Annotated in this window: 50 protein-coding genes and 6 tRNA genes (2 of these 56 only partly in view); 30 read left to right on the top strand and 26 right to left on the bottom strand. The window is 69.1% G+C overall.

Annotated features, from left to right (window positions below; all coding sequences use genetic code 11):
- Positions 1-205, top strand: partial view of an Fpg/Nei family DNA glycosylase gene (locus FNH21_RS00555; protein WP_055771531.1) — the 3' end only. The gene continues 674 nt to the left of window position 1, outside the view; the window shows 205 of its 879 coding nt (coding positions 675-879); its start codon lies beyond the left edge, outside the window; its stop codon occupies positions 203-205.
- 89 nt (positions 206-294) lie between these two features.
- On the opposite strand, the gene FNH21_RS00550 is transcribed toward FNH21_RS00555, so the two are convergent.
- Positions 295-365, bottom strand: a tRNA-Gly gene (locus FNH21_RS00550).
- 114 nt (positions 366-479) lie between these two features.
- Here FNH21_RS00550 and FNH21_RS00545 point away from each other — a divergent pair.
- The 5 genes from FNH21_RS00545 (at position 480) to clpX (ending at position 5,197) form a co-directional block, all read left to right on the top strand.
- Positions 480-553 (top strand) — tRNA-Pro (locus FNH21_RS00545).
- A gap of 69 nt (positions 554-622) precedes the next feature.
- On the top strand, positions 623-2,134 hold the full coding sequence (gene tig, locus FNH21_RS00540; protein WP_191931464.1) for a trigger factor: 1,512 nt from the start codon (positions 623-625) through the stop codon (positions 2,132-2,134).
- Between the two features lie 251 nt (positions 2,135-2,385).
- Positions 2,386-3,012, top strand: coding sequence for an ATP-dependent Clp protease proteolytic subunit (locus tag FNH21_RS00535; protein ID WP_277819703.1), 627 nt, complete (start codon positions 2,386-2,388; stop codon positions 3,010-3,012).
- A gap of 41 nt (positions 3,013-3,053) precedes the next feature.
- Positions 3,054-3,728 carry an ATP-dependent Clp protease proteolytic subunit gene (locus FNH21_RS00530; RefSeq protein ID WP_055771523.1) on the top strand — a complete coding sequence of 225 codons (675 nt, stop codon included), beginning with the start codon at positions 3,054-3,056 and terminating at the stop codon, positions 3,726-3,728.
- Between the two features lie 176 nt (positions 3,729-3,904).
- On the top strand, positions 3,905-5,197 hold the full coding sequence (gene clpX, locus FNH21_RS00525) for an ATP-dependent Clp protease ATP-binding subunit ClpX (RefSeq protein ID WP_055771521.1): 1,293 nt from the start codon (positions 3,905-3,907) through the stop codon (positions 5,195-5,197).
- Between the two features lie 66 nt (positions 5,198-5,263).
- Here the strand turns inward: clpX and FNH21_RS00520 are convergent, their stop codons facing one another.
- The gene (locus FNH21_RS00520; protein ID WP_191931463.1) at positions 5,264-6,793 is read right to left on the bottom strand and encodes a glyceraldehyde-3-phosphate dehydrogenase; all 1,530 of its coding nucleotides are present in this window, start codon (positions 6,791-6,793) and stop codon (positions 5,264-5,266) included.
- Positions 6,794-7,003: 210 nt separating this feature from the next.
- Between FNH21_RS00520 and FNH21_RS00515 the strand changes: the two genes are divergently transcribed.
- Complete coding sequence (locus FNH21_RS00515; RefSeq protein WP_152811550.1) at positions 7,004-7,621, top strand: mycothiol-dependent nitroreductase Rv2466c family protein; 618 nt, start codon at positions 7,004-7,006, stop codon at positions 7,619-7,621.
- Between the two features lie 62 nt (positions 7,622-7,683).
- Here FNH21_RS00515 and valS read toward each other — a convergent pair whose 3' ends face one another.
- On the bottom strand, positions 7,684-10,308 hold the full coding sequence (gene valS / locus FNH21_RS00510; RefSeq protein ID WP_152811548.1) for a valine--tRNA ligase: 2,625 nt from the start codon (positions 10,306-10,308) through the stop codon (positions 7,684-7,686).
- Positions 10,309-10,352: 44 nt separating this feature from the next.
- Complete coding sequence (locus tag FNH21_RS00505; RefSeq protein ID WP_152811546.1) at positions 10,353-11,876, bottom strand: SulP family inorganic anion transporter; 1,524 nt, start codon at positions 11,874-11,876, stop codon at positions 10,353-10,355.
- A 209-nt stretch (positions 11,877-12,085) separates the two neighbouring features.
- Between FNH21_RS00505 and FNH21_RS00500 the strand changes: the two genes are divergently transcribed.
- The 5 genes from FNH21_RS00500 (at position 12,086) to FNH21_RS00480 (ending at position 15,266) form a co-directional block, all read left to right on the top strand.
- Positions 12,086-12,448, top strand: coding sequence for a MerR family transcriptional regulator (locus FNH21_RS00500; RefSeq protein WP_152811544.1), 363 nt, complete (start codon positions 12,086-12,088; stop codon positions 12,446-12,448).
- 104 nt (positions 12,449-12,552) lie between these two features.
- A complete protein-coding gene (locus tag FNH21_RS00495; protein ID WP_152811542.1) occupies positions 12,553-13,350 on the top strand; it encodes an SDR family oxidoreductase in 798 nt (265 codons plus the stop codon).
- 157 nt (positions 13,351-13,507) lie between these two features.
- Positions 13,508-14,407, top strand: coding sequence for a diacylglycerol kinase family protein (locus FNH21_RS00490; RefSeq protein WP_191931462.1), 900 nt, complete (start codon positions 13,508-13,510; stop codon positions 14,405-14,407).
- A gap of 98 nt (positions 14,408-14,505) precedes the next feature.
- On the top strand, positions 14,506-14,955 hold the full coding sequence (locus tag FNH21_RS00485; RefSeq protein ID WP_152811538.1) for a hypothetical protein: 450 nt from the start codon (positions 14,506-14,508) through the stop codon (positions 14,953-14,955).
- Positions 14,952-15,266, top strand: coding sequence for a winged helix-turn-helix domain-containing protein (locus tag FNH21_RS00480; protein WP_152811536.1), 315 nt, complete (start codon positions 14,952-14,954; stop codon positions 15,264-15,266). Before FNH21_RS00485 ends, FNH21_RS00480 begins: the two co-directional genes overlap by 4 nt.
- A 10-nt stretch (positions 15,267-15,276) precedes the next feature.
- On the opposite strand, the gene FNH21_RS00475 is transcribed toward FNH21_RS00480, so the two are convergent.
- Positions 15,277-16,605: a cytochrome P450 gene (locus FNH21_RS00475; protein ID WP_152811535.1), complete on the bottom strand. Its 1,329-nt coding sequence runs from the start codon at positions 16,603-16,605 to the stop codon at positions 15,277-15,279.
- 430 nt (positions 16,606-17,035) lie between these two features.
- Here FNH21_RS00475 and ileS point away from each other — a divergent pair, with 430 nt between their 5' ends.
- The 5 genes from ileS to FNH21_RS00450 all read left to right on the top strand — a co-directional run bounded on the left by ileS (position 17,036) and on the right by FNH21_RS00450 (position 23,697).
- Entirely contained in the window at positions 17,036-20,332 is a 3,297-nt protein-coding gene (ileS, locus tag FNH21_RS00470; RefSeq protein WP_152811534.1) for an isoleucine--tRNA ligase, read from the top strand.
- On the top strand, positions 20,325-21,725 hold the full coding sequence (locus FNH21_RS00465; protein WP_152811533.1) for a bifunctional folylpolyglutamate synthase/dihydrofolate synthase: 1,401 nt from the start codon (positions 20,325-20,327) through the stop codon (positions 21,723-21,725). Before ileS ends, FNH21_RS00465 begins: the two co-directional genes overlap by 8 nt.
- 6 nt (positions 21,726-21,731) lie before the next feature.
- Positions 21,732-22,181 (top strand): DUF4233 domain-containing protein, encoded by a 450-nt coding sequence (locus FNH21_RS00460; RefSeq protein ID WP_241742680.1) that lies wholly within the window; start codon positions 21,732-21,734, stop codon positions 22,179-22,181.
- A 64-nt stretch (positions 22,182-22,245) separates the two neighbouring features.
- Positions 22,246-22,662 (top strand): nucleoside-diphosphate kinase, encoded by a 417-nt coding sequence (ndk, locus tag FNH21_RS00455; protein ID WP_152811532.1) that lies wholly within the window; start codon positions 22,246-22,248, stop codon positions 22,660-22,662.
- A gap of 69 nt (positions 22,663-22,731) precedes the next feature.
- Positions 22,732-23,697 (top strand): aldo/keto reductase, encoded by a 966-nt coding sequence (locus FNH21_RS00450; RefSeq protein ID WP_152811531.1) that lies wholly within the window; start codon positions 22,732-22,734, stop codon positions 23,695-23,697.
- A gap of 125 nt (positions 23,698-23,822) precedes the next feature.
- On the opposite strand, the gene FNH21_RS00445 is transcribed toward FNH21_RS00450, so the two are convergent.
- Positions 23,823-24,677, bottom strand: coding sequence for a glycosyltransferase family 8 protein (locus FNH21_RS00445; protein WP_152811530.1), 855 nt, complete (start codon positions 24,675-24,677; stop codon positions 23,823-23,825).
- Positions 24,678-24,723: 46 nt separating this feature from the next.
- Complete coding sequence (locus FNH21_RS00440) at positions 24,724-26,106, bottom strand: D-arabinono-1,4-lactone oxidase (RefSeq protein WP_152811529.1); 1,383 nt, start codon at positions 26,104-26,106, stop codon at positions 24,724-24,726.
- 169 nt (positions 26,107-26,275) lie between these two features.
- Between FNH21_RS00440 and FNH21_RS00435 the strand changes: the two genes are divergently transcribed.
- The gene (locus FNH21_RS00435; RefSeq protein WP_152811528.1) at positions 26,276-27,190 is read left to right on the top strand and encodes a 2-hydroxyacid dehydrogenase; all 915 of its coding nucleotides are present in this window, start codon (positions 26,276-26,278) and stop codon (positions 27,188-27,190) included.
- A 4-nt stretch (positions 27,191-27,194) separates the two neighbouring features.
- Here the strand turns inward: FNH21_RS00435 and FNH21_RS00430 are convergent, their stop codons facing one another.
- Positions 27,195-28,220 carry a glycosyltransferase gene (locus FNH21_RS00430; RefSeq protein ID WP_152811527.1) on the bottom strand — a complete coding sequence of 342 codons (1,026 nt, stop codon included), beginning with the start codon at positions 28,218-28,220 and terminating at the stop codon, positions 27,195-27,197.
- A complete protein-coding gene (locus FNH21_RS00425; protein WP_191931460.1) occupies positions 28,217-29,026 on the bottom strand; it encodes a glycosyltransferase family protein in 810 nt (269 codons plus the stop codon). The genes FNH21_RS00430 and FNH21_RS00425 overlap by 4 nt, the downstream gene beginning before the upstream one ends.
- 176 nt (positions 29,027-29,202) lie before the next feature.
- On the opposite strand from FNH21_RS00425, the gene FNH21_RS00420 reads away from it, so the two are divergent.
- The 3 genes from FNH21_RS00420 to FNH21_RS00410 all read left to right on the top strand — a co-directional run bounded on the left by FNH21_RS00420 (position 29,203) and on the right by FNH21_RS00410 (position 33,424).
- A complete protein-coding gene (locus FNH21_RS00420) occupies positions 29,203-29,991 on the top strand; it encodes an SDR family NAD(P)-dependent oxidoreductase (RefSeq protein ID WP_241742678.1) in 789 nt (262 codons plus the stop codon).
- Positions 29,992-30,036: 45 nt separating this feature from the next.
- A complete protein-coding gene (locus FNH21_RS00415) occupies positions 30,037-30,417 on the top strand; it encodes a DUF7793 family protein (RefSeq protein WP_152811524.1) in 381 nt (126 codons plus the stop codon).
- Between the two features lie 763 nt (positions 30,418-31,180).
- Positions 31,181-33,424 (top strand): rhamnogalacturonan lyase, encoded by a 2,244-nt coding sequence (locus FNH21_RS00410; RefSeq protein WP_206687014.1) that lies wholly within the window; start codon positions 31,181-31,183, stop codon positions 33,422-33,424.
- 136 nt (positions 33,425-33,560) lie between these two features.
- Here the strand turns inward: FNH21_RS00410 and FNH21_RS00405 are convergent, their stop codons facing one another.
- The 9 genes from FNH21_RS00405 to FNH21_RS00365 all read right to left on the bottom strand — a co-directional run bounded on the left by FNH21_RS00405 (position 33,561) and on the right by FNH21_RS00365 (position 43,449).
- On the bottom strand, positions 33,561-35,687 hold the full coding sequence (locus FNH21_RS00405) for a 3-hydroxyacyl-CoA dehydrogenase NAD-binding domain-containing protein (protein WP_152811523.1): 2,127 nt from the start codon (positions 35,685-35,687) through the stop codon (positions 33,561-33,563).
- Positions 35,684-36,934, bottom strand: a complete 1,251-nt coding sequence (locus FNH21_RS00400) for an acetyl-CoA C-acyltransferase (protein WP_191931458.1) — start codon at positions 36,932-36,934, stop codon at positions 35,684-35,686. Before FNH21_RS00400 ends, FNH21_RS00405 begins: the two co-directional genes overlap by 4 nt.
- 84 nt (positions 36,935-37,018) lie before the next feature.
- Positions 37,019-38,335: an HRDC domain-containing protein gene (locus FNH21_RS00395; RefSeq protein WP_152811522.1), complete on the bottom strand. Its 1,317-nt coding sequence runs from the start codon at positions 38,333-38,335 to the stop codon at positions 37,019-37,021.
- 63 nt (positions 38,336-38,398) lie between these two features.
- Entirely contained in the window at positions 38,399-39,025 is a 627-nt protein-coding gene (locus tag FNH21_RS00390; RefSeq protein WP_191931719.1) for a DUF3000 family protein, read from the bottom strand.
- Positions 39,026-39,118: 93 nt separating this feature from the next.
- The gene (locus FNH21_RS00385; RefSeq protein WP_152811521.1) at positions 39,119-40,213 is read right to left on the bottom strand and encodes a threonine aldolase family protein; all 1,095 of its coding nucleotides are present in this window, start codon (positions 40,211-40,213) and stop codon (positions 39,119-39,121) included.
- A gap of 4 nt (positions 40,214-40,217) precedes the next feature.
- Positions 40,218-40,922 carry an SDR family oxidoreductase gene (locus FNH21_RS00380; protein ID WP_152811520.1) on the bottom strand — a complete coding sequence of 235 codons (705 nt, stop codon included), beginning with the start codon at positions 40,920-40,922 and terminating at the stop codon, positions 40,218-40,220.
- The gene (locus FNH21_RS00375; protein WP_152811519.1) at positions 40,919-42,289 is read right to left on the bottom strand and encodes a DUF6421 family protein; all 1,371 of its coding nucleotides are present in this window, start codon (positions 42,287-42,289) and stop codon (positions 40,919-40,921) included. The genes FNH21_RS00380 and FNH21_RS00375 overlap by 4 nt, the downstream gene beginning before the upstream one ends.
- 234 nt (positions 42,290-42,523) lie before the next feature.
- Positions 42,524-42,949, bottom strand: coding sequence for a peptide-methionine (R)-S-oxide reductase MsrB (gene msrB / locus FNH21_RS00370; RefSeq protein WP_152811518.1), 426 nt, complete (start codon positions 42,947-42,949; stop codon positions 42,524-42,526).
- Positions 42,950-42,963: 14 nt separating this feature from the next.
- Positions 42,964-43,449 carry a hypothetical protein gene (locus FNH21_RS00365; protein WP_152811517.1) on the bottom strand — a complete coding sequence of 162 codons (486 nt, stop codon included), beginning with the start codon at positions 43,447-43,449 and terminating at the stop codon, positions 42,964-42,966.
- A 120-nt stretch (positions 43,450-43,569) separates the two neighbouring features.
- On the opposite strand from FNH21_RS00365, the gene FNH21_RS00360 reads away from it, so the two are divergent.
- The gene (locus FNH21_RS00360; protein WP_152811516.1) at positions 43,570-44,856 is read left to right on the top strand and encodes an alpha/beta hydrolase family protein; all 1,287 of its coding nucleotides are present in this window, start codon (positions 43,570-43,572) and stop codon (positions 44,854-44,856) included.
- On the opposite strand, the gene FNH21_RS00355 is transcribed toward FNH21_RS00360, so the two are convergent.
- Both FNH21_RS00355 and FNH21_RS00350 read right to left on the bottom strand, forming a co-directional pair.
- Positions 44,840-45,292 carry a SufE family protein gene (locus tag FNH21_RS00355; protein ID WP_055771435.1) on the bottom strand — a complete coding sequence of 151 codons (453 nt, stop codon included), beginning with the start codon at positions 45,290-45,292 and terminating at the stop codon, positions 44,840-44,842. The two genes, FNH21_RS00360 and FNH21_RS00355, sit on opposite strands and share 17 nt — an antisense overlap.
- Positions 45,289-46,215, bottom strand: coding sequence for a sulfurtransferase (locus tag FNH21_RS00350; protein WP_152811515.1), 927 nt, complete (start codon positions 46,213-46,215; stop codon positions 45,289-45,291). The genes FNH21_RS00355 and FNH21_RS00350 overlap by 4 nt, the downstream gene beginning before the upstream one ends.
- A 264-nt stretch (positions 46,216-46,479) precedes the next feature.
- Between FNH21_RS00350 and zapE the strand changes: the two genes are divergently transcribed.
- Positions 46,480-47,511, top strand: coding sequence for a cell division protein ZapE (gene zapE / locus FNH21_RS00345; protein WP_191931457.1), 1,032 nt, complete (start codon positions 46,480-46,482; stop codon positions 47,509-47,511).
- A gap of 91 nt (positions 47,512-47,602) precedes the next feature.
- Here zapE and FNH21_RS00340 read toward each other — a convergent pair whose 3' ends face one another.
- From FNH21_RS00340 to FNH21_RS00320, 5 genes are all read right to left on the bottom strand, one after another.
- Positions 47,603-47,854: an Rv0909 family putative TA system antitoxin gene (locus FNH21_RS00340; RefSeq protein ID WP_191931456.1), complete on the bottom strand. Its 252-nt coding sequence runs from the start codon at positions 47,852-47,854 to the stop codon at positions 47,603-47,605.
- Between the two features lie 170 nt (positions 47,855-48,024).
- Positions 48,025-48,098: transfer RNA gene (locus tag FNH21_RS00335), tRNA-Gly, on the bottom strand.
- 29 nt (positions 48,099-48,127) lie between these two features.
- Positions 48,128-48,199: transfer RNA gene (locus tag FNH21_RS00330), tRNA-Val, on the bottom strand.
- A 33-nt stretch (positions 48,200-48,232) separates the two neighbouring features.
- Positions 48,233-48,303: transfer RNA gene (locus FNH21_RS00325), tRNA-Cys, on the bottom strand.
- Between the two features lie 52 nt (positions 48,304-48,355).
- Positions 48,356-48,429: transfer RNA gene (locus FNH21_RS00320), tRNA-Gly, on the bottom strand.
- A gap of 217 nt (positions 48,430-48,646) precedes the next feature.
- On the opposite strand from FNH21_RS00320, the gene FNH21_RS00315 reads away from it, so the two are divergent.
- From FNH21_RS00315 to FNH21_RS00290, 6 genes are all read left to right on the top strand, one after another.
- Entirely contained in the window at positions 48,647-49,564 is a 918-nt protein-coding gene (locus tag FNH21_RS00315; protein WP_152811514.1) for a cytochrome, read from the top strand.
- Between the two features lie 154 nt (positions 49,565-49,718).
- Entirely contained in the window at positions 49,719-50,321 is a 603-nt protein-coding gene (gene def / locus FNH21_RS00310) for a peptide deformylase (protein WP_152811513.1), read from the top strand.
- Positions 50,318-51,301 (top strand): methionyl-tRNA formyltransferase, encoded by a 984-nt coding sequence (locus FNH21_RS00305; RefSeq protein WP_152811512.1) that lies wholly within the window; start codon positions 50,318-50,320, stop codon positions 51,299-51,301. The genes def and FNH21_RS00305 overlap by 4 nt, the downstream gene beginning before the upstream one ends.
- Positions 51,298-52,881 carry an RsmB/NOP family class I SAM-dependent RNA methyltransferase gene (locus FNH21_RS00300; protein ID WP_152811511.1) on the top strand — a complete coding sequence of 528 codons (1,584 nt, stop codon included), beginning with the start codon at positions 51,298-51,300 and terminating at the stop codon, positions 52,879-52,881. Before FNH21_RS00305 ends, FNH21_RS00300 begins: the two co-directional genes overlap by 4 nt.
- A 62-nt stretch (positions 52,882-52,943) precedes the next feature.
- Positions 52,944-53,630 (top strand): ribulose-phosphate 3-epimerase, encoded by a 687-nt coding sequence (gene rpe / locus FNH21_RS00295; RefSeq protein ID WP_191931455.1) that lies wholly within the window; start codon positions 52,944-52,946, stop codon positions 53,628-53,630.
- Positions 53,631-53,893: 263 nt separating this feature from the next.
- Entirely contained in the window at positions 53,894-54,835 is a 942-nt protein-coding gene (locus FNH21_RS00290) for a D-2-hydroxyacid dehydrogenase family protein (protein ID WP_152811510.1), read from the top strand.
- Between the two features lie 4 nt (positions 54,836-54,839).
- Here FNH21_RS00290 and FNH21_RS00285 read toward each other — a convergent pair whose 3' ends face one another.
- Positions 54,840-55,544 carry an acVLRF1 family peptidyl-tRNA hydrolase gene (locus FNH21_RS00285; protein WP_152811509.1) on the bottom strand — a complete coding sequence of 235 codons (705 nt, stop codon included), beginning with the start codon at positions 55,542-55,544 and terminating at the stop codon, positions 54,840-54,842.
- 147 nt (positions 55,545-55,691) lie between these two features.
- On the opposite strand from FNH21_RS00285, the gene FNH21_RS00280 reads away from it, so the two are divergent.
- Positions 55,692-56,148, top strand: partial view of an AAA family ATPase gene (locus FNH21_RS00280; RefSeq protein ID WP_191931454.1) — the beginning only. The gene runs 1,103 nt beyond the window's last position; 457 of the gene's 1,560 nt are visible here — the first part of the coding sequence; it begins with the start codon at positions 55,692-55,694; the stop codon falls past the right edge of the window.

Below are 56,148 nucleotides of genomic sequence, written 5' to 3'. Positions count from 1 at the left end.
CGTCCGGCTCATGAGGGACGGCGTCCGCGAAGGGCGCATCATCACGACGACGGTCGAGGCGCGGAACGGACGGCCGAAGCGATCCGCGCCCACCTACGTCTACAAGCGGACGGGCGAGCCCTGCCGTCGCTGCGGCACCGCGATCCTCAGCGCGGAGATGGCGGCCCGCACGGTCTACTGGTGCCCGTCCTGTCAGGCCGACTGACGCCGCGGGGATGCGGCTGAAGCGTCACGCGCAGCTTAAAGAGGAACACCCGGACCAGCGGGTCCGGGTGTCTGCCGTGTCGGGCTATGAGGGGATGACGGGAATCGAACCCGCGTAATCAGTTTGGAAGACTGAGGCTTTACCATTAAGCTACATCCCCGCAGCGGGCCCCTGGCGGAGCCCCGTGGAACGCCTACAACTACACCACAGCGGCCGCGCGATCACCAAATGTGCGAGCCGGCCGCAAAGATGCGTAGACTGACACTCGCACTTACGGGGTGTAGCTCAGCTTGGTAGAGCGCCTGCTTTGGGAGCAGGAAGTCGCAGGTTCAACTCCTGTCACCCCGACTCTGTCATGTGATGAGGAAAGTGCCTCCGCTGCAGAACCGAATCCAATCATCTCAGGAGTCCTACGCTGTGAAGAGCGCTGTTGAAACCCTTTCCCCCACCCGGGTGAAGCTGAACGTCGAGGTCCCCTTCGAGGAACTGAAGCCCAGCATCGACGAGGCCTACAAGACCATCGCCACCCAGGTCCAGGTTCCCGGGTTCCGCAAGGGCAAGGTTCCGCAGCAGCTCATCGACCAGCGCGTCGGCCGCGGCTACGTCATCGAGACCGCCGTCAACGACGGCCTGAACGGCTTCTACCAGAGCGCTGTGCAGGAGACGGGCATCCGTCCGCTCAGCCGGCCCGAGGTCGAGATCACCGAGGTGCCCGACCCGTCGAAGAAGGACGGCCAGCTGACCTTCACGGTCGAGCTGGACATCCGCCCCGAGATCGAGCTCCCCGACTACAAGGGACTCGAAGTCACGGTCGAGCCCGTCGAGGCGTCGGACGAGGACATCCAGAAGGCCATGGACGAGCTGCGCGGCCGCTTCGGCACGCTCACCGCCGTCGACCGCCCCGCGAAGGACGGCGACTTCCTCACCATCGACCTCACCGCATCGGTGGACGGTGACGAGGTCGACGCCGCCCAGGACCTCTCCTACCAGATCGGTTCCGGCACCATGCTCGAAGGCATGGACGAGGCGGTCACCGGCCTGTCCACCGACGAGGACGCCACATTCGAGACGACCCTGGCCGGTGGCGAGCACGCGGGTGCCGCGGCGCAGGTCAAGGTCGTCGTCAAAGCCGTCAAGGAGCGCGAGCTCCCCGAGGTCGATGACGAGTTCGCCCAGCTGGCATCGGAGTTCGACACGGCCGATGAACTGCGCGCCGACCTCGCCAAGCAGGCCTCCGAGTCGAAGCTCATGGACCAGGGCGTCGAGGCCCGCGACAAGGTGCTGGACCTGCTGGTCGAGCTCGTCGCCGTGCCCGTGCCCGAGAGCGTCATCGACGAGCAGCTCGAGCAGCACTTCAACGGTGAGAACGCCCACAGTGCCGGCGAGGACCACGACACGGAGGAGCACCGCGCGGAGGTGCGCAGCAACACCGAGCGCGCCTTCCAGAACGAGGTCATCCTCGATGCGGTCGCCGAGAAGGAAGAGGTCGGCGTCAGCCAGAGCGAGCTGATCGACTACATCGTCTCCACGGCCGGGCAGTACGGCATGGAGCCCAACCAGTTCGCCCAGATGCTGGACCAGAGCGGCCAGGTGCCGATGATCGTCGGCGAGGTGCGTCGTCGCAAGGCACTGGCCAAGGTCCTCGAGTACGCGACGGTCACGGACACCGACGGTGCGGCGATCGACCTGACCGAATTCGTCCGCCCGGCCGGCGACGAGCCCGAGACCATCGAGGTCGACGACGTCGACACCGAGCAGGGTGCGGTCGAGGACATCCAGGCCGACGAGACCGCGGACGCCGTCGAGGCCCCCGTCGAGGACGCCGCGCCCGCCGAGTCTGCCGAGGTCGTCGAGAAGCCCGCCAAGAAGGCACCGGCCAAGAAGGCTGCGCCCAAGAAGCCCGCCGCGAAGAAGCCGGCCGCCGAGTAGTAGCCACGCACCACCGTCAGCGGTGTCGCAGCCCCCGGGCAGCGGCACCGCTGCCGTGCTTAAGCCCTCGGCGAGCGGACGGAAGCCCTGGGCTAACGCGTTCCGGGGTTCGGCCGGGCGACCGTGCGCCGTCAGCGAACAGTTCACGGAGCGGGAGCAATTCGTCGCCGCAGCGGGTTAGTGTCCAAGGAGAGACAAACGGACGGGTCGGCCGACGAGGCAGCGGCCCGCCAGAGTGAGAGGTCAACCACATGGCAACCGAACCAAGTATCCCGAGCATGGCTGGTCCCGAGATGGGCGGTCGTGACGAGTACATCTACACGCGGCTCCTCAAGGAGCGCATCATCTGGCTCGGTTCCGAGGTCCGCGACGACAACGCGAACGCCATCTGCTCGCAGCTGCTCCTGCTGTCGGCGGAGGACCCCGAGCGCGACATCTTCCTCTACATCAACTCACCGGGCGGATCCGTGACCGCGGGCATGGCGATCTACGACACCATGCAGTTCATCCCGAACGACGTCGTCACCGTCGCTACGGGTCTGGCGGCCTCCATGGGACAGTTCCTCCTGTCCTCGGGCACCAAGGGCAAGCGCTATGCGACCCCCCACGCCCGGATCCTGATGCACCAGCCCTCCGGCGGCATCGGCGGAACCGCGACGGACATCCGCATCCAGGCCGAGCTGATCCTGCACATGAAGCGCGTCATGGCGGAGCTGACGGCCGAGCAGACGGGCCAGACCGTCGAGACGATCCTCAAGGACAACGACCGCGACAAGTGGTTCACGGCCAAGGAAGCCCTCGAGTACGGCTTCTTCGACCACATCTCCGCGCACTCGGGCTCCGTCGCCGGCGGCGGCGGCACCGAGCAGACCGCGTAGTCCGCTCCCAGCCCTCCACCAGTCGTCCTACAGGAGACACCATGAACCACGAATTCCAGGCAGCAGCGGGATCCACGGCGCAGAACCTGCCGACCAGCCGCTACATCCTCCCCCAGTTCGAAGAGCGCACACCCTACGGCTTCAAGCGCCAGGACCCGTACACCAAGCTCTTCGAGGACCGCATCATCTTCCTCGGGACGCAGGTCGACGACGCGTCGGCCGACGACGTCATGGCGCAGCTGCTCGTCCTCGAGTCCACGGACCCGGAGCGCGACATCACGCTGTACATCAACTCGCCCGGTGGGTCCTTCACCGCGATGACGGCGATCTACGACACGATGCAGTTCATCCGCCCCGAGGTGCAGACGGTCTGCCTCGGCCAGGCAGCCAGCGCCGCGGCGGTCCTGCTGGCCGCGGGCGCGCCCGGCAAACGCCTCGCCCTGCCCAACGCCCGCGTGCTGATCCACCAGCCGGCCCTGTCCGGTGGCCAGGGTGGGCAAGCCTCCGACCTCGAGATCCAGGCCAACGAGGTCATGCGCATGCGGACATGGCTCGAGGACACGCTGGCCCTGCACTCGGGCCGTACGCCCGAGCAGGTGAACCTCGACATCGAGCGCGACAAGATCCTCACCGCCGCCGATGCCGTCGCATACGGCCTGGTGGACGAGGTCCTCAACTCGCGGAAGATCACGCCGCCGAAGATCAACACCCCGTGATCCGGGCCTCCGTCCGGCTGTCCTGAGGGCAGCCGGTCGGAGCGCTCGAGGTCCGGGTCAGGACGGTCGAATGCCCGTGGCGCCGAACGGCACCACGGGCATTTTGATACCGGCTACCACAGGCATGTGGCCTAGAGTGGTGGTAGCAATCGCGTAATACCTAAGGGGATTGAACCATGGCTCGCATTGGTGAGAGCACCGATCTGCTCAAGTGCTCCTTCTGCGGGAAGAGCCAGAAGCAGGTACGCAAGCTCATCGCCGGCCCCGGCGTGTACATCTGCGACGAGTGCATCGACCTCTGCAACGAGATCATCGAGGAGGAGCTGTCCGAGGTGGCCGACCTCGGGACCTTCGAGCTCCCCAAGCCGCGGGAGATCTTCGACTTCCTGCAGGAGTACGTGGTGGGGCAGGAGCCGGCGAAGCGCTCCCTCGCTGTCGCCGTGTACAACCACTACAAGCGCATCCAGTCGGGCAGCGGCCCGCGTGCAGCGGGCACCCTGGCCGATGCGGCCGAGGCCGAGGACGTCGAGATCGCGAAGTCCAACATCCTCCTGATCGGTCCCACGGGCTGCGGCAAGACCTATCTCGCCCAGACCCTCGCCCGCCGCCTGAACGTCCCCTTCGCGGTCGCCGACGCGACGGCGCTGACCGAGGCGGGCTACGTCGGTGAGGACGTCGAGAACATCCTCCTCAAGCTCATCCAGGCGGCCGACTACGACGTCAAGAAGGCCGAGCAGGGCATCATCTACATCGACGAGATCGACAAGATCTCCCGGAAGAGCGAGAACCCCTCGATCACCCGGGACGTCTCGGGCGAGGGCGTCCAGCAGGCACTCCTGAAGATCCTCGAGGGGACGGTGGCGTCGGTGCCCCCGCAGGGTGGCCGGAAGCATCCCCACCAGGAGTTCATCCAGATCGACACGACGAACGTCCTGTTCATCGTCGCCGGCGCCTTCGCCGGACTCGAGGAGATCATCGGTTCGCGTGCCGGGCGGAAGGGCATCGGCTTCGGTGCTCCGCTGAGCTCCCTCAAGAACGAGGAGGCGAGTTACGGGGACGTGATGCCCGAGGACCTGCTGAAGTTCGGGCTGATCCCCGAGTTCATCGGTCGCCTGCCGGTCATCACCACGGTGACGCACCTCGATCGCCCGGCCCTCATGCAGATCCTCACCGAGCCGAAGAACGCGCTCATGAAGCAGTACCAGAAGATGTTCCTGCTCGACGGCGTCGAACTGGCCTTCGAGCCCAAGGCGCTCGAGGCCATCGCGGATCTGGCGCTCGACCGCGGGACCGGCGCGCGCGGCCTGCGCGCCATCATGGAGGAGGTCCTCCTGCCCGTGATGTTCGATCTCCCGAGCCGCGAGGACATCGCGACCGTGGTGATCACCGACGACGTCGTCGCCAAGCGCGCCGAACCGACACTCATCTCCCACGAGGTCGTGGCCAAGCGGCGGAACAAGTCCGCCTGACCCCTCTACGTGCGACGAAGGGCCCGACCTGATGGTCGGGCCCTTCGTGCGTCCCCTGCGCGGTACTCAGGCGTCGGCGGTCACCGCAGCCGCACCGGGGAGGTCCGAAGCGTCGTCGCCCGTGTCCGCACCCGGCACCATGTCTGCCGCGGGGTAGGACGGCGGGTGGACCGCGGCCATCTCCTCCATGACCCTGACCACCTGGCAGCTGTAGCCGAACTCGTTGTCGTACCAGACGTAGAGGACCAGGTAGGTGCCGTCGGCGATCGTGGCGAGACCGTCGACGATGCCCGCGCGCCGCGAGCCGACGAAGTCGGTGGACACGACCTCCGGACTGTCGATGTAGTCGACCTGCTTGCGCATGTCCGAGTGCAGGGACATCTCGCGCAGATAGGTGTTCACCTCCTCCTTGGTGGTCGCGTGCTCCAGCGTCAGGTTGAGGATGGCGATCGAGACGTCCGGAGTGGGTACGCGGATGGAGCTCCCGGTGAGTTTCCCGGCCAGTTCCGGCAGGGCCTTCGCCACAGCCGTCGCCGCACCGGTCTCGGTCAGCACCATGTTCAGCGCGGCCGAGCGCCCGCGGCGGTCACCACGGTGGAAGTTGTCGATGAGGTTCTGGTCGTTGGTGAAGGAATGGACGGTCTCGACATGTCCGTGGACCACCCCGAAGCGGTCGTTGATGGCCTTCAGCACCGGCGTGATGGCGTTGGTGGTGCAGGAGGCCGCGGTGATGATGCGGTCCTCCTTCCCGATGGCCGCGTGGTTGATGCCGTGCACGATGTTCTTCAGGTCCCCCTTGCCGGGCGCGGTCAGGAGGACCTTCGCGACCCCGGTGCTGCGCAGGTGCTGGGAGAGGCCGTCGACGTCACGCCACCGGCCGGTGTTGTCGACCACGAGTGCGTCGGAGATCCCGTACGCGGTGTAGTCGATCGAGGCGGGATCGTCGGAGTAGATGACCTGGATCCTGATGCCGTTGGCCGTGATGGTGTTCGCGGTCTCGTCCACCTGGATGGTGCCCTCGAAGGAGCCGTGCACCGAGTCGCGGCGCAGGAGGCTCGCCCGCTTGGCGAGGTCGTTGTCCGACCCGCGGCGCACGACGACGGCGCGCAGCCGCAGTCCGTGGCCGCCGCCGGCTTTCTCGATGAGCAGGCGCGCCACGAGGCGCCCGATGCGTCCGAACCCGTAGAGCACGACGTCGGTGCTGGTGCGCTCGTCGCGGCCGCCCTGTCCGACGATGCCCGCGAGCTCGGTGCGGACGAACTGCTCCAGTGATCGGCTGTCACCACCGGCGGCGGACCGGTCGTAGGCGAGCCTCAGCCGACCCAGATCGATCGCGGCAGCGCCGAGGTCCAGGTCCGCGAGCAGGCGCAGCAGCGGGGCCGTGTCCTCGAGCCGGAGTTCCTCCGTGGTGATCCGCCGGGCGAACCGGTGGGCCTTGAGGATGTTCATGGTCGATTTGTTGATGAGGCTGCGCCCGTGGATGCTCGTCACCACGTTGTTCCTGCGGTAGAGCTGCCCGATCAGCGGGATCATCGCCTCTGCCAGCGCCTCGCGTTCGAGCCAGGTGTCGTGATTCTCGGTCCCGTCGTGCTGCACAGCCGTATCCTCTTCTGCACCGGACGCACCGGCGCGGAGTCATCCAGCCCGATGGCGACGCAGGGATAGCGCCAGGCACCGTCGACTGGTCGTGTCCCTTCATTGAACCGCCTTCGGCGGCGGTGCACCAATCCGCGCGGAATATGGAGCGGAGGAGGCGGGTTGCACGAGAAAAGGCAACGGCCTTGATCCCGACCGAAGGAGAAGCGCATGAGCGAGTCAGCAACCGTGGAGAAGGCAGATTTCTGGTTCGACCCCCTGTGCCCGTTCGCATGGATCACCTCCCGGTGGATCGGCGAGGTGGAGCAGGTCCGGAACATCACGGTCGACTGGCACGTGATGAGCCTGTCCGTGCTCAACGAGGGTCGTGACCTCCCCGAGGAGTACCAGGCCATGATGCAGAAGGCGTGGGGGCCGGTGCGCGTCATCATCGCGGCCCGGGAACTCCACGGCGACGAGTACATCAAGAAGCTGTACGACGCGATGGGCACACGCATCCACATCGGCCAGGTCAAGGACTTCGACGTCGTGATCCGGGAATCGCTGGACGAGGTCGGTCTGCCCGCGGAGCTCGCGGCGTACGCCCACACCGACGAGTACGACACCCAGCTGCGCGCCTCGCACCAGGACGGCATCGACCGCGTGGGCGACGAGGTGGGCACGCCGGTGGTCGCCTTCAACGGGACCGCCTTCTTCGGGCCCGTCCTCACGAAGATCCCCCGGGGCGAGGCCGCCGGCCGGATCTTCGACGGCGCGCTGCTGATGGCCGAGTTCCCGGAGTTCTACGAGCTCAAGCGCTCACGCACGTCCAGCCCCTCGTTCGACTGATCCGTCCCGCCCGAGAGAAGAGACCCGTTCGACAGCGGGTCTCTTCTCTCGTTCCGGGGCGGCTACTCGGCCGGCTGCGGCACCAGCTCGACGTCGGACACGGTCAGTGCCCCCTCGCCTTCGGCGAGCCGGAGGTCCTTCGCGTTGCCGGCGGCCAGCAGGTCGGCGAGCCCGGCGCGGACCTGCTCCACCTGGGCGGCGGAGGCAGTGACCACCGCGGTCTCCACCTCGGTCCGCTGCTTCACCTTCGCCTCGGACTTCGCCTTCCGGATACCTCCCAGGGCCAGGGCCACGGAGGTCAGGACGGCAGGGTCGGCCGACGCCGGGAGACCGTCGAGGGCGTCCGCGGACGGCCAGGCCGCGCGGTGCACCGAGCCCTGGCGCCACCAGCTCCAGACCTCCTCGGTCGCGAAGGGCAGGAACGGCGCGAAGAGCCGGAGGAGGGCGTCCAGGGTCGTCGCGAGGGTGGTCTGCACGGACAGTGTCCCGGAGTCGTCGGCGTCGCCGTAGGCGCGGTCCTTGACCAGTTCGACGTAGTCGTCGGTGAACGTCCAGAAGAACGACTCCGTGAGCTGCAGCGCGCGGGCGTAGTCGTACTTCCCGAAGGCGGCCGTGGCCTGTTCGGTGACCGTCCGCAGCTGTGCCAGCAGCGACTGGTCGAGTGCGGTGGTCACGCGGTCCAGGGACCCTGCGCCGATCGAGGCCTCCGTGACGCCGAGGTTCAGCACGAACTTCGAGGCGTTGAGGAGCTTGATCGCCAGCCGGCGGCCGATCTTCATCTGGTTGACCTCGTACGCGGTGTCGGCACCGAGCTTCGCGGACGCAGCCCAGTAACGGACGGCGTCCGCCCCGAACTGCTCGAGGACGTCGGTCGGTACCACCACGTTGCCCTTGGACTTGGACATCTTCTTGCGGTCCGGGTCGAGGATCCAGCCGGAGAGCGCAGCGTGCTTCCAGGGCACCGAATCCTGGAGGGCGTCCGCACGGACGGCGGTCGAGAACAGCCAGGTACGGATGATGTCGTGTCCCTGGGGGCGGAGGTCGAAGGGGAAGACCTTGGCGAACAGGTCCTCGTCGCGCGCCCATCCGCCGACGATCTGCGGAGTGAGCGACGAGGTGGCCCACGTGTCGAGCACGTCGAGGTCACCGATGAAGCCGTTCGGCTGGTTCCGCGCCGACTCCTCGAAGCCGGGCGCGGGCTCGGCCGCCGGGTCCACGGGCAGCATGTCCATGGCCGGCACGATCGGGGCGTCGTACTCGGGTTCACCGTCGGCATCCAGGCGGTACCAGACGGGTACGGGCACGCCGAAGAACCGCTGGCGGGAGACGAGCCAGTCGCCGTTCAGGCCCTCGATCCAGTTCTCGTAGCGCGAGCGCATGAACGAGGGATGGAACTCGATCTCCCGCCCGCGCTGGATGAGCGCCTCGCGCTTGCCGGCGTCGCGGCCGCCGTTGCGGATGTACCACTGGCGGCTCGTGACGACCTCGAGCGGTTTGTCGCCCTTCTCGTAGAAGTTCACGGGGTGGGTGATCTTCTTGGGTTCGCCGTCGAGGTCCCCGCTCTCGCGGAGTATGCCGACCACGGCTTCCTTGGCGCTGAAGATGGTCTTCCCGGCCACCTGCGCGTAGTTCTCGCGGGCACGCCCGGTGGCGATCCACTCCGGCGTCTCGGTCCGGATGCGGCCGTCACGGCCGACGACGGCGCGCGTGGGAAGTTGCAGCTCGCGCCACCAGGTGACATCGGTGAGGTCGCCGAACGTACAGATCATGGCGATGCCGCTGCCCTTGTCCGGCTTCGCGAGCGGGTGCGCCTTGATCTCCACCTCGACGTCGAACAGGGGTGAGGTCACCGTGGTGCCGAAGAGGGGCTTGTAGCGCTCGTCATCGGGATGCGCCACCAGGGCCACACAGGCCGGCAGGAGCTCGGGACGCGTGGTCTCGATGTGCACCTGCCTGCCGTCGGGCGCGTGGAACGCGATGCGGTGGTAGGCGCCGGGCTGCTCGCGGTCCTCCAGTTCGGCCTGCGCGACAGCGGTCCGGAAGGTCACGTCCCAGAGCGTCGGTGCCTCGGCGAGATAGGCGTCGCCGGCTGCAAGGTTGTCGAGGAAGGCCCGCTGGGACACGGACCGCGAGGTGTCGTCGATGGTCCGGTAGGTGAGGTCCCAGTCGACCGAGAGCCCGAGCGTGCTGAAGAGGTTCTCGAAGACCTTCTCGTCCTCGACCGCCAGTTCCTCGCACAGTTCGATGAAGTTCCGGCGGGAGACCGCGTCGAAGTCGCGCTGGTTCTTCGCGGGCTCCGCGGGTGGGCGGTAGCCGGCGTCGTAGGCGACCGACGGGTCGCAGCGTACGCCGTAGTAGTTCTGCACGCGGCGTTCCGTCGGCAGCCCGTTGTCGTCCCAGCCCATCGGGTAGAACACGTTGGCGCCGTTCATCCGCTTGAACCGCGCCATGACGTCGGTCTGCGTGTAGGAGAACATGTGGCCCACATGGAGCGAGCCCGAGGCGGTGGGCGGAGGGGTGTCGATCGAGTAGACGCCCTCGCGGGTCGTGTCGCGGTCGAAGGTGTAGGTGCCGTCCTCACGCCACTGGCGGGACAGCCTCTCCTCGAGGCCCTCCAGCGCGGGCTTGTCGGGAACGGAAACGGGCTGGGGAGAGGGCGTGTCTGTGCCCTGGGTGGTATCGGCCATCCCTCCATTGTTCCCTACCGGTCGCGGGTTAGGTGCCGGGCCGATCAGTGTCCGGCGCCGAGCTTCCCGCCGAGGCGTTCGCGCATCATGGCGGAGGCGTCGTTGAGTCCGACGATCTTCACCTCGGTGCCGTGGCTGCGGTATTTCTCCTGGATGGCGTCGAGGGCGGCGATGGTGGAGGCGTCCCACAGATGCGAGCCGTGCAGGTCGATGGTGACCTTGTGGGGATCGGTGGCGTACTCGAACTGGGTGTAGAGGTCGTTGGAGGACGCGAAGAACAGTTCGCCGTTCACGGTGTAGGTGGCGTGGCGCTGCCCGTTCCCGGTGTCTTCGGTGCGGTCGACGGTGACGAAGTGGGCGACCCTCCGGGCGAACGCCACCACCGCGACGAGGACGCCGACGCCGACACCGATGGCGAGGTTGTGCGTGGCGACGGTGACGACGACGGTGGCGAGCATGACGGTGGTCTCGCTCTTGGGCATGCGCTTGAGGGTGGTCGGCCGGATGCTGTGCCAGTCGAAGGTGGCGATGGACACGAAGATCATCACCGCGACGAGGGCGGCCATGGGGATGAGGGCGACGATGTCGCCGAGCGCGACGACGAGGATCAGCAGGAAGATGCCGGCGAGGAACGTGGAGATGCGGGTCCGGGCGCCAGAGGCTTTCACGTTGATCATGGTCTGGCCGATCATCGCGCAACCGCCCATGCCGCCGAAGAACCCGGTGATGATGTTCGCCGCGCCCTGCCCCCAGGATTCACGGGTCTTGTTCGACCGGGTGTCGGTGATGTCGTCGACGAGTTTCGCCGTCATCAGGGATTCGAGGAGTCCGACGGCGGCCAGCGCGAGGGCGAACGGGGCGATGATCTGCAGTGTCTCGAGGTTCAGCGGGACGTTCGGGAAGAACAGGGACGGAAGGCTCTCGGGGAGCTCGCCCTTGTCCCCGACGGTGGGGACCAGGGCATCGGCGAGGACCGCGAAGACGGTCAGGACGACGATCGCCACCAGCGGCGCCGGCACGACGGAGGTCAGTCGGGGAAGGCCGAAGACGATGAGCAGGCCGACCGCGACCATGGGGTAGACGAGGAAGGGGACACCCAGGAGCTCGGGCACCTGGGACATGAAGATCAGGATGGCCAGGGCGTTCACGAAGCCGACCATGACCGAGCGGGGGATGAAGCGCATGAGCTTCGCGACACCGGCGAGACCGAGGAGGACCTGGAAGGCGCCGCCGAGGATGACGGCGGCGATGAAGTAGTCCACGCCGTGGCTGGCGACCAGGGGGGCGATGACGAGGGCGACGGCGCCGGTTGCGGCCGAGATCATGGCCGGGCGGCCGCCGAGGAACGCGATCGACACCGCCATGGTGAAGGAGGCGAACAGGCCGAGGCGCGGGTCCACGCCCGCGATGATCGAGAACGCGATGGCTTCGGGGATCAGCGCGAGGGCGACGACGAGACCTGCGAGGACCTCGGTCTTCAGGAGGCGGGGCGTTCTCAGCGTGCGGAGGACGGATTGCCGTTCGGCGGGCGTGAGCGTGGGCGGCGCGGTGTGTGCAGCTGCTTGCATGGCAGGGGTTCCTTGGAGTGCCGGTGGCCGTCGCGGTGCGTCGCGGTGTCGCGGTTTCTCGGCGTACGAGGGCGACGGGCAGGGGGAACCTGTACCGCGCTGTACAGGGGGTGACGTACTCAACCCTAACGTAAGGGTAGAGTCTTCGTGAAAGGGTGGTGACCGTGCCCGGAACGAAGGACGCACACGGTTCTCCCGCAGGGAGGACGATGCACATCGGTGAGCTGGCCGAGCGGACCGGCCTCTCGCTGCGCACGATCAGGCACTACGACGACGTCGGCATACTGCCGGCCACCGGCCGCACCGAGGGTGGCTTCCGCGTGTACACGGAGACCGACGCGAGCCGGCTGGTGCTGATCCGGCGCATGAAGCCGCTCGGTTTCACCCTCGACGAGATGCAGGAACTGCTCGCCGTCACCGAAGCCCTGGACGTGGAGGAGGACCCGGATGAGCGGACACGGCTGCATGCGGCCCTGGACGTCTTCCGGTCCTCGGCCGAGGAGAGGCGCGAGAAGCTCGCCCTGACACTCGAGCGCGCCGACGAGTTCATCGAACGGCTCCGCCAGTACTAGCACGGCGTCGCCACCGCCGTTCTGCTCCACGGGGCCGCCCTGTCCATCATGGCGACCCTTCACATCCGTCGGCGGAGCCACGACGGGATGATTACAGTGGGCGCATGACTGAGACTTCTTCCACGCAGCTCGGCGCGCCCGCCGATCCCGCCCCGTCCGCACTGCGCGCCGTCGTCACCGGAGCCAGTTCCGGCATCGGTGCCGCCACGGTCCGTGCGCTCCGCCATGACGGGTGGGACGTCGTCGCCGCGGCCCGCCGCCTCGACCGCCTGCAAGCGCTCGCGGACGAGACGGGTGCCACCCCGCTCGCCCTCGACGTCACCGATCAGGCGTCCGTCGATGCGTTCTCCGCGGAGGTGACGGCTGCGGGACCGGTCCATGCGCTGATCAACAACGCAGGCGGTGCGTTCGGTGCGGACCGTGTTCTGGACACCACCACGGCGGACTGGCAGTGGATGTACGACGTCAACGTGCTCGGTTCCCTGCGCATGACGCGGGCACTGCTCCCGGCACTGCGCGGGGGCGGTCAGGGCAGCGTCCTGTTCCTCACGTCCACCGCCGCGATCGCCGCCTACGAGGGCGGCGCCGGCTACTGCGGTGTCAAGGCGGCGCAGCAGTCCATGGCACGAGCGCTCCGCCTCGAGGAGGCAGAGAACAACATCCGCGTCATCGAGGTGTCGCCCGGTATGGTGCACACCGAGGAGTTCTCACTGAACCGCCTCGGCGGCGACCAGAGCGCTGCCGACAAGGTCTACGCGGGAGTGGCGAACCCGCTGACGGCCGACGACGTCGCCGCAGCCATCGCCTTCACCCTGAACGCCCCGCACCACGTGAACATCGATCAGCTCGTCCTCCGTCCGCTGGCGCAGGCTGCCAACCACAAGGTGCTGCGGTCGAGCTGACATGGCGGTGCCGTCCCTGACCGATCTGCGCCGACGGGGCCGCGCGATGCTCAGTCGGGGCCGCGCGATGCTCAGTCGGGGCCGCGCGGCGATCAGTCGGGGCCGTCCGGGCCGCTCCGGCCCGGCGCCAGATACCCGACGGCAGGCGTCACCGGCGGTGCTCCTCCTCGTGAACCCCACCGCCGGACGCGGGCGTGCCGGGCGCCTCGGGCCATCCGTCGTGGACGCCCTGCGGCAGCAGGGCTACTCACCCGCCGTCGTGGTGACGGGAAGTCTCGCCGAGGCCACGCAGTGCGCCCGACGTGCTGCGGAGGGAACGATCGTGGCCGCCCTCGGCGGCGACGGCTTCCTCGGAGCTGTGGCGGCGGGCGCGAGGGTCTCCGGTGCCGTGGTGCTGCCGCTGGCCGGTGGACGCGGCAATGACACCGTCAGGAGGCTCGGACTTCCCCTCGATCCCGTGCGCACCGTTCGGGCGATACGCGAGCTGAGCATCCGGCCCATCGATGTGGGCCTCGTCAACGGACGACCCTTCCTCGGCGTGGCCCACGCGGGCTTCGACGCGCTGGCCAACGAGTACGGCAACGCCGCCCGGTTCCCCCTCGGACCGTTCGTCTACCTGTACGGCGGAATCAGGGCCTTCCGTGCGTGGCGTGACGTCACGTTGACGGTGGGCGTCGACGGCCAGGAGCGCTCCTCCACAGGGTGGTTCGCAGCCGTCGGCGGCGTCGGCCACTACGGCGGGGGACTCCGGATCTGTCCGAACGCTGAGATCGACGACGCACTCCTCGATGTGGTCTCCCTCGGGAAGTCCTCGATCGCGAACGTCGTCGTCGTCTTCCTGCTCTCCTACAGGGGCCGCCACCTGGGGCGGCCCGGCGTCACCTCCCGACGCGGCCGCGTCATCTCGATCAGCGCGGACCGGGAGCTGAACGCGTATGCCGACGGGGAACTCGTGGGTCCGCTGCCCATGACGGTGACCGTCGATCCTTCAGCGTTGCACGTGCTGCTGCCGGGCGACCGGCCTCGTAACGCAGCCCCGCTCCGCCGCCGACGGTGACCCGCGCACCTGCACCTCGGCAGTACTCGAAAGTACTTGCCAAAGTGGAAAGTTATTGCGAGAGTGGATCATCATCACTTCTCAGCAGGGGGAACACCATGAACGAGACCGACATGCCGACCGCACCGGACGCCGACGAGGCCCGGAGGCTCCTCGCCCAGGCGGACCAGATCGGCGGGAGCGTCCGGACCGGCGCGGGCTGGCCGCAGATCAGCCTGCTGCTCGGGCTCGGCGCCATCTCCTCGCTCGGCGTCATCGCCCTGGCCTACGCGGCACAGATCCCCGGTGCCTCGATCGTCCTGCCGATGGGTGCGATGCTCGTCTGGCTCGCCATCTTCGTCACCATGGCTCTGGTCTTCGCGCAGACGGCCAAGCGTGGGTTCGGGGCTCGTTGGGGCCTGTACATCGGAGGATGGAGCGTCCTGTGGGTCGCGGGCATCATCCTCGCAGGCTCCGTGTTCGTGGGCGATCTCGGCTTCGCCGCCGCCCACGCCGCAGCACTGACGCTGCTGACGGCCGGGTGCGCCCTCTACGAGGCACGACGATGAGCGCGCAGGACACGCCGGCCCATCCGCGGCATCTCCTCGCGGAAACACTCGGTCATCCCGTGCGGTTCTCGCTCATGGCCGCGCTGGCGCAGACGGAGGAGTTCGACTTCGCGACCCTGCGTGACCATCTCCAGGTCTCCGACTCCGTGCTCAGCAAGCAGGTGGCTGCGCTGGAGACCGCGGGCTACGTGAAGGTGCGCAAGGGGTTCATCGGCAAGCGCCCGCGGACGTGGCTCAAGGCCACGAAGGAGGGCCAGGCGGTCTGGCGGAGTCACCTGGCCGCCCTGCGGGAGATCGCCGCAGACCTCTAGGCGTCCTGCCTCAGGAGCGTGGCGACACGCTCAGCACCACGGAGTAGTTGTCCAGGGTTCCGGGCAGTGCATGCGACGGATCGAGGTGCTGCCCCCGCTCCACGCGCGGGTCGTGATCGCCGACGACGGAAGCCAACGCCGCGCTCGTCAGCAGGAGCACGAGCTGCTTGCCGGGGCACACCACCGGTCCGTCGCTGAAGGGGACGAGCGGCCAGCCGTCGTCCTCGTCGGTCAGCCAGCGCTCCGGCGAGAAACCGTGCGCGTCCCGCAGATGGCGATCGTCGCGGTGGAAGTAGGGCGCGTAGAGCAGGACGCCGCAGTCCGCCGGCATCGTCCCGTCAGCCCACTCCACGGGCCGCGTGCTCTGCCGCAGGATCATCGGCGTCGTCGGCCACAGCCGCAGCGACTCCAGGATGCTCGCGCGCAGGTAGGGGAGGAACCGGCGCCCGGAGGTGTCCGCGTCCGCCTCACGGCGGGCGGCAGCCATCGCCTCCGGATGCGTCGCGAACACGGTCAGCGCCCGGAAGGTCGCCATCCCTGCCGGGTCGAAGGCGAAGAGCCACTGGGGTACCTGCTCCGCCGGCTCGGCGCCGTCGCCCTTCGGGGCGGCTGCCATGACCGCGGCGAGGCTGCCGGGCTCGGCGTCGGCCAGTTCGTCGGCCACCCGCCGGAGGAACGCCGCCCGCACCTTCCGCCGCTTCGGCCTCAGGAAGGCCCAGTTACCGTCCTTCCGCAACCGGATGATCATCGCGGTCAGGTCCTTGTCGTCCCGCGCGTGGTCGCCGAACACCACCCGGCGGACCACCCGGTACCAGGCGTCGAGGAAATCGTCCCAGGGCAGTGAGCCCCCACGTGCAGCCTCGGCCAGCAGCTGCCGCATCTCCTCCTCGACCACGGGCACGAAGCGGTCCGCCAGATGGTGCACGGGATGGTCCGTGTCCAGGACCTGTTCCTGCAGGGCACGGCGTACGGTACGGACCGGCCCTCGGGAGAGGAGGACGTTGTGGGGCTGGAAATGGGACAGCGCGGCTTTCTTCTCGCTGCTCGCCGGGGAGAAGGGCTCCGGCGACGCGGCGAGGAGGGCGTTGGCGTCCTCCGGCGCCAGCACGATGGCCTGCTTCCGCAGGGGCACCTTCAGCAGGAGCGGACCGGTGGGGTACTTCGCGTGGATCGTCCTGACGATCCCGACGGCCCTCGTGTCGAGGTCGAGGCGCGCCGCCAACGCGACCGCCCAGGGCCGTCTGATGATCGGCCCCTTCGCGACGGTGGGCAGGAACACCCCGAGCAGGAGCCGTCCCGTATCGAGCGCGGAAGCGGTGGGGAGTGCGGGACTCGACATGCGGCGGTGTCCATCCTGTAGCGGTCGGGTGCCCCCCACCCTGCCAAGACCGCCCGCGCGGCACAACGCCCGTTCCGCAGCCCCCCGGCCCTTGCTTCTCCTCGCGCACACCTTTCGACAACGATTTCCGCCCGGGGCTAGACTGGGCGCACAAGCATCGACCCGGCCATCACCGGCGAGCTTCCGGAAGAACGGACGCCTCAGGGCGGACCAGTAGAACCGGACGGGCAGGCCCGTGACAGCCCGTAACGAGCGGCAGCCCAGCCCTCGTGACCGCAGCGAGCGGCACGGCGGCGACGGCGGCAAGTGAGGTGGTACCGCGGGTGCGGTGCTCCCGGCACCGGTCAGGCAACCGGTGGCGCGGGGCCGGCAACCGTCCTCACGGCAGGACTCCTGCTCCACCCACGCCGCCGTACACAGGATGAGATTCATGCCGCAGATCTACCCCAAAGCCGTGTCACCCGACGAGAACGGGGCGAACCAGCCGCACGGACCGTCGCCGCGCTTCCCCGACCTCGAGGAGCGCGTCCTCCGCTACTGGGAGCAGGACGGGACCTTCCAGGCCTCCATCGACCAGCGGGACGCCGGCGACGACGGCGCCAACGAGTTCGTGTTCTACGACGGGCCCCCCTTCGCGAACGGACTCCCGCACTACGGGCACCTCCTGACCGGGTACGCCAAGGACCTCGTGGGCCGCTACCAGACCCAGCGTGGGCACCGCGTCGAGCGCCGCTTCGGCTGGGACACCCACGGGTTGCCCGCCGAACTCGAAGCCATGAAGCAGCTCGGGATGACGGACAAGCAGCAGATCGTCGCCATGGGCATCGACAACTTCAACGACGCCGCCCGTGCCTCCGTCATGAAGTACGCGGGGGAGTGGCGTGACTACGTGACGCGCCAGGCCCGCTGGGTGGACTTCGACAACGACTACAAGACGCTCAACCCGGAGTACATGGAGTCGGTCCTCTGGGCGTTCAAGACGCTCCACGAGAAGGGCCTGACCTACAACGGCTACCGCGTTCTGCCCTACTGCTGGAACGACGAGACCCCGCTGTCCAACCACGAACTCCGCATGGACGAGGACGTGTACCAGGACCGTCAGGACCAGACCGTCACCGTCACGTTCCCGCTCCTCGTCGGGGATTCGCAGCTGTCGAAGGACCTCGCCGGAGTGCAGGCCCTCGCCTGGACCACCACCCCCTGGACCCTGCCCACCAACGCGGCGCTCGCCGTCGGGCCGGGCATCACCTACGCCGTCGTCGAGGCCGTGCGCGACGGCGTGGCCGGACGCTACCTGATCGCCGAGGACCTGCTGGGGAACTACGCCCGGGACCTCGGTTTCGCCGATGCCGCCGCCGCACGCGACGCCGTCACATCGCGGCACCTGGGCACCGAGCTCGAGGGTCTCACCTACGAGCCGCTGTGGGGCTACCTCACCGACCCGGAGGAGGGCGGCTACCGCAACGCCTTCCGCATCCTCGTGGCGGACTACGTCACGACGACGGACGGAACGGGCCTCGTGCACCAGGCCCCCGCCTACGGCGAGGAGGACCAGAAGATCTGCGAGGAGGCCGGCATCCAGGTCATCCTCTCGGTCGACGAGGGCGCGAAGTTCCTGCCGATGTTCGGGCGCGGTCCGCTGGCCGAGATCGTGGGGCTGCAGGTCTTCGACGCGAACCGGCACATCACCCGCGTGCTGAAGTCCGAGGGCCGGCTCGTCCGGCAGGCCAGCTACGTGCACAGCTACCCGCACTGCTGGCGCTGCCGCAACCCGCTGATCTACCGCGCCGTGTCCTCCTGGTACGTCGAGGTCACCAAGATCCGCGACCGCATGGTGGAGCTCAACCAGGACATCACCTGGATCCCCGGGAACGTCAAGGACGGCCAGTTCGGCACCTGGCTCTCCAATGCGCGCGACTGGTCCATCAGCCGCAACCGTTTCTGGGGAAGCCCTATCCCCGTGTGGCAGTCCGACGATCCCGAGTACCCGAGGACCGACGTCTACGGATCCCTCGCCGAGCTGCAGGCCGATTTCGGCCGGCTGCCGCTGAACAAGCAGGGCGAGGTGGATCTGCATCGTCCGTTCATCGACGACCTGACCCGGCCGAACCCGGACGACCCGACCGGCCGCTCGACCATGCGCCGGGTCGAGGACGTGCTGGACGTCTGGTTCGACTCCGGCTCGATGCCCTACGGCCAGGTGCACTACCCGTTCGAGAACGGGCAGTGGTTCGACACCCACAATCCTGCCGACTTCATCGTCGAGTACATCGGGCAGACGCGCGGCTGGTTCTACATGCTGCACATCCTGTCCACGGCGCTGTTCGACCGCCCCGCGTTCCGCAACGTGATCAGCCACGGGATCGTCCTCGGTTCCGACGGCCAGAAGATGTCGAAGAGCCTCCGCAACTACCCCGACGTCTCCGAGGTGTTCGACCGCGACGGCTCCGACGCCATGCGCTGGTTCCTCATGGCCTCGCCGATCCTCCGCGGCGGCAACCTCGTGGTCACCGAGCAGGGCATCCGCGACGGAGTCCGTCAGGTGATCCTGCCCCTCTGGAACGTGTGGCACTTCTTCAGCCTGTACACCAACGCGGCGAACGGAGGACAGGGCTACGAGGCGAAGACCGTGACGGCCGAGGCCGCCGCGCAGCTCCCCGAGCCGATCGACCGCTACATCCTGGCGAACACCGGCAACCTGGTCCGTGACCTCACGGCGTCCCTCGACGCCTTCACGATCAGCGACGCCTGCGAATCGCTGCGCCGGTATCTCGACACGCTCACCAACTGGTACGTGCGCCGGAGCCGCCAGCGGTTCTTCGAGGAGGACACCGACGCCTTCGACGTGCTCTACACGTGCCTGGAAGCGGTCTGCCGTGCCGCGGCGCCCCTGCTGCCGCTCGTCACCGAGGAGATCTGGCGCGGACTGACCGGCGGGCGGTCGGTGCACCTCACCGACTGGCCGGACGCTGCGTCGTTCCCGGCTGCTCCGGACCTCGTGGAGCGGATGGACCGGACACGGCAGGTGTGTTCCGTCGGTTCGAGCCTGCGGAAGGCCGCGAACCTCCGCGTGCGCCTGCCGCTGCGCGAGCTGACCGTCGTCGCTCCCGGTGCAGGCACACTGTCCGGCCAGTACTCCTCGATCATCGCCGACGAGCTGAACCTGAAGGGCGTCCGCCTGGTGGATTCCGCGGACGCCGAGCCGGCGGAATTCGGCATCTCGCAGCGGCTCGTCGTCAACGCCCGTGCGGCCGGCCCGCGCCTCGGCAAGAAGGTCCAGACCGTCATCAAGGCGTCCAAGTCCGGTGACTGGTCCGTGTCCGACGACGGCGGCGTGACAGCGGGCGGCCTCGCCCTGGAGCCGCACGAGTACACGCTCGACACCGTGGTGGAGGGCAACGGGGCGACGTCGAAGGCGGTGACGGTCCTCCCGGGCGGCGGGTTCCTCGTCCTCGACACCGAGGTGACGGACGAGCTGGCCGCCGAGGGCACGGCGCGCGATGCGATCCGTGCCATCCAGCAGGCCCGCCGCGACGCCGATCTCGACATCAGCGACCGCATCTCCACGACCATCACCGTGGCACCCCATCAGGTCCGGGCGCTCGAGGCGAACGCCGGGCTGATCCGGTCCGAGACCCTCACGACGGAGCTCCGCATCATCGCGGACGACGCCGCGGGAACCGAGTTCGGCATCACCGTAGGGAAGCAGGAGCAGGACCATGAGTGAGACCAGCGACACACAGGCGGGCGCGGCGGACAGCGGTCGGGAGGCGGACGGCTTCTCCGTGGAGAGCGTCTATGCCGAGCTCCTGAGCCGCGCACCGGAGCACAGGATGGAACCGCGCATGGCCCCGCTGCACCGGGCCATGGAGATCCTGGGGGAGCCGAACAGGACCTTCCCGATCATCCACATCACCGGCACCAACGGCAAGACGTCGACGGCGCGCATGATCGAGAGCATCCTGCTGGCGCACGATCTCCGCACCGGACGCTTCACGAGCCCCCATCTGTCACGCGTCACCGAGCGCATCAGCATCGACGGTGAGCCCGTGAGCGACGGCACGTTCGTCCGCGTCTGGGACGAGATCAAACCCTACGTGGACATCGTGGACGGCGAACTGCTCGTCGCCGGTGAGCCGCGACTGACCTATTTCGAGTGCGTCACCATCCTCGCCTTCGCGATCTTCGCCGACGAACCGATCGACGTGGGCGTGATCGAGGTGGGGCTCGGCGGGATCACCGACGCGACGAACGTGGGCGACGGCCAGGTCGCCGTGATCACCCCGATCTCCCTCGACCACACCGAACTGCTCGGTGACACGGTGGAGGACATCGCGCTGGAGAAGGCCGGCATCATCAAGCCCGGAGCCTTCCTGGTCAGCGCGATCCAGCCGCGCGATGCCGCGCAGGTGCTCCTCGAGCGGGCTCGCGAGGTCGGAGCGGAGTTCCGTTTCGAGGGCGTCGAATTCGGCGTGGAGTCGCGGACGGTCGCCGTCGGCGGTCAGGTGGTGTCCTTGTCCGGCCTCGCAGGGCGTTACGGAGAATTGCTGGTGCCGCTGCACGGTGAGCACCAGGCCGAGAACGCGGCGGTCGCCGTCGCCGCGGTGGAGGCGTTCCTCGGGGGAGGGGAGCGGGAGCTCGACACCACCCTCGTGCGGAACGGCCTTCGCGCCGTCACCTCCCCGGGGCGCCTCGAAGTGGTCCGGACGGCACCGACCATCGTCGTCGACGCCGCGCACAATCCGGCCGGTGCGCGTGCCGCCGCCAGGGGCATCAGAGAGGCCTTCGACTTCTCGCGCCTGGTCCTCGTGATCGGGGTGCTGCAGGACAAGGATGCCGCCGGGATACTCGCGGAGCTCCACGAGGAACTGGGCGGGATCCTGGAGGACGTGTGCCTGACGCAGTCCACCTCGCCCCGATCGGTTCCGGCCGCTGACCTCCTGCAGGCCGCCCTCTCGGCGGGCTTCGCCGAGGAGAACATCACCATCCTCCCGGCCCTCGACGACGCCCTCGAGTGGGCGGTCATGAAGGCCGAGGAGAACAACGACCTGTCCGGCGGCATCCTCGTGACCGGTTCCGTCACCGTGGTCGGCGAAGCCCGGACGCTCCTAGGGAAGTAGGCAGGCATGGCACGACGCATGACGAAGGCCCAGCGCGAGTGGCGGCCCGGGATGCCGAAGAAGCGGCGTTCCACGAAGGTCATGTTCGCCTCGACCGTGCTCCTGCTCGAGGCGTTCGTGGTCTTCTTCGCCACCCTCACCGTCTTCGGGCTGCGGCGTGACGAGATCTCCCCGCCCGTGATCCTGACCTCGGGTGCGATCCTCAGCGTCCTCCTGGTGTTCACCTGCGCAGTCGTCACGAAGAGGTGGGGTCTCGCGGTGGGCTGGGTGCTCCAGCTCGTCATCATCGCCGGCGGATTCCTGGAGCCCGCGATGTTCGTCGTCGGACTCGCGTTCGCGATCACCTGGCTGTACGGGCTGAGGCAGGGCGCGCGCGTGGACCGCGAGAACGTGGAGCGGGACCGGTTGCAGGCCGAGTGGGAGAAGGCCCACCCGGAGGAAGGACCTGCCGTTTAGTAGAGTCGGGGGTGAACCCCGACATCCGCGCCGCCTCCCGTGGCGCCCCACCCCCAGGAGACCCATGAGCACCGAGCGCACCCTTGTCCTCGTCAAGCCCGACGGCGTGGCACGTGGCCTGACCGGCACCGTCCTCGCCCGGATCGAGGCGAAGGGCTACACCATCGCCGAGTTGAAGCAGGTGCACGCGACGCGTGAGCTGCTCGAGGAGCACTATGCCGAGCACGTGGGCAAGCCCTTCTTCGAGCCGCTCGTCGAGTTCATGCTGAGTGGTCCCGTTGTCGCCGCGGTGTTCGAGGGCCAGCGGGTCATCGAGGGCTTCCGGTCGCTCGCGGGTACCACGGAGCCGACGACGGCCGCGCCGGGCACCATCCGCGGCGACTTCGGCCGTGACTGGGGCCTGAAGGTCCAGCAGAACCTCGTCCACGGGTCCGACTCCGCGGAGTCCGCCGAGCGGGAGATCGGGATCTGGTTCGCCTGATTCCCACCCCGTCCGTGCCAGTTGCCCCGGGTCATGTGCCCGGGGCAACTGTGTTGGTAGGTTAGGTGCATGATGACCTACCGCAGACTGGGCACCTCCGGGCTCAGCGTTTCCACCGTCGGGCTCGGCTGCAACAATCTGGGCCGAGCAGGCACCGCCTCCGAATCCCAGAAGGGGACGGACGCCGTCGTGCATGCCGCGATCGACGCCGGCATCACCCTCTTCGACGTCGCGGACATGTACGGCAAGGCGCCGGGTGTCAGCGAGATCCAGCTCGGCGAGGCGCTGGGCTCACGGCGCGACGACGTCGTCCTCGCCACCAAGTTCGGCCTCGACATGGGAGGAGTGAACGGCCCCGACTGGAACGCTAGAGGCTCACGGCGGTACATCGTCCGCGCGGCGGAGGCCTCTCTCCGCCGTCTCGGTACCGACTGGATCGACCTCTACCAGTACCACGCGCCCGATGCCCTCACGCCGATCGAGGAGAGCCTCGCGGCGCTCGACGACCTGGTGACCAGTGGCAAGGTCCGGTACGTGGGGCACTCCAACTTTGCCGGCTGGCAGATCGCCGAGGCGGAGTTCACGGCGCGCAGCGGCGGCTACACACCGTTCATCTCGGCGCAGAACCCGTACAACCTGCTGGACCGCCGGCTCGAGCGCGAGGTGGTCCCGGCCGTCGAGGCGTACGGACTCGGGGTGCTGCCCTACTTCCCGCTCGCCAACGGTCTCCTGACCGGCAAGTACCGGCGGAACGAGGTACCGGAGGGAAGCCGACTCACCCATTCACGCCAGAACGTCCTCGACACCGCCGACTGGGACCAGCTCGAAGCATATTCGGCCTTCGCAGCCGAGCGCGGTGTCAGCGAGGTGCAGGTCGCCTTCTCGTGGCTCGCGGCCCAGCCGGCGGTCGGCTCCGTGATCGCCGGAGCCACCACGCCGCAGCAGGTGCGGCAGAACGCCGGGGCCGCCGACTGGACCCCGACCGACGAGGACCTCGCCGAACTGGATCGCATCTTCCCGGCGCCGACGGCCTGAGTCCGGGCCGGGGGGCGATTCCGAAGTGGTCGTCTACCGTGCCATTCAGCCGTGTAGGCCGAGACCTGCAGGGTCAACCGACATACCGACCCATGAGGTACCGCCGTGTCAGGCGGACCGTGCCGTCACCCGGCCGCGAGACCCGACATCCGGTCCACGAGCCGATCAGCCGTCGCCCACCAGAGTCTGTTCACCGCGAAGTAGCGATCCGACGGGTCGAGCGGCGTCGCCCACGGCTTGTCGATGATGTAGTGGATGTTCTTCACCGCCGCCGGATCCCAGACCGACGGGTGCTGGTGCGGCAGGGTTTTCAGCGCGTTGTAGACGTAGGGCAGCGGCTGCCAGCGGTCCCTGTAGTACTCGTTGAGGAAGTCCTGCTCGGCGAACGGGTAGCGTGACAGGTCCTCGACGGCCGCCAGCCGGCCCACCATGTCGTCGAGGACGGCCTCGTCGGGCGACAGCACGAGGAAGCCGCCGTTGAGGTAGTTGTCCGTCGCGTCCGGTTCGGTGACATGGTCGCCGCCCCGGCAGTGCGTGTAGAAGCAGGTCTCGGGTGTCCAGCTCGGCGGGTAGCTCGCGATCCGGTTGGGGTTGCACCGGCAGGCGTGGCAGGCGGCGATGGCGCCGTCGACCAGGTCCAGCGAGAACAGCTCGTCCATGGTCCGGGTCACGAGCATGTCGGCGTCCAGGAAGACGACGCGTTCGAACTCGGTGAGGCCCCACACGGCCAGCTTGGTCCACACCTCCGCGAAGCGGGCGTTGGCGTAGCTGTCCGCCGACCCGCCGGCCGGGCGCAGCGGTGCGACGTCGCGCAGGAGGCACCCGTCGTTCTGCAGGAGGCGCCGGGCCTGCCCGTCGATCCCCTCGGTCACCATGACGACGAGGGGGGCGGTGCTGCCGGAGGCCTCGAGCGACGCCCGGAGCGTCCGGACCCCGATCAGGTAGTCGGGTTGGGTCAGCAAGGTCACCCAGGCGTTCATCGGTGGTGTTCCTGTTCTGGCAGTCACGGGTAGCGAAGGGAGCCGGTCAGTCGAGCAGGGCGGCGGTGAACGTGTTCGCGAAGCGGTGCTCCGGGTCCAGGGTCTCGCGCACCCGGCGGAAGGCCTCCCACTGCGGGTAGAGCGCCGGCCAGTCGTAGAGGGACTCGTCGAAGTACTTACCCCAGTGCGGACGGCCACCCTCCTCGGCCAGGGCCCGCTCCACGGCCCGGAGGAAGCTGTCACCCTCCTCGGACAGCGAACCGTCCGCCGAGTAGTAGACCACGAAGCCGAAGTAGCAGGTGTCCTCGCCGTTCGACGGGCTCAACCACGCGTCCGACGGGCCGGTGCAGCGCAGGATCACCGGATAGTGCATGCGAGGCTGGGTCTCCGCGTGCCAGTCCTTGATTGTCCTGATCACCCGTCCGGCCTTAGCGAGCGGGATGCCGATCTCGACGTTGATCTGGGGGGTCGCGATCCCGCGGCAGAACACCTGGTAGATGTCCCCGGTAACGTCGGTGAAGTCCCGGAAGCGCGACACCGTGCGGAGCGACTTGCCGTTGTCGGCAACGCCCCTCGAGTCGGCGCGCAGCAGGCGCAGCGTCGATTCCACGGTGGTGTTCATCGTGGCGTTGGTGCCGGCGTGTTCCAGCAGCTTCCCGCCTCCGGTCCTGTACCTGGAGACCTCGTCGTCGGACGCCTCGTTGGCGGTCCACACCTGGACCTGGTTCTCCTGCGGGAACCACCACGCCTTGACCAGGAGGTTCTCCCGGTTCCAGGCCTCCAGGTCCGCTTCCAGGGTGTCGGCGTCGACCGCCTGCTTGACGCAGGTGTAGATCAACGACTCCCGTGTGCGCAGCGTCACGGCGGTGATCACGCCCAGTGAGCCGAGGCCGAGCTGCACGGCGCCGAAGTCGGGATGCTCCTCGTCGAACTCGGCGATCGTGCCGTCGGCCAGGACGATCCGGATCGAGAGCGCGTCGCCGGCGATCGAGCTCTGCTGCAGGCCCTGACCATGGGTTCCCGTGGACACCGCGCCGGCCAGGGTCTGCTCGGCGATCACCCCGGGCGAGGCGTTGAGCATCTGCCCCCGCGCGGTGAGGAACGCGTACACCTCGGACAACGGCGTCGAGCCGGCGAAGGTCACGGTGTCCTCGGTGCTGGAGATCAGGCCGCTCAGCCGGCTCAGGTCCAGCAGCGTGCCGGCCCCGTCCGCGACCGCCATCATCCGGCCGGGCGACATCCGGCTCCCGATCATCCGGACCGGGCCGTCACTGGTGGACAGGAAGTCGCAGAGCTCCGCCTCGGTAGCCGGAGTGACGACCGAGCCGGGCAGACCCAGCCGGGAGTTCCTGGCCCAGTTCCGGAGCCGGATGTCCTCGCCGGCGAGTTCCGGTTCCTGAGCGGGGTAAGCGAGCTGCGTGATTGCCATGGCGCGTCTCCTGTAGAAGTTCGCTTCTGCCTTCGAAGCCACACGGGTGTGCTGGGCGCATCCGTCGACCCGGGTGTTCCCCGGTGCCCCCGACGAATTTCGTACTTCTGTAGAAGTCCCTCCCACACCATAGCCCAGCGCAGGTCAAGCGAATGATTACACTGACAAAATGACCGTCGTATGCATCCCCGACCAGAACGCCCGAGATCTCCTGGGGGACCTCCCCGACGGAGTGGAGGTGATTGTCTGGGACGGCGGGAACGACACGCCCGATCGCCTGGCGGAGACCCTCTTCTGGGTTCCTCAGGTCGAGGACTCGACCAACCTCGTGGAGAAGTTCGCCGCGATGCCGAAGCTCGAGGTCGTCCAGCTGACGAGTGCCGGAGTGGAGGACATCCTCGAGCACGTCCCGGACGGTGTGACGCTGTGCAGTGCGCGAGGCGTGCACGGCTCGGCGGTCGCCGAACTGGTCCTGGCCGTCGTGCTCGCCACCCTGCGTCGGCTGCCCCACTTCGATGAAGCGCAGCGGCAGGGCCGGTGGGACCCGATGGAGGCCGATGACCTGCGCGACAAGCGCGTCCTGATCATCGGCGCCGGTGACCTCGGGGAGCAGACCGCGCGCCGGTTGAGGAGCTTCGACGCCCGCCCGGTGTTCGTGGCGCACACTGCCCGGGACGGCGTCCATGCGACGTCGGAGCTGCCGGGCCTGCTGCCCGAGGCCGACGTGGTGGTGCTGACCGTTCCTCTCACGGCGGACACGACGGGTCTCGTGGACGCGGAATTCCTGTCCCACATGCGTGACGGCGCCCTGCTGGTCAACGTGGCACGCGGAAAGGTCGTCGACACGTCCGCGCTGCTTGCGGAGCTGACCGGCGGTCGGCTGCGCGCCGCGCTGGACGTGATGGAGCCCGAGCCCCTGCCGGCTGATCACCCTTTGTGGTCAGCCCCGAACCTGATCATCACCCCGCATGCGGCCGGGTCCGTCAGCCAGTCCGGCCCCCGTGCCTTCGCGCTGGTCAATGCTCAGATGCACCGGTATCTCGCCGGCGAGGAGCTCGTCAACGTCGTGAAGAGCGCAGACTGACGGGTCAGGCGAAGGCCGTGAAGTGCGGGCCGAGGGTGTCGAGCCATGCCACCGGATGCACGGCCACGGTCGCCGCTCCGGGCCGTTCCCGTGCAGCGGCAACCGCTTCCTCCAGCGCAGCCCCGGTCCGGGCGAACGGATAGCGGTCCAGGACCCAGCGGCGGTTCGCTGCGCGCACCGGTGTCAAGGTGTTCAGCTCCTGCATCAAAGCCGCCACCCTGTCGCGGAGGAGCAACGGCCGCTGATCCGGGATCCGCCACGCGCCGGGGGCCTCGAACAGTTCGTGGCCACCACCGCCGTCGTAGCCGACGACGAGACAGCCGGCCGCCAGGGCCTCGGCGACGGGCAGACCGAAGCTCTCGGTATGTCCGAGCGCGACGAAGACGGCAGTGCTCGCCAGGGTCGCCGCCACCTCCGCCCGCGGAGCCTGGACCAGCTCCACCAGATCGACCCCTGAGAGCCGCGGGTCGCCGGCCAGCAACCGCTTCAGCAGCGAGGCCTCCCGCGGCCGCTTCTTGGGGAACCAGCACACCCGCAGCTGGTCGCTCGCCGAGGGCGCGAACAGCTCGCCGTCCACGGGGTTGGGCACGTGGCTCACCGGCAGACCGGGAAGTGCTGCGGCCAGCACGTCGCGGCTCTCCTCGGACACCACCCAGACAGCCGGCGCCGGTGACCAGCCGGGGAAATCCTTGCCTGGCGTGCCGGCAGCGAAGGTATAGAAGTGGTTCTGGTTGAAAATGACCTTCCGGGCTCCGGGCGCCGGATCGCGGCCCTGGACGGTCGGGGTCTCCGGCAGCACCAGGAGGTCTTCAGCGCCGATCGTAGTGGTGGCGCCGAACAGCATCGGCACGTCGTCGGGGATCCAGTCGGTGCGATCGTCCTGGTCGGGCAGCCACAGCCAGGCCTCGTGGCCGCCCTCGCGGAGGAGCCGGACGTGCTGGGTCATGACATGCACACCGCCACTGTGGTGGGCGGTGGCGAAACCCGCATAGACGATCCGCCCCGGCGACAGGCCGGGACGAGTGGTCATGCCGGAGGTGTCAGGTACCACGAGGCGCCGCTGCCGACGTTGTGGGCAGGGAAGGAATCCGGGCCGAGCCCGACCTCCGCCCGCCAGTCGTCGCCCCACTTGGCGTCCAGACCGTGGAGGATCTCCGCGCGGTTGTCCTCCGAGGTCTGGCCGGTCCGGTTCATCGTCTGCCGTCGCAGGTGCGAGACATAGGCGCGTTCGGTGACCACGCACCGCAGGCCGGCCGCGCGGACCCGGATCGCCAGGTCGATGTCCGCGCCATAGCCGTGCCGGGTGAAAGTCACCTCGTCAAGGCCCCCGAGTTCGACGACGGGGGGCACCGCGAAGGCGATCGCCGTCCCATCGCAGAAATCGACGTCGCGCAGCACGTCCTGCGGGACGTAGTCTGCGGCAGTGGGCGGGATGGTCCGGGCTCGCTGGTGCAGCCAGAAGTCGTCGTAGCAGGCAGCCGCGATCGCGATGTCGTCCGCGGTCGAGAACGTCGCGAGCAGCCCGTCGAGGAACCCGGGCGACAGGCGGATGTCGTTGTTCAGCACGACGCAGACAGCATGTCCATCGCGGCTGGACGTCTGCAGGGCCCAGTTCGTGGCGCCGATCCAGCGCAGGTTGCGCCCGGGGCGGTTGACCGAGATGTTCCCCTGCGGGAGGACGTAGTCGCCGGCGTTGTCGACCACGACGATCCGCACGTCCGGATCGAGATCATTGCCGTCGCGGCACAGGTCACCGACGACGGCGTCGGTCAGCTCCGGTGAGCCGAACGCCGGGATGACCACCAGGGTCGACGCGGTGGTGCTCGGAGTGGTCACTGCTCGGTGCGGGCGGCACGGCCCCCGCGGTCGCGGTACAAGGTGGTCACGAAGATCGATTCCCGTCAGCTCAGGTGGACTGGTGCCACGGCTCTGAAGACTACCGCGGATCTGCTGCAGCACCGTCCAGCAGGCACTGCGGTGCGGGTCCCGTCACTCGCGCCGGAGGAGCCATGATGCGGCTGGCCGCCTTGTCGTCGTCGGGGTACCGCCCCAGCGTTGCCGTGCAGTGCCCACCCTTCGGGCCCCTGAACGTCACCCGGGCCGTGCTGCCGGTCATGCGCGCCCAGCGAAGCGGCCACGTCATCACCTTCAGCTCCACCGCCGGCCTCGCCGGCCAGGAATTCGTCGCCGTGTACTGCCCCTCGAAGTTCGCCATCGAGGGGTGGATGGAATCGCTGCGCTTCGACCTGGAGCCGTACGGCATCAACCCCACGATCGTCGAACCCGGGTTCTTCCGCACCGAGCTGCTCGTCGAGGGCGCGTCCACGAACTGGCCGGAACTCTCCATCGAGGACGACGACGAGCGCACCCGGAGCACCATCGAGGCCTGGAAGTCCATGAACGGCAAGCAGGGCGGAGACCCGGCGAAGCTCGCTGCCGCCCTGATCACCATCGCCGCCGAGGAGCAGCCACCGCTGCGCTGGCTCGCCGGCGCGGACGCCGTCCGGACCGCGGAGGACAAGGCACGCCTGTTCCTCGAGCAGGCCGACGCCTACCGCGAACAGTGCAGTTCCCTCGCCCACACGACGACCAGTGACGAGTCGCGTCGCCTGATCATTGTGCGGGCAGGTGCAAACGTGTGGTGCCCGGGCTCGTCGAGACCGTCGCAGCGCCCTTCGCGGCATACACCCGATCCTTCACTCCTGACCAGGACGCCGTCGAACAGCTTCATGGGCCGCCATCGGGACCCTGACAGCAGTATTGATCGCGAATGCGCTGGACATGAGGGGCTGAGGGCGTAGTGTGCGCTTCGGCGGACATCGCTGATCCAAGGGGGGAGCATCATCATGGTTGCTGCGGGCAGACTCGCCGAGGACTCGTTCACCGCGGAGCTGCGCGGTGACCTCGTGTGGGTCGAGTGGGTCGCCCGATCGACCGTGACGGATGATGAGGCGTTCTCACTGGTCGCCAGGGCCGATGCCCTGTGCCCTGACGTGTGTCCGCCGATGCTGGTGGTGCTCAATGAGATGGTGTCCCTGAGCAGGGGCGCACTGAAGACCTTCTCGCACGGTCTGAACATCGCAGCCATGGCCCTGGTGGGTCCGTCACCGGTCGATCGGCTGCTGGTGAGCTATTTCACGGAAGTCCATCAGCCTCCGTACCCGACGCGTCACTTCACGACTGTCGAGGAAGCCACGACGTGGCTGAAGGATCATCCCCACGCCTGAGTCGTCCGCACCACGGGGATGCCGGCTACAGGCACCCCTCGTCGAAGCATTCCCTGGTCAGAGGACGATCATCGGCCGGCTGCGAACCCACGGTGTGCCCCTCGATGACGGGCGCTGACGACGCCTGATCGGGAGATTCCGGGTGTGAAGTAGTTCTGTCATGACGTGTCCTGTGCTCCTCAGAACCACGGCCTGCTGCTGGACCCGGTGTCCTTCGACCACCCACGGCACCCGATGCAGAACGGAGACTCAGCACGCTCACTCGAAGGCGCCATGGCCCAGGAAGATGCCGGGCTTTTGCGAGTCAGGAACCACCTGGTGCTGCCTCGTCTGGACAGAATGCGTCCGGCATGACTTCTCCTGCCACACCCGATCCCGTGGTGTCGCTGCTACCAGACGTTGGTGTCTGTCGCTGACGTGCACGTCATCGGCTGCGATCAGGCGCCGGTCGGTCGCGCCCGGGCAGAACGGGCGCGAGGCCGTGGAAGGCCGACAGAAGTCGCCACAGACGTGACGTCAAAGAAACGCAGAGCGCCGGTCCCGGCAGGGCGTGGTCGCTGGGGGGGGGTCTTCCCGAGCCGGATGCCGTCGTGGCGGAGGAGTTCACTCATCTCCTCGGGTTCACGAATGCCTTCGGGCTCGATCGATTCATCTGTTGCTCTTGACAACTGTCGAGACTCGAAAGGACGATGAAGCCGTTAAGGAAAGCGTTTTCCCGTTCGTGGGAGCTGGGGCTTTCTTCTGCACCAGGACATCAAGGGAGATGGTTATGGTTTCATTCGTCCACGCACGGAGATCACGACGGGCACTCGGAGCGGCGGCAGCGGCAGCCGTTGCTGCTGCGACGTTGGTGAGCATGCCTGCATCAGCTGCGCCGGAGGACACACCGGTCCGTCAGGTGGAATACCTCGATCGGGCCCCGGTCGCCGTGACGACCGAGGACGGAGTCTACGTCGGCTGGCGGATGCTCGGCCTCGACGCCGAATCTATCGGCTTCCACGTGTACCGCGACGGCGTCCGCATCACCAGGACTCCGATCACGGGCAGCACGAATCTGCTCGACGCGGAAGGGACCAGCGCTTCGGTCTACCGCGTGACCGCGCTGATCGACCAGCGAGAAGTGACTGTCACCGATGAGTTCACCCCGTGGGGGGACCAGTCCCTGGACATCCCGCTCCAGCGCCCGGCAGGCGGGACGACTCCGGCGGGGGAGACGTATGAGTACGAAGCCAACGATGCATCGGTCGGAGATCTCGACGGCGACGGCGAGTACGAGATCATCCTCAAGTGGAATCCGACGAACGCGAAGGACAACTCGCGCTCCGGCTACACCGGTAACGTCTATCTCGATGCCTACGAGCTCGACGGCACACGGCTGTGGCAGATCGACCTCGGCCGCAACATACGTGCTGGAGCGCACTACACCCAGTTCCAGGTGTTCGACTACGACGGTGACGGTCGGGCCGAAGTCGCCATGAAGACGGCGGACGCCACGGTGGATGGCGCCGGCGTCGTCATCGGCGACGCCGCAGCGGATGACCGCAACACGAGCGGCCGCATCCTCGCCGGGCCGGAGTATCTGACGGTCTTCGAGGGCACTACTGGTGCGGCCCTGGACAGCATCGACTACGTACCGGCTCGCGGAGAGCTCGCCTCATGGGGTGACACCAGCGGCAACCGGATGGACCGCTTCCTGGCCGGCACCGCCTACCTCGACGGTGAGACTCCGAGCATGATCTTCAGCCGCGGGTACTACGCCAGGACCTCCATCGCCGCGTTCGACTTCGTCCACGGCAGGATCCAGGAGCGCTGGGCATTCGATTCGACCACGGCCGGGAACCAGTTCGCCGGGCAGGGCAACCACAACCTGGCCATCGCCGACGTCGACGCCGACGGGTCTGACGAGATCGTCTTCGGATCGATGACGATCGACAGTGATGGCACTCCGCTCTACACCACCGGCCTTGGCCACGGCGACGCGATGCACGTTGCAGACCACATCCCGTCCCGTGACGGGCTCGAGGTCTACTCGGTGCACGAGAGCATGACGAGCAGCGGTCAGCGTGCCGCGACGATGCGCGACGCAGGGACCGGAGAGATCCTGTGGTCCGTCCCCGGTGCCCGCGACACCGGTCGTGGGGCTGCAGGTGACATCGACCCGACCCACGAGGGCAATGAGGCGTGGGCGATCGGGGGCACCTACAAGTTCTTCTCGAAGGTCGGTTCACTCCGGGCCGCCGACGGCACCGACCTCGGCACCAGCATTCCCGCGGCGAACTTCCTCACCTGGTGGGACGGGGACCTGCTGCGCGAGATCACCGACCACGACTACTCCGACCCCTTGGAGCTCGCCACCGGCGCGACGCCGACCATCTCGAAGTGGAACTGGGAGTCCGGCGCAGAGGATCGGCTGCTCACGCTCGACGGCACCCTCACCGGTAACGGCACCAAGGGAAACCCGGCACTCCAGGCTGACCTGTTCGGTGACTGGCGCGAGGAAGTGGTCTACCGCAGTGCCGACAACTCCTCGCTGACGATCTTCACCACCACCGATGTGACCGAGCACCGTATCCGCACCCTCATGCACGACCCCGTCTACCGTCTCGGCGTCGCCTGGCAGAACACCGCGTACAACCAGCCCCCTCACACGAGCTTCTTCCTCGGCGAGGGAATGACCACGCCTCCCGCGCCGAGCATCGCCTACGTCGACGCCCCGGTCCTGGATGAGACAGCACCGGTCGTCACGGGGCTGAAGGACACCAAAGTCGGTGCCAGACGTGGGCTCACGGTCGACGTCCGGGCAGAGGACGCCGAATCGGGCGTCCGCTCGCTCATCGTCACCTTCGACGGTCAGGAGATCACTGGAGCCGACGGCCGATACGACCTGCCCCTCGACGGGCTGAAGGGCAGCTACGAGCTGATCGCGACGGCGGTCAACCACGCCGGCATCGAGACAACCGCTACGGCCGAGATCACCGTGCGACCCGGTAACGGCAAGGCCCAGTAGCACGCCGCGAAGCATGTCACTGGCAGTCGAGGAACGGGTGGTGGGGCAACGCCCTACCACCCGTTCCACTGCTCGCGGTGGCCGTCGCTCGCGGGGAGCGCGCCGTCGACAGAGCGCGGCGCAGCCGCCGGCGGCATCAGGCCCGGTGGAACGCCTTCCCGCGGACGCGCTCGGAGGCGCCGACCCGGTCGAGATACGGTGTGATACCGCCCAGGTGCATGGGCCACCCTGCTCCCATGATCATGCAGAGATCGATGTCCTCGGGCGCCGCGACCACACCCTCGTCGAGCATGCGTCCGATCTCGTCCGCCAGCGCGTCCTGCGTCCGGCGGAGCACCTCGTCGGCGGAGGACGGCGAAGCATCGCGCTCCAGGAGGGCGAGCGTGGTCTCGGGGACGGTGGAGGAGCCGTCCTCCTGCTTCTGCCACAGCCCCTTCACGCCCGCGTCGATCAGCTTCTGCTGGTTCGCCGAGACGTGGAACCTGTCGCCGAAGGCCGAGTGCAGCGACTCCTGCACATGCTGGCCGACGGGCAGACCCACAAGGGCCAGCAGCATGAACGGCGTCATCGGAAGGCCCATGGGCTGCAGCGCGTTGTCGGCCGTCGCCGCGTCGGTCCCCTCGTCGAAGACGGCGGTGATCTCCCCGAACATGCGTCCCAGGATGCGGTTGACCACGAAGGCCGGCGCGTCCTGCACCAGCACGGCGTTCTTCTTCAGGCCCTTGGCGAGGACGAAGGCCGTCGCGAGGACGGCGTCGTCGGTTTTCGGCGCGCGCACCACCTCGAGCAGCGGCATCGCCGCGACGGGGTTGAAGAAGTGGAAGCCGACCACGCGCTCAGGGTGGCTCAGATCCGCGGCCATCTCGGCGACGGAGAGCGAGGACGTGTTGGTCGCGAGGATGCAGTCGGGGGAGACCACGGCCTCCACCTCCGCGAACACCTGCTTCTTGACGGAGAGTTCCTCGAAGACGGCCTCGATCACGAAGTCGGCGTCGGCGAACGCGTCCTTCGAGACGGAGCCGGTCACGAGTGCCCTCGTGCGGTTCGCCGCGTCCTGGGACAACCGCTTCCGACTGAGCATCTTGTCGATCTCGGCGTGGACGTACGCCACGCCCTTGTCCACGCGCGCCTGGTCGATGTCCGTGAGGACCACCGGCACCTTCAGCTGGCGCGCGAAGAGGAGTGCGAGTTGGCCCGCCATGAGTCCGGCCCCCACGACGCCGACCTTCGAGACGGGCCGCGCGAGCTTCCTGTCGGGCGCTCCGGCCGGGCGCTTGCCGCGCTTCTGCACGAGGTCGAGGAACGCGTAGACCGTCGCGTGGAACTCCGGGGTCTGCATCAGCTCGGCGAGGGCCGTGCACTCGGCCGCCGCGGATTCCTTCTGCGTGAGCGTCAGGCCCGCCTCGAGCAGGTCCAGCACGCGCGACGGCGCCGGCGCGGCGTTGCTGGTCTTCGCCTCGACGAACGCCCGCCCCGCGGCGACGGCACCCGTCCACGCGGCGTCGTCGTAGGAACCGAGCTCGGCACGACGGCGGGTGACGGCCTCCAGTGCCTCACCGCCGGTGAGGATCCGTGCCGCCCAGAGGAGCGACTGCTCGAGGTAGTCCGCCGGCTCGAACAGGGCATCGGCGATGCCGAGCGCGTGCGCCGAGGCGCCGTCCAGGCTGCGGTTGTTGCTCAGGGGGTTCTCGATCATGACCTTGACGGCGTTCGCGGGCCCGACGAGGCGTGGGAGACGGTACACGCCGCCCCAGCCAGGGACGAGGCCGATGAACGCCTCGGGCAGACCGATCCCGTTGGCGCCCGAGGACACCGTCCGGTAGTTCGCGGCAAGGGCGATCTCCAGCCCGCCACCCAGGGCCACGCCGTTGATGAAGGCGAAGCTCGGCACGCCCAGATCCGCGAGGAGATCGTACGCCTCGTGCCCGAGCTCGGCCATGAGGCGGCCGAGGTGCTCGGACTTCACGCTCTTGACCGTGCTGAGATCGGCCCCCGCGACGAGGAAGTACGGCTTGCCCGTCACAGCGACACCCTGGATCTCACCTCGCGCAGCGCGATCCTTCAGGCCCTCGAGCGTCCGGCCGAACTCGATGAGCGTGTTCGGCCCGAGCGTCGTCGGCTTCGCGTGGTCGAGGTCGTTGTCGAGCGTGATGAGAGCCAGGACGCCGGCGCCCTCCGGCAGGGTGATGTCCTGGACGTAGGAGTGGGTGACGATCTCGGTGGGGACGAGCGCTGCCAGCTCGTCGTAGCGTTCGAAGCTCATGCTGCGTCCTGTCCGTAGTGCTCGTGGTGCGGGTTCTCCCAGATGACGGTGGCCCCCATGCCGAGTCCGATGCACATGGTGGTCATCCCGTAGCGCACCGACGGGTCCTCCTCGAACTGGCGGGCGAGCTGGTTCATGAGCCTGACGCCGGAGGAGGCGAGGGGGTGCCCGACGGCGATGGCGCCCCCGTAGCGGTTCACGCGCGGGTCCTCGTCATCGATGCCGAAATGGTCGAGGAAGCTCAGCACCTGGACGGCGAAGGCCTCGTTGATCTCGAAGAGCCCGATGTCGGAGATGTCGAGCCCCGCCTGACGCAGCGCCTTCTCGGTCGCCGGCACCGGACCGATCCCCATGACCTCGGGTTCGACGCCGGCGAAGGCGTAGGCCACGAGGCGCATCCGGACCGGGAGCCCGAGCTCGTCAGCGGCGTCGCCGGAGGCCAGCAGCGCAGCTGTCGCCCCGTCGTTGAGGCCCGCCGCGTTGCCTGCCGTGACGCGGCCATGGGCCCGGAAGGGCGTACGCAGGGAAGCGAGGTCATCGACGGTCGTGTCCGGGCGGGGAGGCTCGTCCACGGTGTTCAACGTCCAGCCCCCGCCGGCCTTCCTGCCGGCGACGGGGACGAGATCCGGCTGGATCAGCCCGGCCTCGTAGGCCTTCGCCAGCTTCTGCTGGCTACGCACGGCATAGGCGTCGGTGCGGTCCTTCGTGATGTCGGGGAAGCGGTCGTGCAGGTTCTCTGCGGTGTTCCCCATGTTCAGTGCAGCGGGATCGAAGATGCGCTCCGACATGAAGCGGGGATTCGGATCGGCTCCCGAGCCCATCGGGTGGTTCCCCATGTGCTCGACGCCACCGGCGATCACGACGTCGTACGCGCCGAAGGCGATGCCCGATGCCGTCGTGGTCACGGCGGTCATGGCGCCGGCGCACATGCGGTCGATGGCGAAACCCGGTACGGTCCGGGGGAGTCCTGCGAGCAGGGCGGCGGTGCGGCCGATCGTCAGGCCCTGGTCCCCCGTCTGGGTCGTGGCGGCGATCGCGACCTCGTCGACGCGTTCGGCCGGCAGTGACGGGTTGCGGCGCATGAGGTCGCGGATGCACTTGACCACGAGGTCGTCGGCGCGCATCCCGGCATAGATGCCCTTCTCACCTGCGCGGCCGAACGGCGTGCGGACTCCGTCGACGAAGACGACGTCGCGGACGGCACGTGCCGTACGCCGCGCGGCAGGGGTCTCGGTGTGTTGGCTCACCTGGTGCTCCTCTTCGAGTTGTTGATCCGCGATCATGTTACTGGTGAGTAACATAGCGTGCAAGCAAGCCCGGGAGGCGGCGGCTCAATCGGTGGCAGCGGCCTGCTGCTGTGCCCGCCCCTTGTCCGGCAGCGGATCGGGGTCGAGGAACGCCACCGTGATGACCGCGGCGATCTCCTCGATCTGCCAGGGGCGCGCGCCGAGTTCCGCCAGGGCCGCGGAGACCGATTCGAGGGACACCTCGGCCGGGGGCCGCCAGGCGATGCGCCGCAGGTAGTCGGGGGTGAGCAGATTCTCCACCGGCATGCCGAGGGACTCAGCGCGTGCTGCGACGCGGGGCCGCGCCGTCAGCAGCCGGGCGGCTGCCTCCGGGTCCTTCTCGGCCCAGATGCGAGGGGGCGGGGGAGCGTTCGTGGAGATGTGCAGCGGCGGCAGGTCCGTCAGCTTCCGCGCGTCGCTGATGCATTTCAGCCACCGCGGTGCTTCTTTCTGGGCCGCCCGCCCGTGGAAGCCCTTGGTGCCGAGGAGCTGCGGGACGGTCGCCGGCATGGCCTTGGCGGCAGCGATGATGGCGGAATCCGGGATGAGGCGCCCGGGAGCGACGTCGCGTCGCCGGGCGAGGTCCTCGCGCTCGAGCCACATCTGCCGGACGGCCGCCAGCTGCCGGCGGTCACGCAGCTGGTGCAGCCCGGAGGTCCGGCGCCACGGATCGACGCGCGGTTCCGCGGGCGGAGTCTGCCGGATGTGCTCGAACTCCTGCTCGGCGATGGACAGTTTCCCGTCGCGTTCCAGCACCTCGGCGAGCCTGTCGCGGAGCTCGGTCAGGACCTCGACGTCGAGCGCCGCGTAGCGCAGCCATGGTTCGGGCAGCGGTCGCTTGGACCAGTCGGCGGCCGAGTGCTCCTTCGCCAGGCTGAAGCCGAGCTGGGACTCGATCACGGCCGCGAGGCCGACCCGCGGCAGACCGGCCAGACGGGCGGCGAGTTCCGTGTCGAAGAGGTGGTCGGGCCACATGCCGAGCTCCGAGAGACAGGGCAGGTCCTGGCTCGCGGCATGCAGGATCCACTCGACGCCGTCGAGGGCGTCGTCGATGATCCGCAGGTCGTCGAAGGGCTCGGGGTCGATGAGCCAGGTCCCCGCTCCCTCGCGCCTGATCTGCACCAGGAACGCGCGCTGCCCGTACCGGAAACCCGATGCCCTCTCGGCGTCGACCGCTGCCGGTCCGGTACCGGCGGCGAGGGCCGCCGCCGCCCGCTCGAGTCCGGCCGGGGTGTCGACGACGAGGGGGACGCCGTCACGCGGTTCGGTCAGGAGGGGGAGCTCGATCGGCGCGTCGGCTTCGGTGGCTGCGGGACCGGACGCTTCGGTGCTGTCCGTCTGCTCGGAGGTGTGGGAACTCATGGTGATTTCAGTCTATCCCCGCACGGCCGCCTGCCCGGCGGAACCGGACGGGTCCGTGACCCGTCAGGAACGGCGGTGCGGCAGGTGCGCGACGCCGGCGGGCAGGGGAGGCAGGCCTGCGAACGTGCAGACCATCTCGGACCAGGCCTCGAGGTGCCGCTGCACGTCGGAGGTCTCCGGTGTCCAGGAGGCCCGCAGCTCGATGTCGATCGTGTCGGGGCGGTCCTGGAGCGTCCCATAGCTCTCCGACAGGATCCGGGTCGCTGTGCCGCCGGTGCTGTGGTGGCGGGCACCATGGTTGTCGAGGGCCTCCACGAGCCACGTCCAGGCGACGGATCCGAGCAGGGCATCGTTGCCCATGTCGGGTTCGAGCTGCGCCCGGATGTAGGTGACGATCCGGAAGCGCCCGTTCCAGACCTCGGAGCCCTGCGGGTCGTAGAGGAGGATGAAACGCCCGGTGGCCAGCTCCTGCGGCTCGGGCGGCACCAGCAGGGTACGGGCCGGGCCATGCAGGGGCGGCGGCACGACCGGTGTCGCCTCGAACACCTCGGCGCCGAGCGCCACCGCGAACGGGGCGAGGCGCGAGGGGGCCGGGATCTCCTCGAGCCTGATCTCGCTGCGCCGGGCCGCCGTCCGCAGGCCGGCGAGGGCGTCGAGGAATTCCCCAGGAAGATGGGATACACCGCCGATTGCACTCACCCCCGCAGGCTACGCCCTGATCCCGGTGCACGTCCGGCGGCGCGCCGCGCCCGGGGGGTGTCGCCCTCCCGGATCACGGCACCGTCAGTTCGACACTTCCCGGCGGATCGCCTCGACGAAGGCGTCCACATCCTCCTCGGTGGTGTCGAAGGAGCACATCCAGCGCACCTCGCCCGTGGCCTGATCCCAGTCGTAGAACCGGAAGCTCTCGCGGATCCGGTCCGCTGCACCGGGCGGCAGGATCGCGAAGACGGCATTGGCGGTGGTCTCCTGCGTCAGGGTGACACCCTTGATGGCGCGCACGCCCTCGGTGAGCCGGGCGGCCATGGCGTTCGCATGCGACGCCGAGCGCAGCCAGAGATCCCCCTCGAGCAGGGCGATGAGCTGGGCCGAGACGAACCGCATCTTCGAGGCGAGCTGCATGTTCAGCTTGCGCAGGTAGTCGAGTCCGGTGGAGGCCTCCTGGGTGAGGACCACGACGCACTCGCCGAACATCAGCCCGTTCTTGGTGCCCCCGAAGGAGAGGATGTCCACGCCCGCGTCGCGCGTGAAGGCGCGCAACGGCTGGCCGAGGGCCGCTGCTGCGTTGGCGAGCCGTGCCCCGTCCATGTGGACGCGCATGCCGCGGGCGTGGCAGTGGTCGGCGATGGCCCTGATCTCGGCGACCGAGTAGAGCGTACCGAGCTCCGTGGTCTGGGTGATGGAGACGGCGAGCGGCTGCGCACGGTGCTGGTCGCCCCAGCCCCATGCCTCGCGGTCGATCAGCTCGGGCGTCAGCTTGCCGTCCGGCGTCGGCACCGTCAGGAGCTTGATGCCGCCGACGCGCTCCGGGGCGGCGTTCTCGTCGACGTTGATGTGTGCGGTCTGCGGGCAGATCACGGCACCCCAGCGCGGCAGGATCGACTGCAGGGACAGCACGTTGGCGCCGGTGCCGTTGAACACGGGGTAGATGGAGATGCCCTCGCCGAAGTGCTGCTCCATCACCTCCAGCAGACGCGCGGTGTACTGGTCGTCCCCGTAGGCGACCTGGTGCCCCTCGTTGGCGGCTGCGAGTGCGGCCAGCACCTCGGGGTGCACACCGGAGTAGTTGTCGGAGGCGAAGCTGCGCTGCGTGCGGTCGTGCAGCGGAGTGGAGGAGGGAGCGGCGGGAGCGGCGGGAATCAGGGTCTCGGTCACCATGCCATTATCCCCGAACGGCGTCGATGCGGGCCCCGTTGATCTCCGCGGCCGGCCGGCCGGGGAGGGACGCGAGGATCCGGGCGAGGTCCGCGACATGTGTGTACCCGGGGAAGGTCCGCTCGGGGTGCTCCGCCCGCATGCGGTCGTCCATCAGGGCCTTCACGACGACGGCCGTGGCTGCCGCCGTCGTCCCGTCCTTCGTGAACCCGTCGGCGACCGCCTGCAGCCACGCGTCGACCGCTGCCTTGACCGCCGCGTAGGAGGCGTTGCCGGCAGTGGGTGCTGCGACGGCGGTCGCGGACACGGCCGCGAGCCTGCCGTCCCGGGCCGCCAGTTGGTCGTAGAACGCGCGGCTGGTGGTGAAGAGCGTGACGAACACCGAGCGGTGCAGGGCGTCGTAGTCGGATCTCCCCTGCGTGGTGATGCCCCTGCCCCCGCGCCATCCGCCGACGAGGTGGAAGAGCGCGTCGGCGCCCCCGTGCTGGACGAGGACCTCCGCCGCGAGGGCGGAGACGGCAGACTCGTCCGCCAGGTCGCACACGCGCCGGTCGACGCCGTCGAGCCCGTCGAAGGCCGACGCGAGGCGGCCGGCGTCGGATCCCACCGCCACGACGGTGAAGCCGTCCTCGAGCAGGGCGCGCGTGAGGGCCGCGCCGGAGGCGCTCGAGGCGCCCGCGACGACGGCCGTCCGCGCTCCGGCACCCGTCATGCCGCGTCCGCGGTGATGCCGGCGGTCGACTCGATGACCGGCTTCATCTTGCGGTCGAGGGCTTCGAAGAACATCGACAGGGGGAACTCGTCATCGAGGACGGCGTCGGTCAGGCCGCGCGGCGGACCCATGAGTTCGAGCGCGTCGGGTCCCTTGGCCCACACCGAGGCGGGGTGGGGGGTGACGGTCGCGGACACGAGCTCGTAGGCGGCGAGCCAGTGCGCGACCTTCGGACGGTCGATCGAACGCCAGTACAGCTGCTCGATCTGCTCGCCGAGGGCGACGACGACGTCGGCGGCCTCGTCCCAGTCGATGGTGAGCTTCGTGTCGGTCCAGTGGAGGACGCGGTGCTGGTGCATCCAGGCGAAGAGCAGCTGGCCGCCGAGGCCGTCGTAGTTGCGCACCCGGCTGCCGGTGATGCTGAAGCGGAAGATGCGGTCGAAGATGACCGCGTACTGCACGAGCCGGGCGTGCTTCCGAGCCTCGGGTGACGCGTCCTCGTCCTTCTCGATCCGGACCGACTCGCGGAATGCCGTCAGGTCGCAGCGCAGCTCCTCGAGGGAGTAGAGGAAGAACGGCATCCGCTGCTTGATCATGAACGGGTCGAAAGGCAGGTCGCCGCGCATGTGGGTGCGGTCGTGGATCAGGTCCCACATGACGAAGGTCTCCTCCGCCAGGGTCTGGTCCTCGAGCAGCTCGATGGCATCCCGGGGCAGGTCCAGGCGCGTGATCTCCGCCGCTGCGCGGACCACCCGGCGGAAGCGGGCCGCCTCCCGATCGGCGAAGATGGCGCCCCAGGTGAAGGTCGGCGTGGAGCTGACGGCCACGGTCTCGGGGAAGAGCACGGCGGAATTGGTGTTGTACCCCCCGGTGAAATCGAGGAAGCGGATCGGCACGAACAGGGCGTTGGAGTAGTCGCCGGCTTCGAGCTCGCCGATGAAGTCGGGCCAGAGGACCTCGATCAGCACGGCCTCGACCAGCCGGTTGGTACTGCCGTTCTGCGTGTACATGGGGAACACGACGAGGTGCTGCAGTCCGTCGACACGGTCCAGCTGTGGCTGGAAGGCGAGGAGCGGCTCGAGGAAGTCGGGGACACCGAACCTCCCGGACCGCCAGGCCTCGAAGGCCGTGACGGTGCGGGCGAGGTATTCGGCGTCATGGGAGAAGAGAGGCGCGAGGTCCTCGACGGCCTGGATGATGGAGGTCGTCAGGGCGCCGGCGGCATCGTGGTGCCCGGAATCCGGGATCGAGCCGTCCTTGACCTGCAGGAGGCGCAGCTCCTCGACGGCGTGCTTCAGGGAGAGCCAGGACGCGTGTCCCTGGGGGTTGCTCCGGGCGGATGTGCTGTCGATCGGGGCGAGTGTCATGGCTCCTGCTTCCTCGGGTCGGGCCGGGCGGTGTACGTCTGCCGCGAGCGTAGCAAGGGGAACAGAAATACTTACAGAGCAGCTCGGTGAGATCCAGATCTGCTTAGGCTGGAACGTCACGCGGTGCCGCCGAGGACCAGTCCTCCTTCACCCCGGGGAAGGATGACCGCGGAGACGACGAAAGCCGGCCCGAGGGCCGGCCTTCATCGTGGGGCGGAGCGGGTCGATCAGGCCCTAGGAGCCTTCGACGAGCCGCATCGAGATGGAGTTGATGCAGAAGCGCTGATCGGTGGGAGTGTCGAAGCCCTCGCCCTTGAACAGGTGGCCGAGGTGCGAGTCGCACCGAGCGCAGCGGACCTCGATGCGCTCCATGCCGAGGGAGCGGTCATGGAGGTAGCGGACCTTGTCCTCGGCGAGCGGTGCCCAGAAGGACGGCCACCCGCAGTGGGAGTCGAACTTCTCGTTGCTGGTGAACAGCTCGGCACCGCAGGCGCGACAGGCGTAGGTGCCCTCCGTCGTGGAGTCGTAGTACTCCCCGGTGTAGGGGCGTTCGGTACCCGCCTTGCGCAGTACCTGGAATTCCTCGGGCGTCAGTTCCTGCCGCCACTCGTCGTCGGACTTGTCGATGTCAGGCAGGAATGCCTCGCGTTCGGTCGTCATACCGTCTTCAACGCCTACGAGTCGCCAATAAATCCCGAGCCCGAGTACAGGTGCAGCACGGCGATGCCGAGCTTGTCCTGCGCCCTGTTGGCCCAGTCGGTGTGGAAGGTGTCCGCCATCGCGTGGGGCCGGGTGATCACCACCGCCTGGGCCGCACCGCCGGCGGCGGCCTCCTCGACCAGCGCGTCCACGGGATTTCCGGTGGTCGTCCGCCCGCGCGCGGTGAAGCCCTCGCGGGTGAGCAGCCGCAGCGACTCCTCGACGGCTGTCCGTGCCGCCTCTTCATCATGACGGCGGTCGTCGGGCGAGAAGCTGCGGAAGGCCTCGCCGACCTCGAGGAGGCTCAGATGGCGGAAGAACTCCCCGAGGACCGACTCGTTCCTGTCCTCCGGGATGAGGACCACGAGATCCGCGGGGTCGTTTCCCTGCAGGGTCCGCAGGTTGAGGAGATCGGCGGGCGTCAGGGCTTCCTCGGTCAGCACGAGGATCGTTTGGCTCATGGCGCCACTGTACTGCCGGCGGCACGGCCTCGGCTCGGCCGGGGCCCCGGAACCCGCCACGGGCCCCGGAATACCGCGGCGCTTCGCAGTACGGGCCCCGGGCAGGGTAGAAATGGAACCATGGCATCGACGAGGTCACCGGTCGCAGAGCAGCGGCCCACTGCTTCCTGGCTCAGGTGGACCGCGCTCGGGGTGGGGGCGGGGGTGGCTCTGGCCTCCTCCACGGCCGGCGCCATCTCCGGACTGGCCGTGTACTTCGCCCGGCAGATCGTGACACCCTCGCCCGCCCGGATCGAGAACCTCGACATCCTCGCGGTGGTCGGAGCCACCGGTCGGCAGACCGTCATCCTCCCCGCCAACGACGACACGACGATCGAGGGGACCTACAGCCTCCACTTCGACCAGGGCACGGGGCACGCGCGCATCGGCGCCATCCGCTCCTACGTGCCCCGGGAGGGCACCGTCGAGCGCGTGGTGGAGCAGGTCTACGCGGGGGATCTCACCGCGGCGACCAGGGGCTGGTGGGGCGGCGCCGTGTATCCCAGCCCCTCCGCGATGGGCTTCGCCGAGGAGGAAGTCCTCATCCCGGTCGAGGGCGGTTCGGCACCGGCCTGGCTCGTCCGGGCCGAGGGCCCCGCCAGTACGTGGGCCGTGATGGTGCACGGTCGGGGTGCCTCCCGCGCGGAAGCCCTGCGCGCCCTGCGACCCGCGCGGCGGCTGGGGATGACGAGCCTCGTGCTGTCCTACCGGAACGACGGCGAAGCCCCCTCGGCCCCGGACGGCAGGTACGGACTCGGGATGACCGAGTGGCACGACGTCGATGCCGCGATCGACTACGCGGTGTCCCACGGTGCACGCGACGTCGTGCTGTTCGGCTGGTCCATGGGCGGCGCGATCGTGCTGCAGACCGCCGATCTCTCGCGCCACCGGCAGCGCATCAGGGCGCTCGTGCTCGACGGGCCGGTCATCAACTGGATCGAGGTGCTCGCCCACCACGCCGAGCTCAACAGGATCCCCGCCCCCGTGGGGCGCCTCGGCCAGTACCTGCTGGCCAGTCAGCGGGCCCGACGCATCACCGGCCTGGCCGCGCCCCTCGATCTCAAGAGCATGGACTGGATCGCCCGCGCGGAGCAGCTCACCCTGCCGACCCTCGTGCTGCACAGCGAGGACGACGAGTTCGTGCCCATCGGGCCCTCGGCGGAACTCGCTGCGAAGAACCCGACCTTCGTGACGCTCGAGCGCTTCCAGCGGGCACGCCACACCAAGGAGTGGAACGTCGCGCCGGAACGGTGGGAGAGCGTCGTCGAGCACTGGCTGGACGACAACGTCTTCGGCAGGACCCTGCCCGGCGGTCGGTCCGCGGGACCTGCGGCGGAGGTGCCGCCCGCGCCTACGCCTCGTCCCTGACGGACTCCCGGATCTTCCGCTTGATGCGCCCGAGCATGGCGGACATGCCCCGCATGCGCAGGGGAGTGATGGCGCGCGTCAGGCCGAGGCGGTCCGGGACGTCGTCGGGCACGGCGAGAACCTCCGCGGCCGGGAGTCCGTCGAGCCCTTCGAGCAGCACGCCCGCGAAACCGCGGGTCGTGGGAGCCTCGGGCGGTGCCGAGAAGAAGAGGTGCACCGGGTGCCCCGGTGCTTCGCCGATCTCCATCGTGAGGAACAGCGGGCTCTGGCACTCGACGACCTGCTCCAGCAGCTCCGGGTGGTCGCTGTAGCGCTCCGGCAGGGCGGGCAGTTCCCGGGAGAAATCGAGCAGCAGCTGCAGGCGGTCGGGCTCGGTCAGGTCCTGGAAGTCGTCGATGATCTCGGCGAGCTTCGCGGGGACGGTCCCGGTGGTCATCGCGCAGCCTGCGCGGAGCGGTTCACGGACGCGGGAACCTCGCCGGGCTCCGCTCCCCGGACGATCGGGACACGGACCGCGTTGCCCCACTCGGTCCAGGAGCCGTCATAGTTGCGCACGCGCTCGAAGCCGAGGAGGTGCGTGAGGACGAACCACGTGTGGCTCGACCGCTCGCCGATCCTGCAGTAGGCCACGACGTCGTCGCCGTCCTTCAGTCCGGCCTCGTCACGGTAGACGGCGTCGAGTTCCGCCCGCGTCCGGAAGGTTCCGTCCTCGGCTGCCGCACGCGCCCACGGGACGGAGGCCGCCGTCGGGATGTGGCCGCCACGAAGGGCACCCTCCTCGGGGTAGGCCGGCATGGTGGTCCGTGCGCCGGTGTACTCGTCGCCGGAACGGACGTCGATCAGCGGCTTGCCGAGGTGCTCGAGCACATCACCCAGATAGGCGCGGATCGAGGAGTCGTCGCGCCCGACGACGGGGTAGTCGGTGGCGACGACGTCGGGCCTGTCCGTCGTGATGTCCCGGCCCTCGGCGACCCACTTGTCGCGGCCTCCATCCAGCAGGCGGACGTCCTCGTGGCCGAACAGGGTGAAGACCCAGAGGGCGTAGGCCGCCCACCAGTTGCTCTTGTCACCGTAGATGACCACGGTGGAGTCCCGTGCGATGCCCTTGGAGGCCATCAGGCGCGAGAACCCCGCGCCGTCGATGTAGTCGCGCGTGACCTCGTCGTTGAGCTCGGTGTGCCAGTCGATCTTCACGGCACCGGCGATGTGGCCCGTCTCGTACAGGAGCACGTCCTCGTCGGACTCGACGACGACGAGTCCGTCGGCGCCGAGATGAGCGGCGAGCCAGTCGGTGGAGACGAGCCGCCCCGGGTGGGCGTACTCGGCGAACTTGTCCTGCGTGTCTGGTGCCAGGGTCATTGCGGCCTTTCGCATAGCGGTGTGCACGGTGCTGGTCTTCTCCCTACCCTAACCACGCGAGGTGGCAATTCCTTCCGGTCACCGGAGGCTGTGGGGGAGTGGTCGACAGCGAGGTCAAGGTGCGGCGCCGACGCCGGAGTGGGCCGCCCGCGGCACGGACCGTGCCGTAGTCTGGCGTAGCGGGGCGGCGCTGTGACCACACCGCCGTCGCGTGCGCGTACCGGACGGGACGCGCCAGCCGGAAAGAGAAAGCGGTCCGCATCCGTGCCAGTCATCGAACACCTCACGCAGCGTTCACCGAAGGTCTCCGTCGATGAGTTGCTCGGCGGGTTCTACCCGTCGCCGAGGTTCGGGGAGGTGTCCTTCGACACCTACCGCCCCGATCCCCAGCAACCCTCCCAGGCGGCCGCCGTCACGACTCTGCGGGAATTCGCCGGCACGGTCGACGAGCCGTCACCCTCGGGCCTGCGGAAGCTCTTCGGAGCGAGGAAGGCCCCCTCCCGGGCCGGCATCTACCTCGACGGCGGGTTCGGCGTCGGCAAGACCCACCTCCTCGCCTCGCTCTGGCACGCCTCGTCCGGCAAGAAGTCCTTCGGTACCTTCGTCGAGTACACCAACCTGGTGGGAGCGCTGACCTTCCGGAAGACCGTCGAGGCCCTCAGCGACTACAGTCTCGTGTGCATCGACGAGTTCGAGCTCGACGATCCCGGCGACACCGTGCTCATGTCCCGGCTGATGCGTGAGCTGGCCGACGCCGGGGTCAAGCTGGCCGCGACGTCCAACACCCTCCCCGGTTCCCTCGGTGACGGCCGGTTCGCCGCAGAGGACTTCCAGCGGGAGATCCAGGTCCTCGCGGACCAGTTCGACGTGGCGCGGATCGACGGCGAGGACTACCGCCACCGCGGTCTCCCGCAGGCACCGGACGCCATGGACGATGCAGCGCTCCGCGACCGGATCGACTCCTTCGCCGGCGGGGTCCTCGCCGAGGACGACTTCTCCGAGCTCGTCGCTCACCTCGCGGACGTCCACCCGAGCCGCTACCGGCAGCTCCTCGACGGCGTCGATGCCGTGGCGTGGCACGGCGTGGAGACCATCACCGAGCAGTCCGTCGCCCTGCGCTTCGTGGTGCTCGCCGACCGTCTCTACGACCGCGACGTGCCCATCATGGCGAGCGGGACGACCTTCGATCAGCTCTTCACCGAGGAGATGATGCACGGTGGCTACATGAAGAAGTACTACCGCGCGGTCTCACGACTCACGGCTCTCGCCCGGCAGGGCAGTGAGGTCGCAGGCTAGCCCTCACGCGCCCCGATGTCGCCCGGGAACGCAAGAAGCGCCGGTGCCGCCTCTCGGCGGGACCGGCGCTTCCTTATTGCCAGGCTGGGTACTACACGGCCGGCGGAGGGGTAGGGCCGACGTCGCCCTTGCCGTCCTTCTTGTCGATCCTGTCGACCATCTCCGAAGCCTTCGTCTGCACTCCGTCGATGTGGTGCGCGTACTTGCCATGGGTCTTGCCGTCGACGAAGTCGCCGGCCTTCCCGATGCCGTTCTTCACCTTGTCGGAATTATCGCCAATGAGTTCGGTCGCCTTACCCGCGAGGGTGCCGGCCTTGCCCTTGAGCCCATCCAATAAACCCACGGACACCTCCTTTCGGTCGTGGAGACGCAGTCCGTCTCCGCTCCGAAAATTCTAGGCCACGAACAGGGGGATGTCCTCCGAGCAGGGCCGGGAGCGCGACCGGTACGCGGAGGGCATAAAAAATGCCCGGTCCTCGCCAGGACCGGGCAACGGCCGACGACCGGCCTGAGAGCGGACGACGGGATTCGAACCCGCGACATCCACCTTGGCAAGGTGGTGCTCTAGCCAGCTGAGCTACGTCCGCAAAAAAGCGCCCCCGAGGGGGCGCCGTCGTGGGCGATACTGGGATCGAACCAGTGACCTCTTCCGTGTCAGGGAAGCGCGCTACCGCTGCGCCAATCGCCCAAATCCATGGGTTGTGCTGCTCGTACTGCACCGAGGTGGGGACGGGATTCGAACCCGCGTATACGGCTTTGCAGGCCGCTGCCTCGCCTCTCGGCCACCCCACCATGACCGGATGACTCCGGCCACCGGACTGGTCCGGCTTCACAGTGACTTGCGAGCGGACGACGGGATTCGAACCCGCGACATCCACCTTGGCAAGGTGGTGCTCTAGCCAGCTGAGCTACGTCCGCAGAAGAAAAAAACTCCGAGATACCCGTTCGATGACCTGCATTTCACGGTGTTTCTTCGTTTTCCAACGAGAAAAAACTCTATAGGACGTTCGGGGGTTCGTCCAATCGGCGGACGCCGACTGCCCCGTTCCGGCCCGCGTCGGCGGCCCGCTCTCCGCGTCGCGGCTCTGGTCCGACGCCGCACCATCCTGTCGGAGGTGCCTGAGAGACTTGGCTCATGACCGCCCCGCTCCTCGCCCATGCGACACCCCACGGCAGGATGTACGCGCGTTCCACCTCGGAACAGCCCGCCGTACCCTCCATCACTACCGTCATCTCCCAGCTGCCCAGCTCCCTCGGCGGCTGGTACGGACACATGGCCGCAACGGCCCTGGCGAAGGATCCGCGTCTTCCCGGCGCGCTCGGCAACCCCGCCGAGCTGCGGACCACGGTGCGGGACGCGTCCTCGGCGGCCGAACGGTACCGCGACGTGGCAGCCCTGCGCGGTACCCGGGTGCACCACTACTGCGAGCAGGTGGCGCTGCGGGCCCTCGGCAGGCCTGAGACGCTGGACGCCGCGCGCCTGGCTCTCGAGGAGAACGGGGAGCAGGGCTTCGCGCAGCGCTTCGACGAATGGTGGGACCTGTACGACGTGCGGCCGGTGGAACCGGAGATCACGGTCTGGAATGCTGCCCTCGGCTACGCGGGCACCCTCGACCTGGTCGCGACGATCGGCGGACGCACCTGCCTGATCGACTACAAGACCAAGAACACGGACCGCGACGGGTTCGTGAAGGCACTCGACGACAAGGTCGTCATGCAGCTGGTCGCCGGGATGAAGGCCGAGGAGTCGCTGGTCGATCCCGAGAAGGGGCAATGGCGCCCGTGGGCGCACGGCGACCAGCCGCTCCTGCTCGGCGTGGCCGTCGGGCAGACCGAGGTACGCGCCATGCGTGCCAACCCGGCAGTGCTCAGGAACCACTGGTTGCGGTTCTGCGCGCTGCGGCGGGCGTGGGAGGCAGGCCTGGAGGCGGAGGAGGCAGGGCGTGCCCTGCTGCCCGTCGGTCCGCCTCCCGCCCGGACGGGCTCGCATCCCGCGTCGAACCCGGGTTCGACGGGGACCACCGACAGCACCGGACCCGCCGTCCCTGCCTGATGCAGGCGGCAGGTGCAGAAGGTGGGTACCCGCAACCGGATCCCGGGTCGGCACTAGGATTGACGGGAGCCTCGCGGCCATGGAGTGGCCCGCGGGGCACGAACCCACAGTCCGGCGGGAGCGCCGCGCGACCGAAACGAGGATCCGAACACCGATGGCCGTCCTGAGCATCCGCATGATCGGCGACCCGATCCTCCGCACACCGGCCGCCGAGGTCACCGATTTCGGTCCCGAGCTCGCGCGCCTGATCGGCGACATGACCGAGACGATGATCGACGTCCAGGGGGCCGGCCTCGCTGCACCCCAGGTCGGCATCGGCCTCCAGGTCTTCACCTACCGCGTGGACGGCGCCGAGGGCCATGTGGTCAACCCCGTCCTGGAGGTCGCCGGCGCATCGCAGGGCGAGATCGACGTCGAGGGCTGCCTGTCGGTCCCGGGGCTCGGCAGCTTCGTCGACAGGACGGAATGGGCCAGGGTCACAGGGAAGGACCTCACCGGTCAGGAGATCGTCGTCGAGGGTACCGGCATGCTGGCGCGGGCGCTGCAGCATGAGACGGACCACCTCAGGGGGCGGCTCTATATCGACCGGTTGGCGGGCGAGGACCGGAAGAACGCCCTCCGCGCCATCCGCAGCGCCGACTACAACCGGGTGACGACCCGCACGGCCGCGGAGCGCGCCCGATCGCTCGGCTCGAGCTTCACCCGGGGAGTCCTGCCGGGAGCGACGAGTGGACCTTCCGGCGGGACCAGCCGATGAGGATCCTGTTCGCTGGGACACCCGAGGTGGCGGTGCCGTCACTGCGCGCACTGGTGGACGCAGGGTTCGACGTCGCCGGTGTGCTCACGCGCGTCGACGCGCCGCTCGGACGCCGGAAGGTCCTGACGCCCAGCCCCGTGGCAGCGGCCGCGGAGGAGCTGGGTCTGCCGGTCCTCAAGGCGAACCGCTTCACTCAGGAGCTCATCGCCGAGCTCGACGAGCTGGACCTCGACGCTGCGGCGATCGTCGCCTACGGCGGCATCGTTCCGCCGGCCGGGCTGCGGATCCCGCGCCACGGTTGGATCAATCTCCACTTCTCGGTCCTCCCCGCCTGGCGCGGAGCGGCCCCGGTGCAGCACTCCGTCCTCGCCGGCGACGACGTGACGGGTGCCTCCACCTTCCTGCTCGAGGAGGGCCTCGACACCGGGCCGGTCTTCGGCGTGATGACCGAGACGCTCGATCCTGGCTCGACCAGCGGTGAGCTGCTCGAGCGCCTCTCGCACAGCGGAGCCGTGCTCCTCGTCCAGACCCTCTCGGGCATCGACACCGGGCAGGTCACGGCGACTCCCCAGACGGGGGAGGCCACCCTCGCACCCAAGCTGACCATCGACGACGCACGCATCGACTGGTCGCAGCCTGCGGTCGCGGTCCGGCGGCGGATCAACGCGGTCACGCCCGAACCGGGAGCCTGGACCCTGCTCGAGGGTCAGCGGGTGAAAGTGGGGCCCGTGACGCCGGCCGCCGAACGGTCCGGGCCACCAGGGACGACCGGCCCCGACGGCGCCTCCCTGACGGAGGGGGAGCCGGGACCCCGTGCACTGGTTCCCGGGGAGGTCGGCGTCGAGGGGCGCGCCGTCCTCGTGGGTACCGGCACCGCGCCCGTGCAGCTCGGACAGGTCCAGCCCGCGGGCAAGAAGATGATGGGTGCCCTCGACTGGGCACGAGGCGCGGCAGCGCGCGGAGAGCTGGTGTTCGAATGAGCGAGACCGCAGGAACAGGCGGACCCCGGGGACGAGGAACCCCCCGGCAGGGCAAGGGCCAGCGCTCCGGTGGTGCAGCCGGTGGGCAGGGTGCAGGCGGGCAGGGAGCCGGCCGGCGCAACGAGCAGGGCAGGGAACGGAACCGGGGCGGAGAGCGTCAGTTCTCCCAGGCGGCGCCGTCGCAGCGCACGAGACGCGCGGATCCGGCCCGGCTGGTGGCCTTCGAGGTCCTGCGCGCGGTCGCGGCGGAGGACGCCTACGCCAACCTCGTGCTGCCGACGAGCATCCGCAGGCATCGCCTCGATCGTCGCGACGCCGGGTTCGCCACCGAACTGACCTACGGCGCCCTTCGCGGCCAGGGGACGTACGACGCGGTGCTCGCGCGCTGCGTGGACCGTCCACTCGACCAGCTCGATCCCGCGATCCTCGACGCCCTGCGCATCGGGGTGCACCAGATCCTCGCCATGCGGGTCCCGGCCCACGCGGCGCTCGACCAGACCGTCGGCTTGGTGCGCGCGGTAATCGGCGCGGGACCGTCGTCGCTCGCCAACGCGGTGCTCCGCAAGGTGACGGCGCGCGACCTCGACGGCTGGATCGCGGAGATCACCGACGGCCTGACGGACGGCACCGCCATCGCGGCCCTCACCCACAGCCATCCCGAATGGATCGTGCGCGCCCTGCGGCAGGCACTCGTCGCCCACGGGCGGGACGTCGGGGAGATCGATGCGCTCCTCGCCGCGGACAACGCCGCGCCGATGGTGCACCTCGTGGCCCTGCCAGGACTGGCGACGCTCGACGACGCCCTCGCCGAAGGGGCGGAGCCCGGCCGATTGGCGCCGGACTCCGCCTACTACGCGGGCGGCGACGTCAGCCGCCTGCCCGGGATCTCGACCGGGACCGTCCGGGTCCAGGACTCGGGGTCGCAACTCGTCGCCCGTGCACTGGCCGGTGTGGATCTCGGGGAACGCGGCGGCACGGAGCCCGAGCGCTGGCTGGACCTGTGTGCAGGGCCGGGCGGCAAATCAGCCCTCCTGGCCGCGATCGGTCAGGACACGGGCGTGCACCTCACCGCCGTCGAGCCCGTCCCGCACCGCGCGCAGCTGGTCCGTCAGGCCCTCCGCCCCTTGCCCGAGCAGTCCTGGACGGTGCAGGTCGCCGACGGACGGGGTGTCGGCAAGGACCAGCCCGAGAGCTTTGACCGCGTCCTCGTCGATGCGCCGTGCACCGGCCTCGGTGCCCTGCGTCGTCGGCCGGAGTCGCGCTGGCGCAGGACGCCGTCTGACCTCGTGTCCCTCGCGCCGCTGCAGCGGGAACTCCTCGCATCCGCACTCGACGCCGTGGCGCCGGGCGGTGTGGTCGCCTACGTCACGTGCTCCCCGCACCACGCCGAGACCGACGCGGTCGTCGACGACTGCCTGCGCAAGCGCAGCGGCTTCGAGCGGCTCGACGCGGGATTAGCGCTCGACGCCGTCAGCATCGGGGGAGCGCTCGGTGCCGGACACGGCCCGACCGCGCAGCTCTGGCCGCACGTCCACGGGACGGACGCCATGTACCTGGCCCTCATCCGGAAGACCACCTGACCCGTCCAGAGCGCGTACATCCCGCCGGTCCACGGCAGGGCGCCGCAACGAAAGGAACGGCTGTGACCCACCTCCGCATCAACCCGAGCATCCTCTCGGCGGACTTCGTCAACCTGCAGGCCGAGCTGCAGCGGATCTCCACCGCGGATGCAGTGCACGTCGACGTGATGGACAACCACTTCGTGCCGAACCTGACGCTCGGGTTGCCGATCGTCCGGCGCATCCAGGAGGTCAGTCCCCTTCCCCTCGACATCCACCTCATGATCGAGGACGCCGACCGCTGGGCGCCGCAGTACGCGGAGACGGGCGCCGCGTCGGTGACCTTCCACGCGGAGGCGGCCGCGGCTCCCGTGAAGCTGGCCCGGGAGCTGCGGAGCATCGGTGCGAAAGCGGGCATGGCGCTGCGTCCGGCCAGCCCCGTGGAGCCCTACCTCGACCTGCTGGGGGAGCTGGACCTGCTGCTCGTCATGACGGTGGAGCCCGGATTCGGCGGCCAGTCCTTCCTGGATCTCACCCTGCCGAAGATCCGCCGCGCCGCGGACGCCATCCGCGGCGCGGGTCTGCCCCTCGTGATCCAGGTGGACGGCGGAATCACCGAAGAGACCATCCTCCGCGCAGCCGATGCCGGGGCGACGGTCTTCGTGGCAGGTTCCTCGGTGTACGGGGCCGAGGACGCCGCCGCCGCGATCGCCTCACTGCGGGCTGCGGCCGGCGGCCGGGCCGCTGCTGGCGGGCACTCCGGCACCTGATCCGAGCCGCCTTCTTCAGACGGACGAAGGATCGTCCAGGTCCCGTCCTCGAACGGCCGGACGACATCGCGAGCGGATGCAGGCCACGCGGACAGCGCCACCTTGCGGTATCCCGGCCGGGCGGACCCGGCCGTTCTCGGTGACCCGGTCGGTCGGGCCTCCGCCGCTGTGGCGGGCGGACTCCGACGCGGTCGGCTGCGCTGATCGGACCCGTCGGGGATGAAGCGCCGTTGTCGTAAGGACGGGACGAGGGAGGACGATCGATGCGGGTCGTGGTGCCGGACGATTATCAGGGGGTCGCCCTGGGTCACGCGGCCTGGCAGGACCTGGACGCGGAGGTGGTCGCGGTCGACAGGCCCATCCGCGACGACGAGGACCTCGGGGCGCTCCTGGCGGACGCCGACGTGGTGGTCGCGAAGCGCGAGCGCACGGCGTTCTCTACCGCCCGCCTGCGCCGCCTGCCCGCGCTGCAGCTTCTGGTCACCACCGGCAGGGCGAACGCGGCGATCGACCTCGACGAGGCCCGGGCGCGGGGGATCGTGGTCTGCGGGACGGACTCGCCACCGGCGGCGACGGCGGAACTGACCTGGGGCCTCATCCTCGCCACGCTCCGCTCCATCCCGCACGAGGACGCCGGGATGCGGCGCGGCCAGTGGCAGACGACCGTCGGCGGCGACCTCGCGGGCCGCACGCTGGGCATCGTCGGCCTCGGGCGGCTGGGCTCGAGGGTCGCAGCCGTCGGCGCAGCCTTCGGAATGGAGGTCATCGCGTGGAGCCAGAACCTCGCTCCGGTACGGGCAGCGGAAGCCGGCGCGCGGGCGGTGAGCAAGGAGGAACTCTTCGCGTCGTCCGACGTCGTGACGGTGCACTACAAGCTGAGCGACCGCAGCCGCGGGATGGTCAGGGCCCGTGAACTCGCGATGATGCGTCGCCCGGCGATCCTCGTGAACACCTCGCGAGGACCGCCGGGCGACACCGACGCGCTGATCCGGGCGCTCCGGGGCGGGCGCCTCCGGGGTGCCGGGCCGGACGTCTTCGACGTCGAACACCTGCCGGCGGACCATCCGCTGCTCTCGGCGCCCGGGACGGTCCTCACCCCGCATCTCGGCTATGTCACCGATGACACCTACGCGGTCTTCTACGCCCAGGCCGTCGAGAACATCACGGCCTGGACCGCGGGCCGCCCGCTGCGAAGGCTGGCCTGAGGGTTCAGGCTCCGGGGCCCGTGCTGCCGGCGTCGGGAGTCCCGGCCGGGGGGTCCGTGACGGTGATGCGCACGGCGAGTGCCGTCCGGGCGGCGTCCTTGAGCACCGCGAAGCGGGGATCCGGAACGGTCAGGAAGGGCACCCGCGGCAGATCGGCCACGAGCGCGAGGACCGGTTCCGCCAGGACGGCGGCTGCGAGCGTCCTGTCCCCGCCGAGCTGCAGGCACGACGGCGGGTCGGCACGGAAGAGCGCCGCCGCCCGCACGGCCGTCTCCTCGACGAGCGCATCCGCCTGGTTCGCCCGGCGGGGTGCGAAGCGTTGCTGCGACCACCCGCCGGCCGCCGTGCGGCCCTGGACGTACCGCGTACCGGTCTTCGAGGACACGATCTGCCCGCCGCGCGCCACTCCCACGGAGTACCCGCCGCGGCGCACGAGCACCAGACCGACCGTGTGCGCCTGCTCGGCGTCCGGCAGCACCGCTGCGAGCAGGGCCTCGCGGTCCGCCGTCCCGGGCGCGCCTCCCGCAGGGCCGGGTGCGGGCAGCGCGGGAGTGAGTCGCGCGCTGCAGCCATTGGCGGCGACGAGGCCGACACCGTGGTCCGCCGTCGTGCCGGGCTCGATGGCATAGGCGCCGTTCCGCTCCTCGAAGCGGGCGAGCCAGCCGGGCAGGCGGGCCGGCTCGACGAGCACCGACCTGGACGTGGGCATGATAACCTTCCGTTCGGCCGCGTGCCGTCAGGCGCTCCGCAGCGGCGGATGGGCTGGTGATGGCGGTGCGGCGGCGCCGCGCGGACACGCGCCCGGCGGGTCCGGGTGGTGCTCGGTGCGTCAGTGGCCCACAGTAACGTTGACGTCGTGGACGATCTATTCAGCGCGGCTTCAGACGACGACGGATCGGATGGTTCCGCCGTCCGCGGCGCTCGGGGCGCGAGGCCCTCCGGCTCCGCACGCCCACGCAGTCCGCTCGCGGTGCGCATGCGCCCGCGCACCCTCGACGAGGTGGTCGGCCAGCAGCACCTGCTCGGTCGCGGCGCCCCGCTGCGGACACTCGCGGGCGAGCACGATCCGGGTGCGCATGCGGCACCGTCGTCGGTGATCCTCTGGGGCCCGCCCGGCACGGGCAAGACCACGCTGGCGCACGTGATCGCCCGTGGCCAGGGCCGGACGTTCGTCGAACTATCCGCCATCACCGCCGGCGTCAAGGACGTACGCCGCGTGATGGACGAAGCCCTGACCACCCGCGACCTGTACCGGCAGACCACCGTGCTGTTCCTCGACGAGATCCACCGGTTCAACAAGGCCCAGCAGGATG

The sequence above is a fragment of the Arthrobacter bussei genome (assembly GCF_009377195.2).
GTDB classification, from domain to species: domain Bacteria; phylum Actinomycetota; class Actinomycetes; order Actinomycetales; family Micrococcaceae; genus Arthrobacter_D; species Arthrobacter_D bussei.
Note: the sequence above shows the minus strand (reverse complement) of the source record. Positions and strands in the feature narration are given on the sequence as shown.

Bases quoted from the DNA above. Each gene is read 5' to 3' on its own strand.
- FNH21_RS00535 (WP_277819703.1), top strand. From the start codon at position 2,386: ATGGCAACCGAACCAAGTATCCCGAGCATGGCTGGTCCCGAGATGGGC.
- FNH21_RS00530 (WP_055771523.1), top strand. From the start codon at position 3,054: ATGAACCACGAATTCCAGGCAGCAGCGGGATCCACGGCGCAGAACCTG.
- clpX (WP_055771521.1), top strand. From the start codon at position 3,905: ATGGCTCGCATTGGTGAGAGCACCGATCTGCTCAAGTGCTCCTTCTGC.
- FNH21_RS00515 (WP_152811550.1), top strand. From the start codon at position 7,004: ATGAGCGAGTCAGCAACCGTGGAGAAGGCAGATTTCTGGTTCGACCCC.
- valS (WP_152811548.1), bottom strand. From the start codon at position 10,308: ATGGCCGATACCACCCAGGGCACAGACACGCCCTCTCCCCAGCCCGTT.
- FNH21_RS00505 (WP_152811546.1), bottom strand. From the start codon at position 11,876: ATGCAAGCAGCTGCACACACCGCGCCGCCCACGCTCACGCCCGCCGAA.
- FNH21_RS00500 (WP_152811544.1), top strand. From the start codon at position 12,086: ATGCACATCGGTGAGCTGGCCGAGCGGACCGGCCTCTCGCTGCGCACG.
- FNH21_RS00495 (WP_152811542.1), top strand. From the start codon at position 12,553: ATGACTGAGACTTCTTCCACGCAGCTCGGCGCGCCCGCCGATCCCGCC.
- FNH21_RS00485 (WP_152811538.1), top strand. From the start codon at position 14,506: ATGAACGAGACCGACATGCCGACCGCACCGGACGCCGACGAGGCCCGG.
- FNH21_RS00480 (WP_152811536.1), top strand. From the start codon at position 14,952: ATGAGCGCGCAGGACACGCCGGCCCATCCGCGGCATCTCCTCGCGGAA.
- FNH21_RS00475 (WP_152811535.1), bottom strand. From the start codon at position 16,605: ATGTCGAGTCCCGCACTCCCCACCGCTTCCGCGCTCGATACGGGACGG.
- ileS (WP_152811534.1), top strand. From the start codon at position 17,036: ATGCCGCAGATCTACCCCAAAGCCGTGTCACCCGACGAGAACGGGGCG.
- FNH21_RS00465 (WP_152811533.1), top strand. From the start codon at position 20,325: ATGAGTGAGACCAGCGACACACAGGCGGGCGCGGCGGACAGCGGTCGG.
- FNH21_RS00460 (WP_241742680.1), top strand. From the start codon at position 21,732: ATGGCACGACGCATGACGAAGGCCCAGCGCGAGTGGCGGCCCGGGATG.
- ndk (WP_152811532.1), top strand. From the start codon at position 22,246: ATGAGCACCGAGCGCACCCTTGTCCTCGTCAAGCCCGACGGCGTGGCA.
- FNH21_RS00450 (WP_152811531.1), top strand. From the start codon at position 22,732: ATGATGACCTACCGCAGACTGGGCACCTCCGGGCTCAGCGTTTCCACC.
- FNH21_RS00445 (WP_152811530.1), bottom strand. From the start codon at position 24,677: ATGAACGCCTGGGTGACCTTGCTGACCCAACCCGACTACCTGATCGGG.
- FNH21_RS00440 (WP_152811529.1), bottom strand. From the start codon at position 26,106: ATGGCAATCACGCAGCTCGCTTACCCCGCTCAGGAACCGGAACTCGCC.
- FNH21_RS00435 (WP_152811528.1), top strand. From the start codon at position 26,276: ATGACCGTCGTATGCATCCCCGACCAGAACGCCCGAGATCTCCTGGGG.
- FNH21_RS00430 (WP_152811527.1), bottom strand. From the start codon at position 28,220: ATGACCACTCGTCCCGGCCTGTCGCCGGGGCGGATCGTCTATGCGGGT.
- FNH21_RS00420 (WP_241742678.1), top strand. From the start codon at position 29,203: ATGCGGCTGGCCGCCTTGTCGTCGTCGGGGTACCGCCCCAGCGTTGCC.
- FNH21_RS00415 (WP_152811524.1), top strand. From the start codon at position 30,037: ATGGTTGCTGCGGGCAGACTCGCCGAGGACTCGTTCACCGCGGAGCTG.
- FNH21_RS00410 (WP_206687014.1), top strand. From the start codon at position 31,181: ATGGTTATGGTTTCATTCGTCCACGCACGGAGATCACGACGGGCACTC.
- FNH21_RS00405 (WP_152811523.1), bottom strand. From the start codon at position 35,687: ATGAGCTTCGAACGCTACGACGAGCTGGCAGCGCTCGTCCCCACCGAG.
- FNH21_RS00395 (WP_152811522.1), bottom strand. From the start codon at position 38,335: ATGAGTTCCCACACCTCCGAGCAGACGGACAGCACCGAAGCGTCCGGT.
- FNH21_RS00385 (WP_152811521.1), bottom strand. From the start codon at position 40,213: ATGGTGACCGAGACCCTGATTCCCGCCGCTCCCGCCGCTCCCTCCTCC.
- FNH21_RS00380 (WP_152811520.1), bottom strand. From the start codon at position 40,922: ATGACGGGTGCCGGAGCGCGGACGGCCGTCGTCGCGGGCGCCTCGAGC.
- FNH21_RS00375 (WP_152811519.1), bottom strand. From the start codon at position 42,289: ATGACACTCGCCCCGATCGACAGCACATCCGCCCGGAGCAACCCCCAG.
- msrB (WP_152811518.1), bottom strand. From the start codon at position 42,949: ATGACGACCGAACGCGAGGCATTCCTGCCTGACATCGACAAGTCCGAC.
- FNH21_RS00365 (WP_152811517.1), bottom strand. From the start codon at position 43,449: ATGAGCCAAACGATCCTCGTGCTGACCGAGGAAGCCCTGACGCCCGCC.
- FNH21_RS00360 (WP_152811516.1), top strand. From the start codon at position 43,570: ATGGCATCGACGAGGTCACCGGTCGCAGAGCAGCGGCCCACTGCTTCC.
- FNH21_RS00355 (WP_055771435.1), bottom strand. From the start codon at position 45,292: ATGACCACCGGGACCGTCCCCGCGAAGCTCGCCGAGATCATCGACGAC.
- FNH21_RS00350 (WP_152811515.1), bottom strand. From the start codon at position 46,215: ATGACCCTGGCACCAGACACGCAGGACAAGTTCGCCGAGTACGCCCAC.
- FNH21_RS00315 (WP_152811514.1), top strand. From the start codon at position 48,647: ATGACCGCCCCGCTCCTCGCCCATGCGACACCCCACGGCAGGATGTAC.
- def (WP_152811513.1), top strand. From the start codon at position 49,719: ATGGCCGTCCTGAGCATCCGCATGATCGGCGACCCGATCCTCCGCACA.
- FNH21_RS00305 (WP_152811512.1), top strand. From the start codon at position 50,318: ATGAGGATCCTGTTCGCTGGGACACCCGAGGTGGCGGTGCCGTCACTG.
- FNH21_RS00300 (WP_152811511.1), top strand. From the start codon at position 51,298: ATGAGCGAGACCGCAGGAACAGGCGGACCCCGGGGACGAGGAACCCCC.
- FNH21_RS00290 (WP_152811510.1), top strand. From the start codon at position 53,894: ATGCGGGTCGTGGTGCCGGACGATTATCAGGGGGTCGCCCTGGGTCAC.
- FNH21_RS00285 (WP_152811509.1), bottom strand. From the start codon at position 55,544: ATGCCCACGTCCAGGTCGGTGCTCGTCGAGCCGGCCCGCCTGCCCGGC.